General features: G+C 45.2%; 40 protein-coding genes and 1 tRNA gene (2 of these 41 running past the window's edge). 16 read left to right on the plus strand and 25 right to left on the minus strand.

What is annotated here, in order from left to right:
- The 3 genes from selD to A3EU_RS0101520 all read right to left on the minus strand — a co-directional run.
- Positions 1 to 749: the 5' portion of a selenide, water dikinase SelD gene (gene selD / locus A3EU_RS0101510; protein ID WP_020534350.1), read on the minus strand. 298 nt of this gene lie to the left of the window's left edge; only the first 749 of its 1,047 coding nucleotides appear in the window; it begins with the start codon at positions 747 to 749; the stop codon falls past the left edge of the window.
- Between the two features lie 541 nt (positions 750 to 1,290).
- Positions 1,291 to 2,340, minus strand: a complete 1,050-nt coding sequence (gene mnmH, locus A3EU_RS0101515) for a tRNA 2-selenouridine(34) synthase MnmH (RefSeq protein WP_020534351.1) — start codon at positions 2,338 to 2,340, stop codon at positions 1,291 to 1,293.
- A 37-nt stretch (positions 2,341 to 2,377) separates the two neighbouring features.
- Positions 2,378 to 3,775, minus strand: a complete 1,398-nt coding sequence (locus A3EU_RS0101520) for an exonuclease domain-containing protein (protein WP_020534352.1) — start codon at positions 3,773 to 3,775, stop codon at positions 2,378 to 2,380.
- A 7-nt stretch (positions 3,776 to 3,782) separates the two neighbouring features.
- Between A3EU_RS0101520 and A3EU_RS0101525 the strand changes: the two genes are divergently transcribed.
- Positions 3,783 to 5,045, plus strand: coding sequence for an exo-beta-N-acetylmuramidase NamZ family protein (locus A3EU_RS0101525; RefSeq protein WP_211213885.1), 1,263 nt, complete (start codon positions 3,783 to 3,785; stop codon positions 5,043 to 5,045).
- 157 nt (positions 5,046 to 5,202) lie between these two features.
- Here A3EU_RS0101525 and A3EU_RS29015 read toward each other — a convergent pair whose 3' ends face one another.
- The gene (locus tag A3EU_RS29015; protein ID WP_052331271.1) at positions 5,203 to 6,033 is read right to left on the minus strand and encodes an MBL fold metallo-hydrolase; all 831 of its coding nucleotides are present in this window, start codon (positions 6,031 to 6,033) and stop codon (positions 5,203 to 5,205) included.
- 166 nt (positions 6,034 to 6,199) lie between these two features.
- Between A3EU_RS29015 and A3EU_RS0101535 the strand changes: the two genes are divergently transcribed.
- The 3 genes from A3EU_RS0101535 to sppA all read left to right on the plus strand — a co-directional run bounded on the left by A3EU_RS0101535 (position 6,200) and on the right by sppA (position 10,670).
- A complete protein-coding gene (locus tag A3EU_RS0101535) occupies positions 6,200 to 7,516 on the plus strand; it encodes an ATP-binding protein (RefSeq protein WP_020534355.1) in 1,317 nt (438 codons plus the stop codon).
- Between the two features lie 4 nt (positions 7,517 to 7,520).
- Positions 7,521 to 8,786 carry a tetratricopeptide repeat protein gene (locus tag A3EU_RS0101540; protein ID WP_020534356.1) on the plus strand — a complete coding sequence of 422 codons (1,266 nt, stop codon included), beginning with the start codon at positions 7,521 to 7,523 and terminating at the stop codon, positions 8,784 to 8,786.
- Positions 8,787 to 8,900: 114 nt separating this feature from the next.
- A complete protein-coding gene (sppA, locus tag A3EU_RS0101545) occupies positions 8,901 to 10,670 on the plus strand; it encodes a signal peptide peptidase SppA (protein WP_020534357.1) in 1,770 nt (589 codons plus the stop codon).
- A gap of 157 nt (positions 10,671 to 10,827) precedes the next feature.
- Here sppA and A3EU_RS0101550 read toward each other — a convergent pair whose 3' ends face one another.
- Positions 10,828 to 11,610 carry an enoyl-CoA hydratase/isomerase family protein gene (locus A3EU_RS0101550; protein ID WP_020534358.1) on the minus strand — a complete coding sequence of 261 codons (783 nt, stop codon included), beginning with the start codon at positions 11,608 to 11,610 and terminating at the stop codon, positions 10,828 to 10,830.
- Positions 11,611 to 11,851: 241 nt separating this feature from the next.
- On the opposite strand from A3EU_RS0101550, the gene A3EU_RS0101560 reads away from it, so the two are divergent.
- Positions 11,852 to 12,346 carry a DUF427 domain-containing protein gene (locus tag A3EU_RS0101560; protein WP_020534360.1) on the plus strand — a complete coding sequence of 165 codons (495 nt, stop codon included), beginning with the start codon at positions 11,852 to 11,854 and terminating at the stop codon, positions 12,344 to 12,346.
- A 215-nt stretch (positions 12,347 to 12,561) separates the two neighbouring features.
- Here the strand turns inward: A3EU_RS0101560 and A3EU_RS0101565 are convergent, their stop codons facing one another.
- From A3EU_RS0101565 to A3EU_RS0101595, 7 genes are all read right to left on the minus strand, one after another.
- Entirely contained in the window at positions 12,562 to 13,164 is a 603-nt protein-coding gene (locus A3EU_RS0101565; protein WP_156825607.1) for a hypothetical protein, read from the minus strand.
- Positions 13,165 to 13,181: 17 nt separating this feature from the next.
- Positions 13,182 to 14,345 (minus strand): ATP-grasp domain-containing protein, encoded by a 1,164-nt coding sequence (locus tag A3EU_RS0101570; RefSeq protein WP_020534362.1) that lies wholly within the window; start codon positions 14,343 to 14,345, stop codon positions 13,182 to 13,184.
- A 419-nt stretch (positions 14,346 to 14,764) separates the two neighbouring features.
- A complete protein-coding gene (locus tag A3EU_RS0101575; RefSeq protein WP_020534363.1) occupies positions 14,765 to 16,975 on the minus strand; it encodes a xanthine dehydrogenase family protein molybdopterin-binding subunit in 2,211 nt (736 codons plus the stop codon).
- 18 nt (positions 16,976 to 16,993) lie between these two features.
- Positions 16,994 to 17,455: a (2Fe-2S)-binding protein gene (locus tag A3EU_RS0101580; protein ID WP_020534364.1), complete on the minus strand. Its 462-nt coding sequence runs from the start codon at positions 17,453 to 17,455 to the stop codon at positions 16,994 to 16,996.
- Positions 17,456 to 17,848: 393 nt separating this feature from the next.
- Entirely contained in the window at positions 17,849 to 18,721 is an 873-nt protein-coding gene (locus A3EU_RS0101585) for a DUF2971 domain-containing protein (RefSeq protein WP_020534365.1), read from the minus strand.
- A gap of 47 nt (positions 18,722 to 18,768) precedes the next feature.
- Complete coding sequence (locus tag A3EU_RS0101590; RefSeq protein WP_020534366.1) at positions 18,769 to 19,596, minus strand: phosphatase PAP2 family protein; 828 nt, start codon at positions 19,594 to 19,596, stop codon at positions 18,769 to 18,771.
- Positions 19,597 to 19,762: 166 nt separating this feature from the next.
- On the minus strand, positions 19,763 to 20,284 hold the full coding sequence (locus A3EU_RS0101595; protein ID WP_020534367.1) for a hypothetical protein: 522 nt from the start codon (positions 20,282 to 20,284) through the stop codon (positions 19,763 to 19,765).
- Between the two features lie 376 nt (positions 20,285 to 20,660).
- Between A3EU_RS0101595 and A3EU_RS0101600 the strand changes: the two genes are divergently transcribed.
- Entirely contained in the window at positions 20,661 to 21,674 is a 1,014-nt protein-coding gene (locus tag A3EU_RS0101600; RefSeq protein ID WP_020534368.1) for a hypothetical protein, read from the plus strand.
- 28 nt (positions 21,675 to 21,702) lie between these two features.
- Here the strand turns inward: A3EU_RS0101600 and A3EU_RS0101605 are convergent, their stop codons facing one another.
- Together A3EU_RS0101605 and A3EU_RS0101610 are read right to left on the minus strand one after the other, a co-directional pair.
- Positions 21,703 to 22,350, minus strand: a complete 648-nt coding sequence (locus A3EU_RS0101605; protein ID WP_020534369.1) for an outer membrane beta-barrel protein — start codon at positions 22,348 to 22,350, stop codon at positions 21,703 to 21,705.
- Between the two features lie 308 nt (positions 22,351 to 22,658).
- Positions 22,659 to 22,730: transfer RNA gene (locus A3EU_RS0101610), tRNA-Arg, on the minus strand.
- Positions 22,731 to 22,874: 144 nt separating this feature from the next.
- Between A3EU_RS0101610 and A3EU_RS0101615 the strand changes: the two genes are divergently transcribed.
- The 4 genes from A3EU_RS0101615 to A3EU_RS0101635 all read left to right on the plus strand — a co-directional run bounded on the left by A3EU_RS0101615 (position 22,875) and on the right by A3EU_RS0101635 (position 31,767).
- Positions 22,875 to 23,561, plus strand: a complete 687-nt coding sequence (locus A3EU_RS0101615; protein WP_156825609.1) for a TapB family protein — start codon at positions 22,875 to 22,877, stop codon at positions 23,559 to 23,561.
- Between the two features lie 843 nt (positions 23,562 to 24,404).
- Positions 24,405 to 25,157 carry a LytR/AlgR family response regulator transcription factor gene (locus A3EU_RS0101625; RefSeq protein WP_020534372.1) on the plus strand — a complete coding sequence of 251 codons (753 nt, stop codon included), beginning with the start codon at positions 24,405 to 24,407 and terminating at the stop codon, positions 25,155 to 25,157.
- 519 nt (positions 25,158 to 25,676) lie between these two features.
- Positions 25,677 to 28,697: a sensor histidine kinase gene (locus A3EU_RS0101630; protein WP_020534373.1), complete on the plus strand. Its 3,021-nt coding sequence runs from the start codon at positions 25,677 to 25,679 to the stop codon at positions 28,695 to 28,697.
- A 10-nt stretch (positions 28,698 to 28,707) separates the two neighbouring features.
- Entirely contained in the window at positions 28,708 to 31,767 is a 3,060-nt protein-coding gene (locus A3EU_RS0101635; protein WP_020534374.1) for a sensor histidine kinase, read from the plus strand.
- A gap of 16 nt (positions 31,768 to 31,783) precedes the next feature.
- Here A3EU_RS0101635 and A3EU_RS0101640 read toward each other — a convergent pair whose 3' ends face one another.
- A complete protein-coding gene (locus A3EU_RS0101640) occupies positions 31,784 to 33,265 on the minus strand; it encodes an oligosaccharide flippase family protein (protein ID WP_020534375.1) in 1,482 nt (493 codons plus the stop codon).
- 6 nt (positions 33,266 to 33,271) lie between these two features.
- Positions 33,272 to 34,231, minus strand: coding sequence for a glycosyltransferase family 2 protein (locus A3EU_RS0101645; RefSeq protein ID WP_020534376.1), 960 nt, complete (start codon positions 34,229 to 34,231; stop codon positions 33,272 to 33,274).
- Positions 34,232 to 34,296: 65 nt separating this feature from the next.
- On the opposite strand from A3EU_RS0101645, the gene A3EU_RS0101650 reads away from it, so the two are divergent.
- Positions 34,297 to 35,106 carry a sulfotransferase gene (locus A3EU_RS0101650; protein ID WP_020534377.1) on the plus strand — a complete coding sequence of 270 codons (810 nt, stop codon included), beginning with the start codon at positions 34,297 to 34,299 and terminating at the stop codon, positions 35,104 to 35,106.
- Here the strand turns inward: A3EU_RS0101650 and A3EU_RS0101655 are convergent.
- On the minus strand, positions 35,089 to 37,161 hold the full coding sequence (locus A3EU_RS0101655; RefSeq protein WP_020534378.1) for a DUF6923 family protein: 2,073 nt from the start codon (positions 37,159 to 37,161) through the stop codon (positions 35,089 to 35,091). The genes A3EU_RS0101650 and A3EU_RS0101655 overlap by 18 nt on opposite strands.
- 90 nt (positions 37,162 to 37,251) lie before the next feature.
- Between A3EU_RS0101655 and A3EU_RS29025 the strand changes: the two genes are divergently transcribed.
- The 3 genes from A3EU_RS29025 to pulA are packed head-to-tail and all read left to right on the plus strand — an operon-like array spanning position 37,252 to position 41,480.
- Entirely contained in the window at positions 37,252 to 37,851 is a 600-nt protein-coding gene (locus A3EU_RS29025; protein WP_020534379.1) for a hypothetical protein, read from the plus strand.
- 45 nt (positions 37,852 to 37,896) lie between these two features.
- Positions 37,897 to 39,450, plus strand: a complete 1,554-nt coding sequence (locus A3EU_RS0101665) for an asparagine synthase C-terminal domain-containing protein (RefSeq protein ID WP_020534380.1) — start codon at positions 37,897 to 37,899, stop codon at positions 39,448 to 39,450.
- 11 nt (positions 39,451 to 39,461) lie between these two features.
- The gene (gene pulA / locus A3EU_RS0101670) at positions 39,462 to 41,480 is read left to right on the plus strand and encodes a type I pullulanase (RefSeq protein ID WP_020534381.1); all 2,019 of its coding nucleotides are present in this window, start codon (positions 39,462 to 39,464) and stop codon (positions 41,478 to 41,480) included.
- 4 nt (positions 41,481 to 41,484) lie between these two features.
- On the opposite strand, the gene A3EU_RS0101675 is transcribed toward pulA, so the two are convergent.
- From A3EU_RS0101675 to A3EU_RS0101685, 3 genes are read right to left on the minus strand one after another with little or no spacing between them, the layout of a single operon-like run.
- Positions 41,485 to 42,546, minus strand: a complete 1,062-nt coding sequence (locus tag A3EU_RS0101675) for an HU domain-containing protein (RefSeq protein WP_020534382.1) — start codon at positions 42,544 to 42,546, stop codon at positions 41,485 to 41,487.
- 43 nt (positions 42,547 to 42,589) lie between these two features.
- Positions 42,590 to 43,273 carry a response regulator transcription factor gene (locus A3EU_RS0101680; RefSeq protein WP_020534383.1) on the minus strand — a complete coding sequence of 228 codons (684 nt, stop codon included), beginning with the start codon at positions 43,271 to 43,273 and terminating at the stop codon, positions 42,590 to 42,592.
- A gap of 17 nt (positions 43,274 to 43,290) precedes the next feature.
- Positions 43,291 to 44,325, minus strand: a complete 1,035-nt coding sequence (locus A3EU_RS0101685; protein WP_044085326.1) for a sensor histidine kinase — start codon at positions 44,323 to 44,325, stop codon at positions 43,291 to 43,293.
- A gap of 142 nt (positions 44,326 to 44,467) precedes the next feature.
- Here A3EU_RS0101685 and A3EU_RS0101690 point away from each other — a divergent pair, with 142 nt between their 5' ends.
- Positions 44,468 to 47,506, plus strand: coding sequence for a CotH kinase family protein (locus A3EU_RS0101690; RefSeq protein WP_020534385.1), 3,039 nt, complete (start codon positions 44,468 to 44,470; stop codon positions 47,504 to 47,506).
- Between the two features lie 16 nt (positions 47,507 to 47,522).
- Here the strand turns inward: A3EU_RS0101690 and A3EU_RS0101695 are convergent, their stop codons facing one another.
- The 4 genes from A3EU_RS0101695 to A3EU_RS29030 form a co-directional block, all read right to left on the minus strand.
- Complete coding sequence (locus A3EU_RS0101695) at positions 47,523 to 50,558, minus strand: hypothetical protein (RefSeq protein WP_020534386.1); 3,036 nt, start codon at positions 50,556 to 50,558, stop codon at positions 47,523 to 47,525.
- Between the two features lie 300 nt (positions 50,559 to 50,858).
- Positions 50,859 to 51,209: a 50S ribosomal protein L19 gene (gene rplS / locus A3EU_RS0101700; protein WP_020534387.1), complete on the minus strand. Its 351-nt coding sequence runs from the start codon at positions 51,207 to 51,209 to the stop codon at positions 50,859 to 50,861.
- Between the two features lie 197 nt (positions 51,210 to 51,406).
- Positions 51,407 to 53,668, minus strand: a complete 2,262-nt coding sequence (locus A3EU_RS0101705) for a PKD domain-containing protein (RefSeq protein WP_425412628.1) — start codon at positions 53,666 to 53,668, stop codon at positions 51,407 to 51,409.
- A 4-nt stretch (positions 53,669 to 53,672) separates the two neighbouring features.
- The gene (locus tag A3EU_RS29030) at positions 53,673 to 55,904 is read right to left on the minus strand and encodes a PKD domain-containing protein (RefSeq protein WP_052331272.1); all 2,232 of its coding nucleotides are present in this window, start codon (positions 55,902 to 55,904) and stop codon (positions 53,673 to 53,675) included.
- 442 nt (positions 55,905 to 56,346) lie between these two features.
- Between A3EU_RS29030 and A3EU_RS0101715 the strand changes: the two genes are divergently transcribed.
- Positions 56,347 to 56,952 carry an L-threonylcarbamoyladenylate synthase gene (locus tag A3EU_RS0101715; RefSeq protein ID WP_020534390.1) on the plus strand — a complete coding sequence of 202 codons (606 nt, stop codon included), beginning with the start codon at positions 56,347 to 56,349 and terminating at the stop codon, positions 56,950 to 56,952.
- Positions 56,953 to 57,146: 194 nt separating this feature from the next.
- On the opposite strand, the gene A3EU_RS0101720 is transcribed toward A3EU_RS0101715, so the two are convergent.
- A protein-coding gene (locus A3EU_RS0101720) for an ABC transporter permease (protein WP_026211173.1) crosses the window boundary here: on the minus strand, positions 57,147 to 57,671 show its end. Its footprint extends 774 nt past the window's final position; 525 of the gene's 1,299 nt are visible here — the last part of the coding sequence; its start codon lies beyond the right edge, outside the window; it ends in the stop codon at positions 57,147 to 57,149.

Here is a 57,671-nt window from a genome sequence, read left to right on the forward strand (position 1 = left end):
CGAGCACTGGTTTTACTCGCGTCCATCATTTCACGCAAGTGTCCAATCAATCCAAACCCCGTCACATCGGTCATGGCGTGTACATAAGGTAATTTTGCCAAAGCTACTCCTATCTTATTGAGTTTAATCATACTATCCCGAGCCAAGAATTGATCTGCTTCCCTCAGTTTCCCTTTTTTCTGTGCTGTACTCAGGATACCTACCCCCAAGGGCTTGGTCAGAAAAAGATAATCTCCCGGCTGAGCTCCGCCATTCTTTTTCAAATCCTCAACAGCAACCCGTCCGGTCACTGCAAGTCCAAAAATCGGCTCAGGACTATCAATACTGTGCCCTCCGGCTAATGGGATTCCAGCATCCTGGCAAGCTTGCCGGCCACCAGCGATAACCTGCTGAGCGACCTCTGCTGGAATAGTATTTATTGGCCATCCCAAAATAGCGATGGCTAATAAAGGAGTCCCGCCCATCGCATAAACGTCACTAATGGCATTAACCGAAGCGATTCGGCCAAAGTCAAAAGGATTATCAACAATGGGCATAAAGAAGTCTGTCGTACTTATGATTGCACTACCGTCTCCCAGCTCCATTACGGCAGCGTCGTCACGCTCTTTGTTACCGACCAACAAGGAAGAAAAATGAGGGCTCGCCTGGTCAGAAGCAAGGATGGTATCTAAAACCTGTGGCGAAATTTTGCATCCACAGCCAGCACCATGACTGTATTGTGTTAATGGAAATTGATTTGTGGTTGACATCTTTCAGTTGAAGGTTTGATATTTGGGGCCTTTATTCCAGCTATAAAGCAATTTGGGAATAGCTAGTTTGCCAAAATGTAAAAGTAATTGAGTTGTGTTGGAATAAAGGATTGTTGGCAAGAAAATTCGCCCCACAAATAGACACAAATAATATTTTAAATAAAAAAAAGAAACAAAACCTGAAAACTAATTACAAATCACTATCTTTGTAAAGAGCAAATCGACCGATTGCTTATCAATCAGCGGTAACTACCCTCTGCACGGTCGCAGAGACAATCAGCGGTTTTTTTACGCAATGTAGGCCTCTTTTCAGTTCACTGAGGAGAGGGTGTGACAGCGTGTCTCTTGCTAAAATTAGCAGGAGATGTGCGGTGTTCGGACTGGAACTCACCAGATATAGGGTGGGTCCCGCCATGCGGGTCATGGAGCAAACTCAAAACACCGTGATACCGCAGCCTCCTCCCCTAAACTCCATTCATGATTGCTACGGAACATTCTCCACCATAGCCACAACCACGCTACATCAAGATATTGCTCACCTTTATGATTTCAGCCCGCTTTGTGCTTCCTGCCAAGTCAACAATGCTTTAGCAATAGCCTTAGGGTCATTCTCCTCTGGTTTAAGGACCCAATCAGGCTCCTGCCCATTTTTCGCTAAACTGGAGAGGTAAGCTTTGTCATAATATTTGAGGGCAATACTGGCAGCCGTAGCAAAATCATCTTTTGCTAATGCCTTCAGCGCAGCATTAAGGTGTTGCCCCCCTAAGCGTTTACGGATTCGTTCAAAAGCGAGTACTAAGTCTTCCTTTTTGAAATTGGCATAATCTGCTACCAGGTTCTCCACCCGCCAAGCCAGCGGAATATCCAATTGTACCAAAGGTGCCGCCAGCATCTTTTGCCACAATTCATTTGGTAAATAAACCCTGCCAATCGATTTACTTTCATTTTCCAACCAAATCGGCTGGGTATTTGCTTTTAGACTGTGAAAATTATAAAAAAGATCGTTCTCAAATTGCTCAACAGTAGGTTGCTCTTCTTCTCCTAAGGCACCAAAAGAAGACCCCTTATGATGAGCCATTGCCTCTAAATCCAAAATAGTCCCTCCCTGTGCTTGCAGTTCGTGTAATATTTTAGTTTTGCCAGAGCCCGTCGGACCTCCCAGCATAAACAGAGGCACCTCAAATTCAGCAAGGTTTTGTCGCCCTGTATTACGTAGCGCTTTGTATCCTCCTTCTACAACTAGTACTTCTCGAAACACCTTACTGAACAGCCAAGCCATACTTTGTGACCGCTGCCCTCCGCGCCAACAGTGCACTGCCAAAGTATCTTCCTTCGTTTGCGCTCGTGCTTCTTCTATATACCAACGCATCTTTTTACCCGAGAATTCCAACCCCCGCAGAAAAGCCTCATCCGGACTTGTTTGCTTATACAACGTTCCTACTTCGGCCCTTTCTACATCCGTAAACAAAGGCAAACTCTTCGCCCCTGGCCAATGCCCAGCGGTAAACTCTCCTGGAGAACGAACATCAAATAATAGTGGCTTAGCAGCAAGGTCAAACCAGTCTTGTGGACGAATAATTTTAATGGACAATTGTAATAGTATTTTCGCTAACGCTTATCTATTAGCATTACAGTGCAATAATTTTGGCCTTCGGATGATCATTGATAAAACGTTGGATAATACGGGCAGTATCCGGATAGCCAGGGTAGGTTTTCACTGCTTCTATTAATGTTTCTTGATCAGCGGCTTCTGCTGAAGAAATATAACCAAATCCAGCGAAGTGCCCCTCTTGTACCAAAATTACTGATTTCTCTTCCGTATGTCGACCTTCATCCAATAATAAAAAATCACTGTCAAAAACAGTACGGAGTCGCTCTTTTGCTAATAAAGCCCGCTCATTATATTCTTCCACACCTTCTTTGCCAGCACAGGCTCCTCGGCATTGCTTAAGGTGATAATGAAAACAAGCCCCAGTACCTGGAAACAGGTGGCAAAACCGAGAACACAACTCCAAATCCTTAACCAAAAAATTCAACCGCCCTTTTGCACTCGACATACTAGGGTATTCTGAAATCACTTCATATTTTTCACGGTTCTCGGCATTGTTCCGAATCACATCAAGACAGATAAAACCCTCCTTGTTAGTATACGAATGTATAGCAAAGGGAAACTTCGTACGCCGTTGGGCTCTATTAATCGGAGGTTTAAGCCGCTTGATTTCGTATGATTCCAGCAAAAGGGCGATCAATTCACTCCCTGTTTCCTCATAGCTTATGTCGGCAACGTGTTTCTGTAGTCGTCTACCTTTATCCGTTTGATCAGCAAAATGCTCTGCAATCCGTTTCTTAATATTAATACTTTTTCCAACATACACAACATCACCGGCTTTATCATGGAGGTAGTAAACACCACAAGATTCTGGCAAGCCATGAATTTGATCCAGTTTAATACCATTCGGGAGTTTAGACTCCTTGATCCCCATGTTTACCATCACACGCACTTCCTCCTGGTTCTGTTCCCTGTCCAGTATACGCTCTAGTATATCTGCTGTGGCCAAGGCATCGGCCAGCGCTCGGTGACGAGCATCTGTAGGTATCCCAAAATGCTTGATCAGGTTTTCTAAACTATAGGAAGGCAAACCAGGGAAAGCCTTGCGAGACATCCGAACGGTACACAACTGCTTGCGCGTATAGGTATAACTCAATCGCTTAAATTCCTCGCGCAAAAAGCCATAATCAAAACGAACGTTATGTGCCACAAAGATGGAACCTTCCGTAAATTCTACAATATCACGAGCTATTTCATGGAAAAGTGGAGCATCTTTTACCATCTCTTGGTTAATGCCAGTCAGCCGTATTATCCCCGCCGGGATATACGTCTGAGGATTAAGTAAACTCTCGTAGGTGTCGATTATTTGCTTACCATCGTGGATAACTATCCCGATTTCTGTAATTTTATCGCGGGAGGCTCGGCCGCCCGTTGTTTCCACATCCACTATTGCAAATCGCTGATCTTTCTTAGCCATGATTATTATGTACAACGCAAAAATAAAAATTTTTGTTCTACTTTTTGCCTTTTGGCAACAAGCTTGTGTAAACACCGACCTTCAAAACGGTGAACATAACGCTACTGAAGAAGCTGTCGTTACCCAAAACAGTCCTAAAACAAAGGAAACGGATACGCCAGAACTAACTCTTCAAGTTGGGGCCGAGCAGTTGCAAGACTACCTGCCAATACTCCGTGGCAAACGATTAGGACTGGTCGTCAATCAAACTTCTACCATTGGAAAAACTCACTTGGTAGATACACTTCTTCATTACCAAATGGACATCAAGGCCGTTTTTGCTCCCGAACATGGCTTTCGGGGCGATGCCGACGCCGGTGAAAAAGTCGCCAATGGCCGAGACCCTAAAACTGGTATCCCGATTATCTCCCTTTATGGAAAGCACAAAGAACCTACCGCTGAGGATTTAAAAAACATTGATTTACTGATCTTTGACATACAGGATGTGGGTGCGCGGTTTTATACCTACATCTCTACCCTCCATTATGTGCTGCAAGCTGGTGCTAAACACAATGTACCGATACTCGTACTCGACCGCCCCAATCCCAATGGCCACTATGTAGATGGGCCTATCCTCGACCCAAACTTCCAGTCTTTTGTCGGTATGCACCCAGTACCTGTTGTACATGGCATGACAGTAGGAGAATACGCACAAATGATTATCGGTGAAAACTGGCTAGACAATGGGCTCCAGCCAAAGCTTACAGTTGTCAAATGCACCAACTATACACACCAAACCTCCTACGACCTTCCGGTTGCCCCCTCTCCTAACCTACCCAACATGAGGTCGATTTACCTCTATCCTAGTTTGTGCTTTTTTGAAGGCACCGTCTTTAGTGTTGGGCGGGGCACCAATACCCAATTCCAGGTATACGGGCATCCTAATTTCAATATAGGCAGCTATCAATTCACCCCTCGTAGCGGGCCAGGTTCCAAATACCCAAAACTCGAAAACGAAACTTGTAACGGCATTTCTCTTGAGCGTCTTAATCCATCTACAATTCGTGCAGAAGGCCAGCTCAACCTTTTCTACCTCCTACAAGCTTATACCCACTACCCTGATAAGGAAAACTTCTTCCTTCCCAATCATTTTGTAGACAAACTCGCCGGTAGCAGTCGCCTCCGCGAACAGATAACCGCCGGTTGGAACGCGGAACAAATCCGAGCCAGCTGGCAAGATGACCTTGAAACCTTCAATCAGGTAAGGGCGAAATACTTGTTGTATGAATAGGCTCAAGGCAAATTCATGAATTTGCCCTTGGTGTCTTTGGTCGTTTAATTCCCTCGATATACCGGTTAAATTCGTGAATTTAACCTATCAAATCCTCCCCCTTATATGCCCTTATAATCTCTTATATGGTTCAAAAACCTTGGTGTCCTTTGGTGGTTCACCCCCCTTCTAATTCCAGCTTAGCCAAAGCCAGGTTGGCCTGATGGTACTTCTTTTGAATGTGCTGAAAGTCGGGATACTTTTCCCATAATTCTGTTTCCGGAAAAGCGGCCTCCCCTCGGCCATAAGCCATCAATGCATCTAGATACCACTGCGATGCTTGCCAGCGTGCTTGCATCTCCTGCCGATCTTGTGTGACGGCACCGTGCCCAGCCACTAAAGTCCTTACCGATAAATCGTTTAACAAGCGACCTAATAGTGCTAACGTCTTTTGGTAAGCCAAAACACTGTAATAGATAAACGGAAACTCTACCCCACAAAGATAATCTCCCGTGATCAGCGTACCTGTGGCTTCATGAAAAGCAATCAATCCATCACGATTATGCCCTGGGGCTTGATAAAAATGGTAGATATCTCCTGCAATTTCATGTTGTTCTGTAGGCTCACTTATAATCAAATCCGCCTTTTGAGGGTAGCTTACAGGCCAAGGAGGAGATAAGTAATATTGATCATAAAATTGACGAATCTCTTCTAGCTGTTGATGCCATTCCGGATTACTCAACAATGCTTGTGAAACGATTACCTGAGCTTGGTCACGAAATCGTTCGTAAGCAATAATATGGTCATAATCAGAGTGTGTAAAATAAAGATAAAGACTCCGATCACCTTGTAACGTTGCGACTCGCTGCGCAATCTTCTCTACCTCTGAGGGCAGCCAATTCGGGTCTACAAGCAGCATGTGCCGGCCTCCTATAATCAAAGTACAGGTGGTTTGCATCAGCTCACTTTCAAAAACCACCAGCTTTTCGTGCTCAAAACTTACTTTCATGTCTTCAAGTTCAGGATTTATTTTGGAAATGAGCAAATATTTTGGAATTTTACGGCTTAGGATTGCGTTCTTGCTGAACGGTTAGGGGTAATAAAATCCCCCAACAAGCTCTAATGTCTACACATTACTCCAGTCCCAATAATGCGCTCCAAAAAACAACCTTTTCATGGACCAAAATGCTATCAATAATCTTCGCGAAGCGCTTGCGCATTCTCCAGATAATATCCCTTTGCGTTTGCACCTCGCTCAGTCGCTCGCCCAACTGTTTCAATACCAGGAGGCAGAACAGGAGTTTAAGGCCGTCTTACGATTAAGTCCACAACACAAGGATGCAAAATTCGGTTTAGCGAAAGCTTATTTCCATCAGGAAAAATACGGCGTTACCATCGTGGTAATCGAAGAATTGCTTCACCTCGCCCCCGATAACGAGAGCTACAAACTTCTCTTGTGTCGGGCTTACTTGCGCAACGACAACAAGGCCGAAGCGCAACAGGCTTTCCAAGAACTGGTTCGTGCCAACCCTACCCTACGCGACGAAGAACTAGATCAGGCCTTCCGCAACTTTCACTTTGATGCTTCCGCTGATGCAGATGATGGTATTGATGAGGATGCTTTGCGAAGCAACCGCCCCAGCATCAATTTCAAACATGTCGGTGGTATGGATCGTGTGAAAGAAGAGATCAGCCTCAAGATCATCAAACCACTAGAACACAAAGAACTGTACGCCGCTTACGGTAAAAAAATTGGAGGAGGCATCCTGATGTACGGCCCTCCCGGCTGTGGAAAAACCCACCTCGCACGAGCAACAGCAGGTGAAATAAATGCAGAATTTATCAGCGTAGGCATTAGCGATATTTTGGACATGTGGATTGGTAGCAGTGAAAAAAACCTGCACCAACTTTTCGAACAAGCTCGTGCCAAGGCACCCTGTGTACTTTTCTTTGATGAGGTAGATGCTCTGGGTGCCAGTCGTTCAGATATGCGTCAATCTGCTGGCCGGCAATTAATCAACCAGTTCCTGTCCGAACTGGATGGTGTAGATGCTAATAACGATGGCCTACTGGTTATCGGAGCTACCAATGCTCCCTGGCACATGGACCCCGCTTTTCGCCGTCCCGGTCGTTTTGATCGAATTCTTTTCGTAGAGCCACCTGACCAAAAAGGGCGGGAGGCTATCTTGCAGATAATGCTGGCTGGTAAGCCAATGGGTAAAGTCGACTTATCCTCCGTTGCTAAAAAAACAGAAGGCTTTTCCGGTGCGGATTTACAAGCCGTCATCGATCGATGCATTGAAGACAAGCTAAAGGCTTCCTTCAGTACAGGTATTCCTGATCCTATTGCCACCAAAGACTTGCTCAAAGCTGCTAAAGCACATAAAGCAACTACCCGCGAGTGGTTCAACACCGCTCGTAACTATGCGCTTTATGCTAACGAAAGTGGCCTTTACGACGACATCCTCTCCTACCTTAAAGTCAAGAAATAACCCTATGAGCAACGACCACAGTCTCCAAAAAGCAAAGCTCTACTATAACCAACAACGTTTTCCAGAAGCTGAACGAGAAGTCCGACAGCACCTAAGTGAAAACCCCGACGAGGTTTATGCACTCTTCCTACTGGCAGAGGTGCTCTCTGCACAAAATCAGCACGAAGAAGCACTGGAAATCAATTCCCGAGCACGAGGGTTTAGCCCCAACGATGATGAACTGATTGCTCAAAGAGCATTGATCCTCTTCCGACTCGACAGAGAACCTGAGGCCATAGAAGAGATAGAAAATGCCATTGTTCTGAATCCCACGGTAGGCGCTTATCGTGGCATTCTAGGCGAATTGAAACTGGCGACCAAGGATTACAAAGGCGCTCTTGAAGCAGCTAACGCAGGGCTTGGCCTCGACCCCGAAAACACCTTTTGCCTCAACGTTCGTGCCCGAGCATTGGTAAAACTGGAAAAAGCTGACGAGGCGCTTGATACTATTGCCACTTCGCTGGAACACCAGCCAGAAAACAGCTATACACACGCTAACCTGGGCTGGTCAAAATTAGAAACCGGTCGCGCGCAGGAAGCACAAGAGCATTTTGCCGAAGCACTCCGCCTACAGCCTAATTTCGAATATGCCCAGGCCGGTATGATGGAAGCCATCAAAGCTAAAAACTTCTTCTACCGGCAGTTTTTACGCTACGTTTTTTGGATGAATCGCCTTACGGCACAATACCAATGGGCTTTTATCATCGGTATCTACCTAGGTTACCGCGTAGTGAATAACATCGCACAAAATAACCCCGATCTAGCTCCCTTCCTCAACCCTATCCTTTACGCTTACATCGCTTTTGCCTTGTCCACTTGGTTTTTTGAACCTATCTCTAACCTCTTTTTGTTTCTACACCCTTTCGGTAAATATTTATTGAAACCAAAGGCAAAAATAAGTGCACGACTGGTTGGCATCCTACTAGCAGTAGCCTTAGTATTTATTGGATTCCACTTTTTTAGCAACGTGGAACACGAGGGCTACCTATTCTCAGGCATTGGTGCTATTGCAATGATGATTCCCCTATCTTCTATGTTTGCCGGACGAACGCCTAAAGACCAGCGTATTTTGGTGGGCTCAACCATCTTACTAGGGGCCTTATGGATTTTGGGAGTAATAACAGTATTCCTGGGAAATCATGAGATGGCCGACAACCTTATGATGTATTTATTCATCGGTATCTTCCTTTACCAGTGGCTTGCCATCGCAAAGGGTGGTAGTCGGTATTAGATTAGTCTACAGAAGTTTGTCCTTCATCGAATAAAGGCTTGTAACCAAGGTACAATGAATACCTTGTGTTCGTGATTTTTTTATCCCAAATTTCGCGTTCCCAAACAAAACAGCATGCGTCAATTTTTCAAGTTTCTTTTCGCTTCGTGCCTAGGCACTTTCATTGCCCTTTTCGTAATTTTCTTTATTGTCGTTGGCAGTATAGGAGCCCTGGCCAGCAAAGCTGACCAAGCGACTCCTGTGAGCGCTAATTCGGTTTTACACCTCAAGCTGAACCAGGCGATTCCTGAATTAATGGACAATATTGAAACCGCAAGTTTTGAGCTTGACCCTGAACGTACCCTGGGGCTGCACGACATTATCAAGGCCATTGAAAAGGCTAAAGACGACGATAAGATAAAAGGTATTTTCCTCGAACCAGAAATGCCAATGGCCAGCTTTACGACCATGCGCACTATTCGTGAGGCGCTAGTGGATTTTCGCACCAGCGGCAAATTCATTTACGCCTATGCTCCTTATTATGCGCAAGGCGGCTACTACCTCTCTTCGGTTGCTGACAAGGTAACGCTGGCTCCCCTAGGTGTGGTAGACTGGCGTGGATTCTCCGCTCAATACCCATTTTTCAAAGATGTACTGGACCGTATCGGTGTAGATTATGAAGTCTTTTTTGCTGGCCGTTACAAAAGTGCTTCCGAGCCTTATCGTCGCAACAGCATGTCGGAGCCTAGCAAAGATCAAACTCGCGCTTTCTTGGGAGAAATGTATCGCCTAATGCTCGAGGATGTAAGCGAGACCAGAGGACTTTCCACGGCTGCCCTTGACAGACTAGCGGCTACTTATGCAGGTATAGATCCTGATGATGCGCTAAGCACAGGGCTAGTAGACCAAATCATCTACCGCGAGGAATTACTCGATCAGTTGCGCGGCCAAATCGGGTTAGAGAGTAACGAGGATATCAATTTTGTCAAATTAGGTGGCTACTATAATCCATTATTGGAAGATGTTAATCATGGTGGTGAAAAAATCGCCCTGCTAATGGCTGAAGGCGTCATTGTCGACGGTAAGGGCCAAGTAGCACAAGTAGGCGACAAAACCTACGTCAAGCTAATAGAAGAACTCAAGAACGACGAAAGCGTCAAAGCAGTCGTACTCCGCGTCAACTCCCCTGGCGGTAGCGCCATGGCTTCTGATCATATCTGGCAAGCCCTGATGGACCTCAAGGCCAGCGGTAAGCCACTGGTCGTATCAATGGGGGCCGTTGCTGCTTCCGGCGGCTACTACATCGCTGCTCCTGCTGATCATATTCTTGCTGAACCCAGTACCATTACCGGTAGTATCGGTGTAGTAAGTGCTATTCCTCAGTTTCAGGAATTACTAAAACAGAAAATTGGCGTTCACTTTGACAGTGTAAAAACTGGCCCATTCGCCGCAGGCATCAACCCGGCATTCGATATGTCAGAAGGAGAAAAAGCCCTCTTGCGGGCACGTACCCAAAAGATGTATGAAACCTTCCTCAGCAGAGTAAGTACAGGCCGTGAAATGTTGGTATCAGAGGTAGATAGTGTTGCACAAGGCCGAGTATGGGTTGGCACCACCGCAAAAGAAATTGGCCTGGTAGATGAACTAGGCAACCTGGATGCCGCCATCACAAAAGCAGCAGAACTAGCCAGCTTAGAGGATTACCACACCACCACCTATCCCACGCCGCAACACCCTTGGGAGCGCTTGGCCAACGAGTTGCTCAATCCCCAAGATGCACTGCAAAAAATGGCACTCAAGGAACAGCTGGGCAGCTTCTACCCTTACTACAACTACCTAAAGGAAATGTCTGATGGCCAAGGGATGCAAATGCGCCTCCCATTTATGATGGATGGAGGCTTTTAGTGTTCGCTGCGCTCACGGGGCTAAGTTAATTGGTTCTAGATTCTCCAAAGAACTAGCTAAAACGTGATCCAGATTTAAAGAGGAGATACATCATCTAGGGGGGTGCAAAAACCGCGAGAGCAGCGAGCACCTCCGTGAGCGCAGCGAACACTCCCCCCTACTTCCCCGTAAAGTTAGCCGCCCGCTTCTCAACAAAAGCTTGCGCTCCTTCCTTGAAATCGTCGGTCTGGGTGACATCCCCGAAACCGGTAACTTCATTGGCAAACCCATCGACATCGTACTGAAAATAGGCGTTGACGGCTTCGATCACTTTAGCGATTGCGCGCGGGCCTTTGGTGGCAATTTTTTGTAGCAGTTCCTTCGCCTTAGCTACTTCTTCACCAGGTGCTACAACATAGTTCACCAACCCAAGCTGTAGCGCATCTTCTGCGCCTAGCATATCGCCGGTCATCATCAATTCTGTTGCTTTTGTTTTGCCAATGCATTGGATCAACCGCTGCGTGCCTCCATAACCGGGGATGATGCCTAAGTTTACTTCTGGCTGGCCAAAACGCGCCTTCTCTCCTGCTATTCGCAGGTGGCAAGCCATCGCTAATTCACAACCACCGCCCAGTGCAAAGCCTTGAATAGCAGCAACTACAGGCACCTGCGAACGCTCAATCAAGAAGAAGACATCCTGCCCACGTTGGGCCATATTTGCGCCACCTTCTCCTTCCAGGCTGGTAAACTCCTTGATATCAGCACCAGCTACAAAAGCACGGTCGCCAGCACCCGTAAGGATCACTCCCCGAACATCGCTACGCTTAGGCAAATCTTCCCCAAAAAATTGCGCCAAATCGCTTATCGTTTGTTGGTTCAAGGCATTAAGCGCCTTCTCGCGGTTGATCATTACAGTGAGAAAGGGACCCTCTTCGGTCACCAGCAGATTTTGGTAGGACATGTTAAGCTTTTTTATTTTCCGTAAAGGTAGAACAGTTGACGCGAAGGATGGGAACAACACAAAAACAAATTTCAAAATTCCGCACCATAATGATCATTTTTTTTGCAGCCTGCCAAGGCACCGCGCTATCCGTTATAATGTGCTCGCGAAGCTCCGCGCATTCCACTGCTATCGCTGGCTGAGGAGAACAAGCAAGTAGGTTCTACCGAAAACCATTTGCACCACTATCCGTTTCACCACTATGAAAAAAAGAATTAAACCCGGCCCCGGGCAAGAAAGTGTTTGGGATTATCCACGCCCGCCTCGCCTGGAAAGCGTAAGTAAGCACATCAAGGTATATTGGCATGGCCATTTACTTGCTAGTACCAACCAGGCTTACCGGGTTCTTGAAACCAGTCACCCTCCTGTTTATTACCTCCCGCAGGATGATATTCAAATGACTCTTCTCAAAAAAAACACCGGCCAACGTACTTTTTGCGAGTGGAAAGGTAGTGCTGAGTATTGGCACATCGTCAGTCCAGAGGGTACAAGTAAATCTGCTGGCTGGAGTTACCCTTCTCCTAACCAGCGCTTTGCACTCATCAAAGACTACGTTGCATTTTACCCAAGTAGAGTAACCTCTTGCTACGTCAATGATGAATTGGTAAAAGCCCAGGAAGGTGATTTTTACGGCGGCTGGATTACCAATGATATAGTAGGGCCTTTTAAAGGGGCACCCGGCTCATGGGGCTGGTAAGGTTCCATAGCACAAGTCTCGTCAAAAGAAAAAGCAAGATCAGATTAGCCAATTTTTCTTAACCGCATAGGAAGAAAACCAAACGTAAAAAGAATACCGCCAGTGCCCAATACCACTTTGGAATTGTTGTTGTTCGATTTTCCATTTTATATCGTTTAGCATTGAAGATTAAATCAGAATCAGCCCAAATGAAGCCTCTCTAAAGTAAGCGAATCTTATCGAATCTTCTTTACTGGGCGAAAGTTATCTAACATAAAGCCTATAGACAGCTGCAAGTCATGCTGGTCGCGTTGACGGATATCACCGGTGGGTAGAAAATCACCTGCGGTTATATCGTAGGCCAGAATATTTTCAGAAAAGGGCGTAATCTGGGTATAATTGAGGCTTACGGTAAAGCGCCCTAAACGATAACCCGAATAAAGTCTAAAATAAGGATTAAAGCCTGATTGATACTCATATAGATAAGGGCCATCCGTTGTATAACTAGCATCGAATAAGGTTCCAAACTCTGCCTTTGCAAAACATTTATGCCGCTGGCTACCGATCCACCGGTACTGAACCCCCAAGGTAGAAAAAGACCGCGTTGTGCTAACCGACAACACACTCATACCACCGATACTGACACCACAACCTAATCCCGGTTTCCCCTGATAGCCTATTGCACCGTTAATATGAGTGGAGGCACCACCATCATTCAAAAACTGAGGGTGTGCTCCTACAAAAAGATCAACATAAACTTGGGATACTGACCAGTTAGGTAATGCTCCGAAAGCAAGCAATAGAATGCAATAACGTAAAAAAGATAGGCTGTTCATCATTTCATTTTTGTAATCACTTAAGTAGTAATATACTTTCTTAAATCAGAAACCAGAACATCTTTCAATTCTTTATCATTATCAGCAGTACTTTCAGCAAAAACAAATCCAAATACCGGATACTTATTAATATCTAATTCCCTTATCAATACTGGATGCTCAAAATCATCTGCAAGCGCTGAATATTTAAAACTTGAAATATCCGCAGAGGCTATTCCTGAGTTATTATCTAAAACGACGATGCTAAATTTCTTATCTTCTTTGCCTGCAAATATTTCCTCCCAGTTTGGCTTTTTGTTTTCATAAAAGCATTTGTAGGCATTAAATCCTAAAGTTACCCCTAGCAAATCGCCGGTAGTACACCAGCCTCCAAACCTTAAAGGGTTTATTTCAATAGGCACAATCTTCCCGTTTCCATCTATTCTTATTTCTGCATGGGCCGGGAAATTTTTCAAACCTAACTGATTGCCTACTTTATTTAGAAAGTGTTCGATATCAACTTTATGCTTCTCAATGATTTCTTTTGAGGTGGAATAGACCCTGTCACTAGTATCCGTCCCTGATGAGAAGAGGTGATGCAAAACATTTAACAACACAACTTCCCCGTCGTTATCATGGTAATAATCGATTGCGTATTCTTCTCCGTGAATGAATTCCTCGATAATGAATGTGCTTGTATTCAATACATTCTCAGGGAATATACTCTCCAGTTTTTCGGGGTGCAATTCCTCCTTAGCCTTTATCCAGTCTTCTTCATTTTCTATGATATGTACGCCGATGCTAAAGAAACCAACAGCCGGCTTTATCACAAATGGAAAAGGGAGGTCTTGAGAAGACAGTTTGTGAATGTCTTCAATTGATACTTTCCTAAAATAAAAGTCTGGAAACAACGCTTTGATAAGCGCTCTGAATTTCACTTTATCTTTTAAGCTACTTATTTGATTGGACAACGCTCCCCCACCATGATTTTGCGCTATCCAGCTTAATGCATTTTCCGAATTGCTGTAAATAGGCGTTTGTGGGGCTTTCTTCATGATAGAAACGGCTTCCGCCTCCTCTATCCAAGCCAAATCGTCATCGTTAATTAATGCTCTGGCAGCTTTGGTTGCTATTACTTTGAAGTTATTCTGCCTAATTGTTTCAATGAGAAAATCTGAAACGTATGGTTTGTCTATCAAAAACATATTTGTACTTATTTGGCCCTAGATAGCCCGCAGCGATTTTTTTTTGTAACTACATCTACGACTTTGTCCTAGGTCAGGCCTCAAACAACTTAGGTGAACAAAAGCGCAGCGGAGCGAGCACAGCCAGGTAATACCCGTTACAAAACGACTTGGGCGTTTCTCCCTTGCTCTTTTCACTTAGGAGTTCGTTAGAAAGCCTCGCCGACACTAAGGTGTCGCCTACGTTTTCTGCCTCGTCCTAACCAAAAATAACTTCGGCATAAATCTTCAACCAGCTTCGTAACGGGTATAGCAGCGGTATGCGCCGCAGCAAAGCGAAGGCGCATAGGAGCGGATAGCCCGGCCCGGCTTAGAGCCGGGGGATGCCAAATCAATGACCTTCCCTGACAGGTTTATCCGCTCTTTACCTAAGCTTGCCTTTAGCCCAACACTTCTTGTGGGTTGAACTCAAACGGCTGATGATACAATCGCTCACCAGTGGCTTTAGCCAATGCATTGGCCAATGCTCCGATAACAGGTGGCAACGATGGCTCGCCCAAGCCCGTAGGATCAATACCATTTTCAACGAAGAAGACCTCTATTTCTCGGGGCGCTTCTGCGTGACGAATCAAGCGGTACTTGTCAAAATTGCTTTGCTGGGGCTTGCCATTCTCAAAGGTAATGGCGCTATACATAGCGTGGCCTATACCGTCGATAATACCTCCTTCGATCTGGTTGATCGCCCCCTCCGGGTTGACCACAATGCCACAATCTACGGCACACCACACTTTATCCACCTTGGGACGGTCGTTTTCCATGACCACGTCGACAACCTGCGCCACGTAAGAGTTGTGGCAGTAATAAGCCGCTACTCCACGGTGAACACCCGGCCGTTCGGTGCCCCAGCCAGCCTTTTCTTTCACCAACTTAAGCACACCGGCGTAGCGATCTGCTTCGTAATCGTTCTTCTCTCCTACTGGCTTTGCTATCGCACGATCAAAGAGTTCCAAACGGAATTCGATAGGATCTTTTCCTGCTGCTTCAGCTACCTCATCCAGGAAAGCTTGCTCTGCACCAGCGATAAAATTCGAGCGTGGTGCGCGCCAGGCGCCAGTAGAAATATTGGAGCTTTTTTCAAGGTTTTCAGCCAGGTAATTGTCTACCGCTCCGGCAGGGAATCGATTGGCAAATACAGGACTTCCATCGGTGCCTGAGCCACGAACGTGAAAGCCTATGAGCTCATTATCTTCATTGAGTGCTGCGCGATACGTCACGCGGTAATCCGGGCGATAAGTGCCTTGGGTCATGTCGTCTTCACGGGTGTAGAGGAGTTTTACCGGTGCGTTCATCTCTTTGGAGATCAAGGCGGCCTCTACCCCAAAATTGCCGTAGAGTCGGCGGCCAAAACCACCACCCATACGGGTCATCATGATGGACACCTTGTCTTCTGGTAAGCCCACCAGGGCAGCCACCGTAGGCCGCAAAAATTCGGGCGTCTGAATAGGCCCTTCCAATTCGGCGTGATCGGCGGTAACGTGCGCAAAGAAATTCATGGGCTCCATGGTATTGTGCGCCAGGAAAGGGGCCGTGTACGTAGCTTCTACCACTTGGGCAGCACCAGCGAAAGCGCCTGTTGGGTCACCGTCTTTACGGGCAGCTTCCTTGGGCGTGGTTTCCATCAATGCCACCAGTGCTTGTTGCAACTCGGGGCTACTTTCCGGAGGAGTATCTTGCTCCCATTCGACCTGCAAAGCTTTCTTGGCCTTCATTACCTGCCAAGTGGTTTCGCCAACGATCGCAATCAATTCCGGGAAAGCATTGGTATCTGACCATTGCTTTTCTACGCCTTCTTTGTCGGCGTTAATCGTAAAGACCTTGCTAATACCGGGCATGCTGCTAACGGTAGTAGCATCGTAAGTTTTGAGCTTCATCCCAAAAGCGGGCGGATGGATGATCATCGCCGTGAGCATACCTTCGCGCTGCACATCAATGCCAAACAAGGGCTCGCCTGTGGTTATTTTTCGTCCGTCGACATTCTTTTTCCCTTGGCCAATGATTTTGAAATCAGCGGGTTCTTTGAGGGCTATTTCTTCGGGGACTTCTATGCCAGCTGCAGCAGATGCGATCTCACCGTAACCGATGGTCTGGCCCGTGGCAGCATGAGTGATTATGCCATTTTCAGTGGTGAGTTCTTCGAGTGGCACTTGCCACTTTTCTGCGGTAGCAGCTACGAGTAGATGACGGGCAGCAGCCCCAGCTCTGCGTAAGCCTGGCCAACCAAAGCGAATCGACTGGCTTCCACCTGCCAGTTGGCGGGTAAATATCTCGGTATCAAGACCGGCTTGTTCTACGATAACGTCTTCCCAAGCGACATCCAGCTCTTCGGCGACGATCATCGGCATGGAGGTTTTGACGTTTTGCCCGATCTCTGGATTAGGGGACATAATGGTTACGAGGCCATTGTCGCCAATTTTGAGGAAACCATTGATATCAAACCAGTTTTCCGGCATTTGGCGGGCCACTTCTTCGGCAATCTCCGATTCGGCAGGGCTACAGCCAGCCAGCCAACTGAAACCGAGTACCAACCCTCCTCCAGCGGCAGCCGATACCTTCAAGAAAGATCGGCGGTTATGTTGTGTTTTAACTTTCATTGTTGTGGATTTTGGGGATTAGCTCATTTTTTCAGCAGCCGTCTTGATGGCCTTTTGGATACGGGTGTACGTGCCACAGCGGCAGATATTTCCGTTCATCCGGGCAGCGATTTCTTTATCACTGGGGCTAGGTGTATCGGCAAGCAGCGCCGCAGCATTCATGATCTGTCCGGCCTGGCAGTAACCACACTGGGGCACGTCGTGCTCGATCCAGGCTTGCTGAACAGGATGGTTGCCTTTTTCAGAAAGCCCTTCGATGGTAGTGATTTTTTGGCTGCCAACAGCTGAAATTGGTACAGAGCAAGACCGCATGGCCAAGCCATCCAGATGGATGGTACAAGCACCACATTGGCCGATTCCGCAACCATACTTGGTGCCTAATAATTTGATATGATCCCGGAGCACCCAAAGCACGGGGGTATCCTCAGCAACCTCCACCTCGTGGACCTGCCCATTGATACGTAGACTGTAGTTTGGCATATTGTTAGTTTATTTTGATAGCCTAAAATACAGAATCTTGGCCAATCTAGGCAAACTCACTTTGGGAATGCTCTCGAATAGGTAGATTTTGACTTGGAAGGAGTGCAGGTCATCTGCACTATATGCCTGGTATTGTTTTCCCAATAATCGTACGTCGCAGGATACACATCGTAACTCGTCAACTTGACTTCCCCAATGTGCTTTCGCTTCATCGATAACCTCCAACTTCTCCTTTTCACTCAACTTCCGAACTCCATTTCCTTGCTTCCTACATCTAAACCTCTAAAAAAGCTTTTAAACTTTCGTTAGCGTATATCAAGTGAGGTGGCCCTCTATAGTAAAGTAACTTATCTCAAAAACCATATAAATGGCACTCACTTACACAACTATTCTTTAAACAATCAACTCTTTAGCAAATTCTTTAGTTTTTCTATTGAAAACAAGCTTATAAACAGGTAAATCTGAGAATTCCTCATTTACCACTTCTATAATATATCCTTTATCTTCATCACTAATACTTGGCCCTAAAGCAACTTCTACAAAAGCTTCTGGGGGTAAGACAAAAGCTCTTTGTCCCTGTATGTATGAACTTGGCAATGGCTGTATTTTAGTTCTAATCATTTTTGTAAATCGAAATTCTTCTTCGAAGCCTAAATCCTTCGGAATTGAAGAAAATTGTTGCCATACTTTTTCTGTTCTTTCTTCATCACTAAATGATAGAGGAAATATCTTAGGAGGGTTCGATCGGTCATAGTACCTAACCCTCCCCATTGAACATAATATATTGTCATATATTATACTCGGTTTCAACCCCACACAATATCCTGTCCCCAAATCTCCAAACTTATCCCACATTTCTAAATTTAGTTCATTCAAACTAGTAGAAAAAATGCCAACATCTTTCTTCAACCTTGCCTCATGATTTTTTAGAGTCTCTGCTTGATTTTGTTTATCATGGAGAACCATTAACCCCCTTAATCGTTTAGCTTCACTTTTTATAACCCATTCTGGTGAATTAGGTCTTACTAATTCAGCATGATATCGCGCCGTCCTATCCAGATCACCCTCAGTTACTGCATCAAAATCAAGAGGCAATCTACACTCAGGATAATCTGCATCGAAGTCATCGATGCTGGCGAAATAAATTTCTCGCTTCGTTAATATGCGATTATCGCAATTATTAATTCCGTCATTCCATACATTATATTTATACACAACCGAGGGTGGGCTCATATACTGTAATTTATCATCGATGAATTCCCTCATAAAAACGGATAATTAAAAGATAAAGTTGTCTTTTCTATGTTCCGACTTCAAAAAACACCAACTAAACCTACCGAGGAAGGGCCAGCCTGTAATCGCCAAGAGATCCGTGGCTGGTGGTCGTAATCGCCACTAGCTTGGAGATAGTTGTACACGCTATCTACGGAGATGATACTGATGGCTAAGCTCAGGCCGATATCGGACAGCCAATGGGCATTGGTCCACAAGCGAGAAACAGGCGTGACAGCGCCCAGGCTATAGATGCCTACTTTGAGCCAAGGGTTATGGACGCTACGGGCCAGCGCGTGAGCTGTAGTAAACGCAAGGATCGCATGCCCGGAGGGGAAGGAATGATAATCGGGTGTGCCGTTGAAGAAATCAAAATCACTATTCCCGACGCCGGTGCTGGGGCGCGCGCGGCCAACAACGGTTTTACTGACCGACTGGATAAGGCCTGCCGTAGTAGCGGAGGCGATGAGCAAGACACCCGTTTTGCGAATTTTTTCATTCTTAGTGAGTATCCCCACGCCATAAACTGCAGCTGTAAGACCGTAATTATACTGTGGTTTCCCAAAATAAAAGGCTAAATCCTGAACGGTTTTGGGAATGTCATCGTGCTGATTGGTAAAAAAAGGATTCGCCTCTTCATCGAGGAGAAAAAGACCATAAGTACCCAAGGCAACACCACCCGCAATGAACCATTCTTTCTTTTTCCAGCGCGCAGGCCCAGCATAAGCATGTAGGACACTCTTTACGGCATTACGGCCATCTACTTTTAGGAGATCAATGCGCCGAGGGGGGGCTTCAAAAAGAGGCTGAACTTGGCTATTTCCGATCAAGGTACAGGCAAGCAATGCCAAGGTGAGGAGATACTTCACTGGGGATAATTTTGAGGTGATTTTTATAAACACTTTAATTAACACCGCGTGAATCGTCCTGGTTGGATAGACGAGCGTGTTTGCAAAATTTCTAACAAGCTAAATATTGCACAAAAAAAGAGGCTACCCCTGTTGAGACAGCCTCTTTCTTGTTTTTTTCCTGGTGTTAGATCGAACGCAGGATACCTTGGAATTCTCCTGTAACGGTAGTGCCGTTGGAAATACTGAGGCTCCAACTTAGCCGGGTTTCGTTACCCACTAATTCTACTTCAACTGTTCCGCCGATTACGGAAAAGTCCTCTCCAGTAAGCGTTGCCAAATCATAGTCGGTTCCAATGGATCCATCCACGAGGGTAAACGCATTGCGGTCACTAGAAAAGTTATACGTTCCAGCTACCAAACCCGTTGCCAGAGAGGAATTAAGATCCAGGTAAATGAATTCGCCCATGCCACTGAAGATGCCTTGAGCATCGCTATAGTTGACACCTTCGGAGGTAAGTGTTACATCAAAATCAAAGCTACCATTACCGTTAGCACCGTAATCTTGAATAAACCCTTTTGCCAAATCGTAGGTTGTTCCGTTGATGACAAACTCGTTTTTAGTGCCAGCGTCATCATCATCTTTGTTACAACCTGTATAAGCAAAGAGTGCAACTGTTCCTATTAAAAAGAAAATTAGCTGTTTCATACTAAATGAAAATTGTTAGCGCCTCCTATGAAGGGGATTACGCTATGGTTAATAAGATTTAGGTTTTGCTCTAATAGACATTATGCGAAATAATGTCTAATGACTATCACAAAGATACATTGTGTTATTAATATTCGCCAAAGAAATAAGTAGCACTTACGTTAATGGCGTTGTTTTGAACGTTCTTTCATCTGTGTTCTTACCTTTACAATCTTTAGGAATATTGTTGTACAAACCAAGTCCATAGTTCCTCTCTTTTCAGTTATCACAACTCAATTTGAGTTATATTTACCAATAGGGAAATGCACTTGCTTGTGCAAATGACTCCTGCGCGCACATAGCAAAATTCCCAATGTAACTCGCTAAAACAAATGATATGAATAAGACCATCAGCCTCAATAGGAACCTTATCAATTTTGGGACTCCATTAAGTCTTTTTGGCGTGCTTATCTTATTGATGAAATCTTCCTTTCTAACAGGAAGCAGCGATGCGATTAACCTTGCAATTACGGCTGATTTGTTGCTTACCGTTCCGCTTGTTTACTTTCTTCTTATTCGGAAAACGGAGATCCCCAAGACAACGGTTGTCCCGATGATGATTATTGGGCTTTTGATTGGGTCATACCTGCTGCCACAAGGCAGTCAAGCCTATTTGACCATCTTTAAAGCTTGGGTTTTACCTGTAATTGAAGTCTCCCTACTGCTTTTCGTGACATTCAAAGTTCGTAAAGCCATCAAAACTTATAAAGGAGTAAAAGGTGCTACGCCTGACTTTTTTAATGCTTTGAAAAACACGTGCCGCGAAATTCTTCCTACCAAACTTGCGACACCCTTTGCGACAGAGGTTGCCGTTATGTATTACGGATTTATCCATTGGAGCGCGCGGTCACTGCAAGAGCATGAGTTTACCTACCACAAGAGAAGCGGTACGCCAGCATTACTCGGAATATTTATTTTCATTATTGGCATTGAGACCGTTGCCATTCATCTTTTACTTGCTAGCTGGAGCAACATAGCAGCCTGGGTTTTGACCACCTTGAGTATTTACACTGGTGTTCAGCTATTAGGCTTTGCAAAATCACTCTCCCAAAGGCCCATTTCTATCCGTAAAAACAGTCTGGCGCTAAAGTATGGCATCCTAAGTGAAGTTGAAGTTTCCCTTTCGGACATCGATCATGTTGAACTTTCAAGAAAGCCTTTGGCTAAGGATTCCTTATCGGAAAAGCTTTCGCCGTTAGGAGAAATGGAAAGTCACAATGTGATCATTCACCTAACCCGTGCCTACGAATTGACGAGCCTCTACGGAAAGAAGAAAACCTTCAAAGTACTGGGTTTGCATATTGATCAACCAAAAGTATTTAAGGAGAGGGTGGAGAAAGGGCTGTTATAGGTGGAAAATTTAAAGCGTATTGGGCCATTCAGAGATTCAGTGCTAAGTTTAGCCCAAAGCCAAAATAATGATCGTTTCTTCGGTCCGTTTTTACAACTTGGTTTAGTCCATAATACCCCTTTACGCCTGTTGATAATGAATAATTACCCACCTCAAAATCTGTCCCAAGCGACAATAACAAGGGAAAAGTTAAAGCATTGAATGCTTCTGAATCAAGTGATATTATTTGTACCGTTTTTTCATCGCTAACAATTGGTCTTTTAGTAATCTGTTTCGTTCTATTAGAAACCATCACGCCCAATCCTATTTCCGGTAGGAAATAAAATCTAGAGAAGTTGATTTTTGCTCCAATCGGAAGATACAGGTAATTGTAATTATGAATATTTTCAATTTCTATCTGGCCTTGAAATATTTCATTTGAAAAGTCAAGAAACTCCTCTGCACCTGTATTCAGAAAACCCAAACCCACTGTTGGATCTATTATACCTTTTGCGCTATAAGTGATTCTAAATGTAGCATTATGACCAATTTTAGATTTTTCGTTTTCCTCTCCGTTTGTAAGTCGGGAGGTAGTTGGGGAATACGCTAAAGTGAAGTCGAATTTACTTTCTTGCGAAAGAACTATTTGTGAAAACATTAATAACAGCAACAGGTACTTCAAACTGGCATAGTTCATATTTTTCGCTTTGTTTTATTCAAAGTAGCTGTTTTCAGGAGATTTCATTGCCTGAGCTCCTGTATTAACTAATTATTATCACTGTGATTTTACTATTCGGATAGTGATATTACTATTTTTCACGATACAACTGATTGAGGTGACGTAGGGGTATTGTCATGCTAATGGGGAATCGGGATATTCGTTTACAATAAATATAAGCGGGCTTCTTCACCTTCTGAATAGACTTAGTCAACTATACGGATACGGTTAAGTGTACAAAAACAAAAAAAACGCAAACCAGCACTATACTGATTTACGCTTTGTTGTGGTCCCGGGAGGAATCGAACCTCCATCTCAGGCTCCGGAAACCTACATACTATCCGTTGTACTACGGGACCATTCCGGTGCTGCTTTTTTAAGACAAGTAATTCTTCGAATTAGTTCCTCCCTTTAGCAGCGGGCACAAATGTAGAGTTTCTATTTTACAATAGAAAGCCTTGATCGCAAAAAAAGACCTATTTTTGGGGCGAAATTTGTTGTCCTTGAGAAAACTACTCACCACCTTCCTTTTAATTATTGGGGTTTCCCTCTCCGGGGTGGCCCAAAATGACTGTAGTAGTCTTGCCGAATTCCCCGTGGGCCGGCAATGGACTTATCAGTGGTATGGCGCCAACGAAAAGCCGAGTTTCCGCACCTTCCACCGGGTTTTACCACAAAAAACGACTGACCACAATCAGCTGGAGGTCGTGATCCTCAATGCTTTTCAGGACACGGTCTACCGTGGGCAGTATGAAATCAGGTGTACCGAAAGTGGCCTTGCCCAAGATCTATTGGCCAAACTCACCCCTGATATGCTGAGTTCGCTGGCCGGATTTGAGCTGCGCACCGAAGAAAACGGCTGGCTCCTCCCCAAAGGCATCCGCTCTGGCGATAGCATTCCTCAGGCTTATTCTCACATTACAGGCTTCAGTCAGGGAGCTAAAGTCCTGGAAATTGACCTTGCTATCGGCCCCGTACACATTCTCGACCAAGAGGATCTGAGCACCCCAGCCGGTGGCTTCCCCTGCGTAGCCATGGCCTACGAGTTATGGGTAACCCAACTGGTACGCAAACGCTTCCGGCTCCGCGACTGGTTTGCGCCCTCTATTGGTGTCATCCGCCGCGAGGTCTTCGACCGGAATGGAAAATTCTTTGGCTATTGTGAGTTGGTGGAGTTTTTGCCGGGATAGGGGTTTGTTGAATGGTTGATTTGTTATATGGTTGGATGGTTAGCGGCTTGGAGTTCGTTCTAAAAGTAGCCCTCGAAGTCCGTTCAACGACGAGGACCAACAGGACAATTCAGTTCGGCGACATGAAGAAGTAAAAAATCAAATATCAGAATATGGCCCAACGATTTAAAATATTGAATGCTTCGATCAAAGCTTCCTTCGTATTATACCCAGCACTAAGTGGTTTGGGAATATTAGCGCAACGTCATTTTGTGTTCTGATAAGGCGAAAAACGTAGTCGAAACCTAAGTTTCGGCGAGGCTTTTCAACGCAGTCAGAACACAAAAGGACAAGTGGAAATGTCCCAAACCACTTAGTAACGGGTATAGATGATGAAGAGCCTGTTGTATTCGAATTCAATGATTTCTTTCAAGAGTTTGAAGGAATTGTTGGTTTTAAATTAGATGGCTATAGTAGTGGGCTTATCAAAGTTGATAGGAATAGGAGGTTACAAAAAAAGTTGTCTGATAAACTGTACGAAATTGAAGACTCTTTTCCAGAGGTGAAGGAATCTAGTTACGACAGTAACAAATTAATAAATAAGAAAACCACTATTCGGTTCTTTGAAGAAATCATCGCGTTTCTAGAATTAGCTTATACAAACAACGCTAGGATTTTTGTAGAAGGTGAATAATATCAAAGACATTTTGATTTGATGTCTTTAACCTGCAGCGAAGGTTAAAGTTTAGTAATTTATTTCAAATTCCCCTATCTTGCTTCGCTTGGCTAGTAGCAGTTTGCTGTTTGCCTACCGTAGAATGATTTTCTCTCTGCGCTTCGGTTAATCCCAAGACATAAACTAGTATGAAAAACAGTTTGAGGGCTCTTTTAGTCGACGATGAAACGACAGCCCGTATTACCCTTTCCCGTATATTGAAAATGTATTGTCCGGAAGTCGAAATTGTTGGCGAAGCGGGCAACATTATCGACGCAGGCAAGCTGATCCAACAGCTGGAGCCAGAGATCGTCTTCCTTGATATTCGTATTGGCCAACACACCGGCTTCGACCTACTAGAGATGATCAAGCGGCCAAACTTCCAGCTGGTCTTTGTCACTGCCTATGATCAATACGCCCTTCAGGCCTTCGAATACAGCGCGTTGGACTATCTGCTAAAACCCATCGACCCGGATCGCCTTATCTATGTGGTACAGAAATCTATTAAGGAGAGAAACAACCATCAACTATCTGGGCGCTTGCAGGCCATGCGCAATGACTGGGATAAAAATGAACCTGAAACAATTGTCGTCAACAATGACCAAGGCTACCATTTCATTCCATTATCTGGACTGATGAGGCTTAGTTCTGACCGAGGCACTACTGCTTTTCACAGTGAGGATCAGCCAGTGATAACGGTCGCCAAAAACATCGGCGAATTTGCCAAAATGCTACCCGATAGCAGCTTTTTTCGCTGCCATCAGTCACATGTTATTAATTTAAGGTGGGTTTCCAGCTATTTATTTCAGGACGGTGGTACAATCATCATGCGCGATAAAACGCCGATTCCTTTAGCACGTGCCAGAAGGGAGGATTTCATCAAAAGAATAAAAAATTTCTAGGTAAGGAAGTTCGCAAAAAGTAACATACACACCTTCCTAGTTTATTTCCTCATCCCTAAGCTTAAAAACCGACTAAGTAACAACATCTCAGTTGTTACTTAATCGGAACCTAATTTCAAGAGAGAGCTTAATTTTTTTGAGAAAGCGCGTTTTGTAAGCATTCGGCAAATATGTTAGATTACACTCCTGCTTACTTCTCAAATGTAAGTTGAAAAAAAATATACATTCTCTTTATCTAAAATTCGGAACTTACCATCCTGAATTCAGAGCCCATCATCTCGAATTCTGTAAACCACTGCTTTAGGTAGGGCATTCACTGCTCAGGGTTCCAAAAAAGATTGCTTATTTTCACCATGTTATTGCGCAAAAAACTATCTGAGTCTTCTCTGAGGTTTTCCAAATATCTGACACGCTTAAAATGAAACGCTTTGACAGATTTTTGAAAAACGAAGACTCCGATTCTTTTTGTGCTGTTATTGCTATTGCGCAAAACAACATGAGCATTACTTACGACAAACAATGCACAGCTCTCTTCCCATACCAGGCTTAAAACGCCTCCTTTGGTTCACCAACCTGGTGCTCTATTCCGGGTTGATAACTGCGCAGTCGGTTCAGCCTTTTTCTTTTAATTACACTACCGAAGACGGCCTGCCTAGCGCTGAATGTTACGAAGTTTTGCAGGACAGCAAAGGGTACATCTGGGTATCTACCGACAATGGCGTTAGTAGATTCAATGGCGACGAATTCAAAAATTATGGTACGGAAGAAGGTCTCCTGGATAAAACCGTACTCTTCATGCACGAAGACCATCGCGGCTGGATCTGGATGAGCACCCTTTCGGGTAATTTTTATATTCACCGAGGAGATACGATTGCTGCCTATGAATACAATTACCTATTTCAAGAATCCAGGACCGACTACAATTTAGTACACGATTTTATTGTAGACAAGGAAGGTAATTTACACGCCTCCCTTATGTATAAATCAGTTATAAAAATCACGCCACAAGGAGTTGTTTCAGAATGGACGCTCTCTATGAAATCTACCCTCCAGTTTGGGCTTTACGAAATTGAAGACGGGTTTCTCCAAAATACAACTAGAAATGATCAGTTATCATTTACCAAGTTTCATGTTTTGAGTTTCAAAAGTACCATTTCAAAAAATTATCAAGAAGAAACAACCTTAGACAGAGACAGCCTTACAGGTTCGGGCGGAAAAACGTCCTACTTCCTCAAACTCGGAGATCAATATTTTTTCAATCACCGAACCAATAATATTTTTCTAGATCAACACTTTAATCCGCAAAGAATCCAGCCCTTTCACCACGGAACAATCAACTGTGCCTTGGAAACAAAAACGGGAATGGTTTTCATCGGTTTTTTTGAAGGAAAAGGAATTAGAGTTTATGAAAATCGAAAAGATTTTCAATATGATTCTCTCAGCTTTACCTTACTTGACAATTACACCGTTAGTCACCTCTTTGAAGACAAAAAAGGAGGCATCTGGATTGCCACTACCGAAAAGGGAATATTCTATATCCCCTCAATGGATCATAGAATTTTTGATCTAAACATTGCTCCTGATCAATACAGAGGCATCACTGCTATTTCACCTCATAAGGAAGGCTTATATATTGGTACAAAAGAAGGACGATGGTTTAATATTCATCAAGAAAAACTAAAGTATGAACTCCCCCTTTCAGAAAATGCTTTTGATTTACTGATGGTCAAATACCATCAACATTCAAAAACATTAATCACTAGTGCTCCTGTAAAAATCTTTAGAAACGATGCCTGGCATTCGGTCTATCATCATATCAACGATACCGTTACTTCTTCCAGTGTAGCCTTGCATGGTTTGATTGATGACCTACCTGAAACAAACATCACCGGTTATTCTCATGCCTACATATACCATATTACGCTAGGGGAAAACAATAGCGAAAACACCCTCCAGCAATTACTCTTCCCTTTTGATCTCAAAAACATTAATTGTGCCGCCGGGCGTGATTTAGATCATCTTTGGGTGGGTTCAAGAGCGGGGCTTTATCAATATTCACAAACGGCAAATACCCTCCTTCTTTTAGAAGACCCTCTTTTGCACAATGAGCAAATTAATGCCTTGCAATTACTTCCCGATGAATCGCTCCTAATTGGCACCAAACGCAAAGGACTGCTTCATTACAAAGACGGCATGGTACAACGCCCATCCTTTAATGACCAATTGGCGACCCACCCTGTCAATAAAATATGCACTGACTACCAGGGGCATATCTGGGTGGTCACCAAACAGGGTATTTATAAAATCAGTTATCAGGATTCTCTGCGGCAGGAATATTTGCTATCTACCCAAAATGGGCTCTCGTCTCCGGATGTTATTGACATTGCGATTCAAAAAGATAAATTATGGACTTTAGGCCCTCAGGAAATCAACATCTTTCCGCTTTCGCTGGAATCTCAAAACCATAGTTTACAGGTCATTGTCGAGGATATTTTTGTCAATGAAGCAAAAGTACCTGTAGCTTCTTTGAAAAGAGTACCCTATGATAGTAATATCAGTATTCGGTTTTCCTCCCTTAACTTTTCGGCTTACAAGCCCAATCGATACCGTTATCGCTTATTTACAAATGACCAGTGGGTGGAAATCACACAACCTCGCATTGACTTACTGGACCTCGCACCTAATGATTATTCCCTCGAAATACAGGTTTTTCAAAGCGATCAGCAATGGAGTACATCGGCTTCCTTGTCCATTGCTGTTATTCCTCCTTTTTGGCAACGAAGCTGGTTTATCGTCTTAGGACTGGCGCTGGGCCTGGTGCTTATTTACTGGTTATTCAAGCGCCGTCTCAACTTATTAGCCAGAGAACAGGAACGGTTGAAACTTAAGGAGCAAGTCACAGAACTCAAACAACGTGCCTACCGCGCACAGATGAACCCACACTTTATTTTCAACTGCATGAGTACCATCCAGGGAATGATTATTGGTGATAATCACGACCAGGATCAGGCGGTAAAAATGCTGGCCAACTTTTCTCGATTGATTCGAATGTCTTTAGAGTTTTCGGAAGCGGAAACGCTGAGTTTAGAAGAAGAAACAACCCTTTTAGAAAACTATTTATCACTCGAACAAATTCGCTTTAATCACAATTTTTCCTATGCCATTGAGATTGATCCTGATTTAGATCCTGACTGGATTAGGCTTCCGCCAATGCTCGTACAGCCTTTCGTAGAGAATGCCGTCTTGCACGGAATGGAGAAAAAGACCGGTGATGGTAAAATCGTCATCCAGTATAAACTAGCGGGAGAAGGCTTACTAGTGAAAATTATAGACAATGGGCCAGGAATCAGTGTAACCAAGGCTCAAAAGCATAAAAACAAAAGCAAATATCAGCACAAGTCACTGGGCATGACAATTACCCAGCGGAGATTGGAGATTCTCAATCATGAAGACTACAACTTCCTTGTCGAAGAACCTAGGGATGATCACGGTAATATTGTCGGTACCACCGTTACCATCAATATTCCAGTCTTTAGTTAATCCAACGGCTATGCCATTACTAGACTTTAACATCTTCCAGCGCTTGCTATTATCCCTTTTGAGCATCGGGTGGAGTTTCATCGCAGCTGGACAAAATCCACAGCCTTCTTTTTTTCACTACACCTCCGCAGATGGCTTGCCTAGTTCCGAATGCTACGAAATTATCCAGGATCAAAAAGGATACATCTGGATATCTACAGACAATGGTGTAAGCCGCTTCGATGGCTATGAATTTAAGAATTACGGCACGGAAGAAGGTCTCCTGGATAAAACCGTATTGGTGATGAAAGAAGATCACCGGGGCTGGATTTGGCTCAGCACTTTTTCAGGTAACTTTTACATTATCCAGGGGGACAGCATTGTGCCTTATGCTCATAACGATGTCCTTCAGCAAATCAGAAGTAAATATTACCTAATCGAAAACTTCGACATCGACGAGCAAGGAGAAATGCTGGTGGTTATGAAGGGGTATAATATTGGCAAAATTGATAAAAAGGGGAAACTGAGTGTTTTCTTTAACGCTACGATCGAAGAGCAAGGCTACCATTCAATTTACTACGCTGAAGGTAGTAACACCCCTTATTATCTATCCAGAGAATTGAACGATTCCGAAGAAGGCAAAGCCTATTTCACTCAAAAATATTGGGATAACAATCTGCTCTTTTTTGTGGTTTACCAAGCATCTAACCCGGCTCCCTTGTCTTACCATTTTCCCGTAGACCACTCTGATCGTCCACAACAGGGGTCCGGTAGTCGCACCAATGTCCAAGCTCTCACAGCTGGACCACTCATCCAAAACTTCGACTCCCTTTTCCATATACCAGTACAAGGAGCACCTGAATTTTTGACGGGTCGATCTCCCGATTTCATCAATTGCGTTTTCAATGATACCGACGGCAGTATTCTGGTTGGTTATAACCTACTGGCTGGTCTCAAACATTATACTTCCGTGGATCGGCTTCTGGCCCATCAGCCCAGTGCTGTTCTACTGGAAGGGTACACGGTCACCCATGTGCTCAAAGATCGCTGGGGCGGGTTGTGGGCCGCCACCCTCGAGGATGGTATATTTTATGCTCCCGTTCCAGAAAACTTTACCAATACTGTTGAGACCAATCAAGAGGGTGGTATTCTTAGTGAAATAGCGATCAGCAAAAATGAAGGCATTATTGTGGCTCAATCTTCCGGAAAAGTCTATGCAGTGAAGGAGGATTTGAGTTTGCAAGAACATTCTTTCATCGAAAACATGAATAGCCTGAACGATTTGGTTGCCTTTGACTCCCTGCCCATCTTGAGTACTTCTCCACTTAAATACTGGAACAATGGTGCTTGGACGGAGTACCAACGCTATTATGAGGTCAATCGAATGATGCGGGGTATTGGTTTAAAAAAAATAGAACCCTCCCAACAAAACAATCAATTCTGGGGGATACATGCGATGCGAGGGCTCTTTAAATTTTCCTACCAAAACCAAAAAATCAATATTGAAGAGAATTTTTCCCTGCCAGGTAGTAACAAGATGACTGCACTCGCAGAAGATTTGCAAGGCAATGTATGGCTAGGAGGCTTAGACGGTTTATTTAAACTGGCAGGAGATAAGACAGCCCCAATTGCCCAGAAGGGCCACCCCATTTACAAGGAAAGAGTCGAAGATATTCAACTATTACCCGGCGGAGGGATCGCAGTAGCTACCCGAGGAAGTGGCATCTACCTCCAACGAGCAGATTCGCTCGTCATTTGGTCGGTTGCTGATGGGCTTAGCTCTAACACTATCAGCCACCTACACATAGCAGACGGTATTTTGTGGGCAACAGGTAACAAAGGGCTCAATCGTATCCCCTTACAGGAAGGAATTACTGCTAATTATATCTTCACCCGTAAAGATGGGCTACCGAATGAGCATATTAATGACCTCGCTATTCTCGGGGATTACATTTATTTGATTTCTCAAAACAACATTACGCGAATCAGCCAGCAGCCACCCACAGTAATTGCCCCCTCCCCTCTTTACATTGACAAAATGTTCGTCAATGGGAAAGCATACCATCCAAGCCAATTGCAACAACTCGACTGGCAGGAAAATAATATTCAGCTGGATTATCATCTTTTGGATTATTCCCAAGACGGAAAAATACAATATCGCTTCCGCTTAAACCCTCAAAATGAATGGTTCACAACCGCTAATAACTCCATGGACTTGCTCAACCTCAATCCCGGTAACTATCAACTAGATATCGAAGCCAAAGGCAAAGGAGGTGACTGGATCGCGGCGGCACCGATTGCCATCAATATTTCTCCTCCCTTCTGGCAAACCATCTGGTTCCTAACCCTTATCATCACTATTGGTTTGTTGATTGGTTACGCTATTTTTCTTCGCAGAATGCAGGAGCTATCAAAGGAAAAAGAACGCATCGCCCTTGAAGAGCAAGTCAGCCAGCTTAAACAACAAGCCTATCGCGCCCAGATGAACCCCCACTTTATCTTCAACTGCCTGAGCACGATCCAGGGGATGATTATTGGTGACGAAAGAGAGCAAGATAAAGCCATCAGAATGGTGACGAGTTTTTCCCAACTTATCCGTTCCGCACTGGAATTTGCCGAAGAAGAGACCGTTTTATTAAAAGAAGAACTCAAACTTTTGCACAACTACCTAGCACTGGAACAGCTCCGATTTAACCACAGTTTTACTTACGAAATTAAGGTTCAACCTACCATTGAGCCCGACTGGGTGCGCGTGCCACCAATGCTTATTCAGCCTTTTGCAGAAAACGCTGTCCTGCACGGCATGGAAAAGAAAAATGGAGATGGGAAGGTCATTCTTTCTTACGAATTAATAGACCATACTTTGCGGGTAACCATTGAAGACAACGGCCCAGGTATTAACGCAACAAAAGCCGAAAAAGCTAAATTTGCCAGTAAGTACCAACACAAATCCCTAGGCATGACCATCACTCAGCGTAGGTTATCTATTCTCAATAATAACCAATTTGAAGTAGAGGTAGAAGAACCTCGTGATGTCAATGGCCAAATCACAGGCACTAAATTGACCGTCTACATCCCGCTTTCTCAATAAAATCAAAATGAGGTTTCTATTTTCTCCACGGAAGTTTATCGAGCATATCACGCGCCTCTGGGACCAGCTTAAAACCTAAAATGCCCAAGCCGAATAAAACGACGATCAACAATGACCGAACCACTAGGTCTACCAAGAAATGATAAGAGATACTTGCCAGCTGGGCTTGCGCCCCAAAGACAACAATTCCCAGCAGCAGTATTCCCAATATTTCCCAGCTAAAAGGGTGCATTTTGTAATAGCGCCAAATCAGGCCTTGGTAAATCACGTTGGTCAACATTATTGTACTTGCTGTAGCGATAGCCGCGCCAGTGATGCCCATCTTCGTAATCAGCAAATAATTGGCCAAAGCATTCAAGACCACCGCAAATATTTTCACAACCAAGTCCCAGCGAAAGTGGTCACTCAAGTTGAGAATCGTCACATTGTACCCATTCACACAATGGATCAACTGGCCAATACCCAACCATATCGCCACAGTAGTGCCCCCGGCAAATTCGGGACCGATAAGTAAAACAGCATTGTCTAAATTGGCAACTATGCCAATAAAAATCAAGAGTGCTATGGCAAAAGCCCCTCTCGTTGAGCGTTTGTAAATATCCTGAATTTGAACCTGGTCATTGTCTTTCCAGGCTTGTGCAATCAGTGGCGTCACAATTTGCCGAACGGCCTCGTAGGGCATGATAATGATGGTCGTAATAAAATAAAATATGCTGTAGACGCCATTGGCTTCAAAACTCAAAATAGCCGGAATCATGATGCTATCAATACGGTTAATCAACTGGTTACCAACCCCACTGAGCACATTGAATAAATTATAACTCCCCATTTCTCGCAGACGCTCGGTGGGATAAGCCGGCCAATTAATTTTGAGGTGCCACTCCCCCATTCGCTTTAGATAAACATAGGCTCCAAGAACAAGAACTCCTTGTTTTAATACAATCAAAAGTAGAAATTGATCCACCGTCAAGCCTCCAAAATAAAACCAAACGATCAATGCTGTGGTAATCACCCTAGCCACTAAATCCTTGAAAAACAAGGTAATACTTGGTCGTAAAAGCGCCGTGAGGTAAGCAACCAATATATCAAAGGAAACAGAAAGGGTCAACAACAAAGGCAGCAGCCAATAACTACTCAGAAGGTATTTCTCATTGTTATCCGAGCGAAACCATTCAATAAAATGGTCTTTTCCTCCCCACAGAATCAATAACATGACCAACAAACCGATATGAGCTACCAAGAGGCTAAAGCCCAGAAAACCAGAATGTGATTTTTCTTTATCCCGATAAAATGGGAAATATCGAATAAGTCCAGATCTCATCCCCAAACTAGCCAAGGTCGCCAGCACGGCTGCCGTTGGAAAAAGCCACTGAACAAAACCATAAACCTCGGGGCCCAAAATACGAGGGTAAAGCAGAATGCCATTTAAAAAGCCCAACAAGACCCCTGCATACATCCAGATGCCTGCCTTCAACCCTTGTCTTTGAATTACACCCATAACTGCTTATTGACCACCAGTGATATCCTTTTTTATCGTATCCTGAACGAACTGATAAAGGTAATTGCGTTCCCTGCGGCGGCGAATTTCGGCTAATTGCCCCAATAATTGTATATCTCTTCGCCAAAATGTTGGCAAACGATGCCCCTTACCTGCGCGAACCGTTATCCATTGGGTGTGTAAAGCAACAATAAATGCTTTCAATAGTGCTCCGCCCCACGACCGGCGTGGGTCTTTCAACCAGCAGATGAGCATACCTGTTCGTACTTGTGCAGCTATCCAGTCGGCACGCTCTCCTTTCGCCGAAAAGTTGGAGTGCTGGTGGCCAATTCGTGCCCGAGGGACCACTAGCAATGGCGTATTGTATTCATAAAGAAGGCGCTGAAAAAGCTCCGTATCCTCACCATATTGTTTAAAAACAGGGTCAAACCACGGTTTATCGGCCATTGCTGTGGCACGGAAAATAACACAGGCCCCATTGATTTGAGTATAATCTACAGGATAGCTAAGTTGTAGATCACCTCGCTCCAAATCGGCAGCTAGCCCGGTAATTGGCGCTACGTAATGGTGATAAGTTTTTTCGCTGATTGTCTTTAGCGAAAGGTCATACGACAATGGTGCTGCTACTGTCGCTGACGAACAGTCCTCCATCGCTTCCACCAAATGGCTGATAGTATCCGGTGCCAAAACAGCATCCTGGTTGAGGATTATCAGATAGTCGTGACCATCAGATAGTGCTTTGGCCAAGCCTGCATTGCACGCACGACCAAAACCTATTCCCGCAGGTAGCGGCAGACGCGCTATTACTGGCGCGTTTACCCCAGCATAAGGTTCAGGACTATTATCCGCCAGATAAACCGTCTTTACCGGGTATTCAGAAGCTTGAATGCTCGCCAAACACCCTTCTATAAAATCATCGCCCAGGTAATATGGAATTACAAGACCAACGGTTGGTGGTATTTTCAAAATTTTGATCTTACTTTTGCGACGAAGTTATAACCTTCCTTAGTCTTGAACAATATTTATGCTACATGATTGATTCTTCCTCTGTGCTCGTCTTGTTGGGTATGCACCGTTCGGGTACTTCCCTAACGGCCAATTGGCTTCATCATTGTGGCCTTCATCTTGGCGACAGGCTGCTGACCCACGACGAGAGTAACCCCACTGGGCATTATGAAGACATCGATTTTTTACAACTTCACAAAGACATTCTGGCAGACAATAAAACGGACTATACCTACGCCGGCGAAACGCCTTTGCAGCTTTCTGCCTATCATCGCGCCCGGGCCAAAGCCATGGTGACCTATAAGCAGCAACTGCACCAACAATGGGGCTGGAAAGAACCAAGAACCTGCTTATTCACAGACCTTTACCAGGAATTGCTTCCAGAAGCCAAATACATTATTCTGGTCCGCCCTCCACACAAAGTAATCAATTCACTCATGCAGCGCGACTGGACTCGCATCCGCTTGAGTTTTCGCGATCACCCAATAAAACGCTGGTACAAAGGCTATTTGCTGAGAAAAAACAGAAAAGCCAGGGCACTCCGTTATGCCAAAGCATGGAAATATTACAATGAGCAGCTTTTAACCTTGGTAACTTCTCTTCCTGAAAAGGATTATTTTTTGGGAACCACCGATGATGTAAAAAAGCATTCCTCCAGTATCTTTCAAAAACTTACCACTTTCGGATTCAAATTAGAAAACTACCCTATTTCCTCTGTCTTGATCAAAAGGCCTTCGCTGCCCAAGGAAAACTGGGTACTTCCTGATGCCCTAAACCAAGAGATGGAAGAGCTGTACACTTCCTTACTGGAATTTCGGTCAATTCACAAGGTGTAAATCTCCTTCTAAAAACACTTGCTTGCCAGAACTACAGGTATAAATGAGGTAATACACATAAACGCCTGCCTGTGCCGGCCGCCCTCTGAACGTTCCATCCCAGGTAGATAAGGGGCCATTGAATGCAGCGTCATCAAGTCGATAAAGGTGTTCCCCCCAGCGGGAGAAAATATCAAAACGGTCGATGCGCGCTCCCGACTCGCCAGGAAACAATACGACCTCGTCATTAACACCATCTTTATTCATCGGACTAAAGGCATTAGGAATGTACAACTGTTGAGGAGGAAACACCTCCAGCAGCATCAAACTGTCACAACCTTCACTACTCGCTCCCGGTAATAACACCTCGTATTTTCCGGGCTGCTGATAGCTTACACCATTCACCAAAACCGCCTCGTCAGCACAAAGCGCAATTTCAGTGGACCCTACGGCGGGTGGCAGTGCATAGAGTTCCAAATAAATGATAGTATCACAACCGGAAGTCGCGGAAGGTGCTAAAAACTGATAACTCCCTGCGCCCAGCATAGTGTCTTGCCAAGTATAGGAATCCCCGGGGCAAAGAGCAGCCTCCAAACTCAGTTCTACGTTCTCGCGAATAGCTACGACAAGGCGAAAAAGCGTGTCGCACAAATCAGGTTCGGGAGTTTCCACTAGGTACTCAAATTCACCCGCTCCCGTAATCGTTTGCCCACCAAAGAAGAGGCTATCACCCTCACAAAGAAAGGCTTCGTTTTCAACAAGAACTTCCCCTGCCGTTGGGTTATTAAGGGTTGCCCTCGTAGGGTCATTTAGCTCCACTGTTGTGGGATCATCGGATAAAATCTGGTCACCTAAAAGCGAAGGAAGGCTTTCTATGATGGCTTGGCTCGAGAAATCCCCTTGCACCTCCGTACTTACCGTAATTTCGAAGCGGAGAGTATCTCCATCAGCAATACTAAAGTTATCGTAAATAAGTATCTCTTCCCCGACACCTGTTCCCGCAGCAGCAGCTACCCCCATCGGATTAGCCGGAACAATTTGCTCAATAACGGTTCCCGCAGGAAACTGGTCTCGTAGACGTAAACCGCTCAAATTTTCATAAGCTTTGTTAATAATCGTTACAGAATACGTTACGTTTGTTGATTCACAACCATAATTCACCCCTTCCAATTCCTTGACAATACTGAGGGTGTAAGGGCAAGAACAGCCATCGTTACCTACCGCTGAAGGGCCAGTGCCTACCAGCGTGGCAGCTCCTGTTTGAGCATCAATCAGCACCATTCGGTTCTGGTTAGGTGAGGCACCAGGGTTTACATTGGTAGCGCCATAACCATAGAGCTCTCCCTGGTTATTGAAGAACATCGCTCCAATATGCTGAACAATATTTGGGTCGGCTGCTCCTACGGTAAAAACATTACCGTAAGTGGGGCTATCGGCATCCATATCAATCCTTAGCAAATTATTCTTGGTAGCTACGGGTTCTGGAGGCGCGCTCACTACATCGTAAAACCGTTGGAAGGTAAAAGCAACATTAGGGTTACAAGGATCAAAAACGATATCATCTAATGCGATAGTTACTGGGCCAGAATTCCCTGTAGATGGGTCCCAGCGCAGTGGCAACTCCTCTAAAAAGTTAAAACTTGGTGTAACTTGATAGATAAACAAGGAATTTCGAGGGCGTTGATTGACAACGAAACGCCCATCTGACGCAACATCACCCGCCCCGGTAATCCAGCCGCCTTCAGGTATCACTACCGACTCAGTACCCACCGTTGTCACTTGCCCATTGGCTGCAATTCTAATAATGTCGCCCGTATTTCGCCTTACCCCATAAATGTAGTGATCTAAACGGTTAAAGCCGATAGCATTGATCCAGGCGTTCGCATTAAAGACGGTATTAAAATTGACCTGATCTTCATTGGCTTCCACTTCATAAAAGCGCGTAAACGAAGGATTATTCGCTTGATAGAGGGAAATAAAAAACTGATTGGTACATTGGTGAGGTTGGCCTATAAGCGATGGCAAAAAGAATAGCATACTCACCAGTAATGCACAAGATAAAAAGAGAATTTTCATTCCGAGAGTGCGTTATTTATTAACTAAAAAGAGAGAGAATCTAGTAACTTTAAGCGTTTAAAAAAGCGCTTAGCACAACAAAGATAACCAATGAATCATCACTACCGAATCCTTCTTTCTCTTTTTATCACCCTTCCTTTTTCAGGCATTAGCCAAGAAGCGACAGCCCCACCGATCTACTGGCAAAACCCCTCCTTTGAAGGCGAACCCCAAGACGCTACCGTCCCCATCGGCTGGCTGGGCTGCGAAGCCATGACCACGCCCGACATCCTCCCCGGCGTATGGGGCATCTACCAAGAAGCCAATGATGGCGACACCTACGTGGGCCTCATCACCCGCGCCAACGGCACCTGGGAGAGCATCACCCAACGTCTGCCACGTACCATCGAAAAAACAGAATGCTACGTCTTCGGCCTCGACCTGGCGCGAGGGGCCACCTACAGCGGCTACAGCAGCCCCCTAAAAATACGCATCTGGGGCAGCACCGACCGTTGTAGCAAAGACCAGCTCCTCTACGAATCACCCCTCATTGAGCATACTTACTGGAAGCAACACCGCGTAGAATTTACCGCCGAACAGCCCATTCGCTACATCATTTTTGAAGCTTTTCATAAGGAAGGGTCGTTCCGCTATCCTGGGAATATTTTACTGGATAATTTGACGCCGATTCAAGTTTGTCCGCGGGCGTAGGAGACTACTCCCCTACCCCACACTTTCTTCGTAATTTAGCCCCTCATGATCGACATACAAATCAAGCAACAAAAACGGGTTTGGCATTCTTTATCTGATGGATGGTGGACTGGGCATGTCTATTACCAACAGCATTGGCTTTCGCCCAAAGAGGTAGAACAATTACTGCTGGAAGTGGCCTCTACCGAAGCGCTTTCTGCTTTGCTACAGCAATGGAATGGCTCTTTTGCGCTGATTTGGACACAAGGGGAACGTACCTTTGCCGCCACGGATATTGCCCGATCCATACCTCTGTTTTGGTCGGTAAGGAACAAGGAAATCAAACTAAACAATCATTTATTACCCGCTGACGGGACGCTTTTAAAAATCCACGAGGACAAGGCTTTCGCCCAAACGGAGTTTATCCCTGGGCATACGACACTCCTCCACGGCTGGCAACAGCTACAGGCAGGCGAACTCCTCGAAATCCACAACAACCGCTGCTACCTTCATAATTATTTCCCGCACCGGCGACCGGCTCCTTTTAGGGATTCGCCCTCGGTGCTTAAGCAACAGTTTGGCGAATTATTGGAAGATCAGATCGACCGACTCATCGCTTTTGCGGCAGGCCGAGAGATCGTCATTCCGCTCAGTGGGGGCTATGATTCCCGAATCCTGCTGACCATCCTCCAACAAAAGCAATACCCTGCCCTCAAAGCGTTCACCTACGGGCAGGAAGGAAGCTGGGAGGTAGAGATCGCTCGCTCGGTGGCTACTAAATTAGGAGTAGATTGGCAATTTGTACCTTATACCAAGGAGCTTTTGCAACAGTTTGGCGACCAAAACTGGAAAGACTTCGCAAACTTTTCCGGTAACCTCAGTAGCATTCCTCAAGAGCAAGATTATTTCGCCCTCCGTTTTCTAAAAGCAGCTGGTTGGTTAAAAAAAGACAGTATCATTTGCCCTGGTTATTGTGGGGATTTCCAAGCAGGGAGCTACTTGCCAGACAGTAGTTTTTCGCTCCGCCCCAAGCGCTTGAAAGCACTCCAGAATTTTCTTTACCAACGCTTTATCCGCTACCCCTCCCCTACGCTACGCCAACTATGGCAATCATATCTGCCACAGGCGGAATTAAGTGACGAACACAATTACGTAAGTGAACTCGAACATTGGGTACTGCGGGAATACGTCAGCAAGTTTATTATCAATGGTGTTCGGGCCTACGAATGGTTCGATTGTACCTGGTATCTTCCGCTGTGGGACTTGGAGTTCATTCGTTTTTGGCAGCAAATCCCCAACGGATTACGCATAGACATGCAAATGTACCGCGAGGTATTGGAAGACAACTGGTTCCGGCCTCAGCAACTGATTTTTCCAAAAGATCAAAAAACAAAACCGCTATTTAGGCCTTTGGCAAGCTATCTTCCCTTAAATTTGAAGCGGCAACTCAAAAAAATATTGCCCACTAAGCCACAAACAAATATCAACGGGCTCCACCAACTGGTTCCGATGATACAAGCAGCCTTAGGGTGGCCACAACCTGATCTTACCAAGTCGGTCAATGAAATGATTGGATATTGGTATCATCATGAAATTACTAAAGCATCAAACAACCATTAACCTTTGCCTATATGAAATTAGCAGCCTCCTTTCTCCAATCTATGGTGCTGACCTTACTCCTTGTAAGTCTGGCCGCCTGCCAAAATGACCCTGCCGTGTCCGTTTACGACAACTACAACGATTATCCAGTTTATGAAGGCCAGGATTTGGGTCTTCAATACAGCCCATCTGCCTCTACTTTCAAGGTTTGGGCACCTGCTGCGGAGGCCCTACAGGTTAAGCTGTACGCTGAAGGCATTGATGGAGAACCATTGGACAGCCTCGCCCTTGAGCTTGGAGATCAAGGCGTGTGGTCACTCACTGTGGAAGAAGACCTACTGGGCAAATACTATGCCTTTCAGGCCAAATATGATGGACAATGGAATGCTGAAGTAACCGATCCTTACGTAAAAGCAGTAGGCGTGAATGGCTTGCGTGGACATATCATCAATTTTTATCAAACCAACCCTAAAAACTGGGACGATGACCAGCGGCCAGCCCTCAATAATTTCAACGAAATCATCATCTACGAGCTACACGTACGAGACATGACCATCCACCCTTCTTCCGGCTCTGGTTACCCTGGCGAATATTTCGGACTCATCGAAGGAGGCACTAAATCACCAGATGGAGAGGCCACAGGGTTGGACCACTTTAAAGAACTGGGTGTCACGCATGTACACCTCATCCCCGTTTTCGACCACCGCTCTATTGATGAAACCCGCCTGAAAGAAGCACAGTACAATTGGGGCTACGACCCGCTCAACTTCAACGTCCCGGAGGGCAGCTATTCTTCTGACCCTTATGATGGCGCACGTCGTATCAGTGAGTTCAAGCAGATGGTCAAAACCTTCCATGACAATGGCATTCGGGTCATTCTGGATGTAGTTTACAATCACACCGGGCAAAGCGAAGAATCTATCTTCAATCAACTGGTGCCCGGTTATTACTATCGCCAAAACCCAGAGGGCGGCTTCTCTGACGCCAGTGCTTGTGGTAATGAAACCGCCTCCGAGCGCGCCATGTTCCGCAAATATATGGTCGAATCCATGCGCTACTGGGTCGAAGAATATCACATGGATGGTTTCCGGGTAGACCTGATGGGCATCCACGATATCGAAACCATGAACACCGTCGCTGCCGAGTTGCACAGCATCGATCCTACCATCTTCGTTTACGGCGAAGGTTGGAAGGCTGGCGATAGCCCTCTTTCAGAAGAACAACTGGCCGTAAAAGCCAACACACCCCAACTAAAAGGCATCGCCGCTTTTAGTGATGATGTTCGCGATGCCATCAAGGGGCATGTCTTCACGCACGATGCTACCGGCTTCATCAGCGGCAACGAAACCCTGAAAGAGAGTCTGAAATTCGGCATCGTAGCCGCTACCCAACACCCCCAAGTTGATTATGGCGACATCAACTATTCCGAGGCAGCGTGGGCACCTCAGCCAGATCAATGTATGACTTACATGAGCTGCCACGATAATCATACCCTCTGGGATCGGCTCACCCTCTCGCGGCCAGAAGCAACTGAGGCAGAGAAAATTCAGATGCACAAGCTCGCCGGCACAATTGTACTTACCAGCCAGGGCGTAAGTTTCCTCCACGCCGGCGTTGATTTTCTAAGAACCAAAGACGGCGTTGAAAACTCCTTCAACTCTCCTGATGCAATCAACCAGATCGACTGGAGCCGCAAGCATGAATACCGTGAAATTTTCGATTATTTCCGCGAACTCATCGCTATCCGCAAAGCGCACCCTGCCTTTCGGATGACCAGCACTGCGGATATCCAGAAGAACCTGAAATTTATAGATACCGACGACGAAAACCTGGTCGCCTATACCCTCAATGGGGCTGCCGTGGGTGATTCTTGGAAACGTATTGTCGTTGCCTACAATGGCAAAGATCAAGCCCAGGGTATCGAAATCCCTAGCGGCAATTGGAAGATCGTTGTCGACGGTGGTGTCGTCAATACCGAAGGCATTGGTCAGCATAGCGGAGGGATGATTCCCGTTTCGCGAAATGCCGCCTTGATTTTGGTGGAGGAGTAAAGAACTACCTCAGCGACTTACCATCCCGCGATAGTAAAAAGGCATTTTCAGCGTAATCTTTGCGGACCTCTTGAAGGACTTGCTGTAGTTCTGCTTCTGTAGTGAACCGAACACTAACACCGATCCGGGAGTTCCCGCCTTCCTTACGGGAAACGGGCGCATAGCCGTCTTCGGAAAGTCGTTGCATCAGTTTTTGCACATTGTCCGGGTTGCCGAAAAGGCCTACTGCTATGACCGCAGTGTGCTCCTCCGCAGCCATCGTTGGTGCTTCGGTATCGAGGTCATTGGTTTCCTCTTCAGAAGGAGCTGAAGGGAGTTTCTCGGTCGTCGTGTTATCATTTTCAGCGACGTCCTCCTGTGCTGGAGGTGTACTTTTTGAAGGGCTGGCATTTAACCTTTCCTGAGGTACTTCTGCAACGGGATCAGATACCGTGGGGCCAGGCCGCAAAAACATAAGATAGATCGCTAAAGCGATGATGGCCAAACTTAGACCCAGTAACCAGGTCAGATTACCCTGAAACCATTTGGCAATCCCACCGGCGACTTGATCGGCTCTTACTCCGGCAGCTGGCGCAGGCTTGACTACAGGTGTAGAAGGAGCACTTGCCTGGGGCTTACTTGCAGGGATTTTTTCAACCCGACTGCGCTGAACCAACTGGCCCCTTACGGGCTGGAGCCCAAAGGATTCGATATTGAAATTTTCGCTTTCGGCGACGAATTGTAGCTGCTGTTCAAAATTGCGAAAGAAACGTCCCACTCCTGGAATTTCAACAATCTCTTTTTGGGCCAATGATTTCTTGATGCCCTCTACGCGTGTGCGGAGCCACTCTTGGGTAGTACTAAGCGTCCAGCCATTTTGCTGCTGTAAGTAATCGATCAAAATACCATCATCCAAGACCAGGTTTTCGTTAAAACGAACGGCTTTAGTAGGCGCACTTACCTGCCCTTGCACTTGATCAACGAGAGCCGGAGCATGCGTTAATTCAAAACTGCCTAGCCCCGGTATATTGAGGCGGTCATGTTGATATAATAAATCTGCAATGTATTTACCTAATTCTTCCTGCATATCCAGCTGTTGAAGCCCTCAAGATAGGGAACTTCGCTGGATTTTAGCCAATAAACTTATAACCAACGCCCCTCACCGAAAGAAAAAATTCAGGCGTCCGTGGGTCTTCTTCGAAGTATTTACGAAAGGACAAAATAAAATTATCAATGGTCCGGGTACTTGGGTAAACATCGTAGCCCCAAACTGATTGCAGAATCTGCTGGCGACTGACGACCTCTCCCTTCCTGTCTATCAATAGCTTGAGCAGCATGGCTTCTTTCTTGGTCAGGGTAAAGGTGCCGGGATTCCCCTGTGCTTCAAAGGTGGCAAAATTGATGGTATTCTTACCAAAAGTATAGTTATCGGCACTGGCCTCAGGAGCTTTGCTTGTACGCTGAATAAGGCGTTCTACCCTCAGCAGCAATTCTTCTAAATTGAAAGGCTTCACCAGATAGTCATCCGCGCCTTTGCGCAGGCCAGTAATCCGATCCTGAGCAGTATCCTTTGCTGTAAGGAAAATAATGGGCACATCCCTATTGGTCAGGCGAACCTGTTCACAGATTTGAAAACCATCTACTTCTGGGAGCATCACATCCAGAATAAGCAGATCGAAATGTTGTTCCTGCGTATATTTGAGTGCTTTTTTCCCATCAGCTGCCGTAACAACTTCGTAATCCTCCAGCTCTAGATTGAGCTTTACCGTCTCGCGGATATTTTCTTCGTCTTCAACTAGCAGTATTCTCAACATAAGATTATAGTTCAGATTTAAACAACAGGCGAAGAGAATCGCTCTTCTTTAGCCGTCGCAATAGGAAGCGTAATGGCGAAAACAGTTCCTTGGGGTTGGTTGTCCCTCACCTTGATGGTTCCGTGATGCGCTTTTATCAATTCCTTTACGATGAATAACCCCAATCCTGTACCTTTTGTTTTACGGGTATCTTCACTGCCTACCCGAAAGAATTTTTCAAACACCTGTTTTTTATCTTGCCCACGGATACCTATGCCTTGATCAGCCACTTCCAAGCACAACTGATCCTCCTGTTGGCGCAAGCTAACGGCGACTTTTGCTGGCTGAGAAGAATACTTTAATGCGTTCTCTATCAAATTAATAACTACGGAGGTTAGGGCTTGACGATCACCATTTACATGGGATAAAGGAGTGTCTACTGAAAAATCAATTTCCGCTGCTGGATTTTGCTGGCTTTGTTGCAAAACAATACGTTCTATCAATTCTTCTAGCGCCAAAGGTTCTTGATGAAACTGATAAGCACTTTCAAGTCGGGCAGAAAGGAGCAGGTCTTCAACCAATTTATTGAGCCGGTCTGCTTCCTTAATTCCACGCATACTCAACATTTGCCGCTTATCCGGTGGCAACTGATCGCCACGCTTGGCTATCGTTTCCAGCGCCAAGCGAATTCCCGCTAATGGCGATTTCAACTCATGTGTAATGGACAAAAGGAAGTTTCTTTGCTGCTTCGAAGAAGCCACCTCTCGTCGGTAGCCCCGATAAATAACGTAAATTCCCGCAAGAAGGCTCAACGATAGAAAAATCGTTTCCCCCATGATCATTCGTTCCTGCTTTCGGTAAGAAGTAACCAACTCCTGATAACGCTCAGAGACGTAAAAATCCATCGGCGATTTGATCACGCCTTCCGCAGCCATTCCTATTTGCTGAAGCTCAATTTTTGCATGAAAAGCATCCCGGTTTTTAGTAAACAACAGGAAAGACCACCAGACAAAGGCCAGCAACATATACCCCATAATGAAGTACGTAAGAAAGCGAAGGTGACGGTTTTGCATAATTCAGATGGTAATACGACTTAAGGAAGTTCACAAAGATAGTGTATCGACAAACGCTTTTATTCAGTAAGATGTAATGTTTTACCTTTAGCATTGGTCAAAAATTAACTTGTGCAATTGCACATTTTCAAATCCAGTACTAATGAATCACCCTATTTTAGGTAGTACTCTTTCCGTTTTGCTGCTCTTCACCGTCCTTCCTTGTAGCAGCCAATCCATTCGGATCAATGAAATGGTAAGCTCTAATAACACCTATCTCGATGAAGATGGTGATACGCCTGACTGGTTTGAGTTATACAACACATCTACAGAGGTAGTTGATTTAAACGCATGGACCATTACCGATGACCTCGATCAGCCCGATCGTTGGTCTTTTCCTAGCTTTGCGCTACCCGCTGATGGTTATTTAAGAATATGGGCATCCGGAAAAGATCGTTCTACTTTTAGTTTGGCCAGAACCATCATTTCTCCTGAAGACCAGTTTCAGTACATTGTTCCTACGGCTAACGTCGACCCAAACTGGCGAAACCTAGGCTTTGACGATAGCAACTGGGAAAGTGGCAGCGCTGGATTTGGCTATGGTGACGGCGATGACACGACGATCATACCCAACGGATCGGCGGCTGTCTTTCTTCGCAAATCCTTTTCATTTGAAGATGTCAATACCGTAGAAGCCCTTTTCTTAGATATTGACTATGATGATGGCTTTGTTGCTTTTTTGAATGGAATTGAGATCGCCCGCGCTAATATAAATGGCGGCTTTCCGGCGTTTAACGCCTTGACCATCACCGACCGTGAAGCAGAAATATACCAAGGTGGTCTGCCTGTAAAGTTTGAGATAAGCGACTTGGAAAATCTTCTCCAACCCGGAGAAAACATCCTGAGTATCCAGGTTCATAACGCGACCGCCTTTTCCTCTGATCTATCTCTAATCCCTTGGCTTACCGCCATTTTCAACACTTCTACTACCGAAGGAAACCCGCCACCTGCCTGGATGAACATCCCCATGTCTAGTTTTCATACCAACTTCAAAATCTCAGCAGCTGGAGAAACCCTTTATCTCTTCAATCAGCAAGGTGTATTGGTCGATAGTCTAAACGGAGGCGTCTTCCCCAGTGATGTGTCTAAAGGCCGGCTTGTTGATCAAGTTACCGAAATTCGGCTTTTTGAAACGACTACCCCAGGAGCAGCCAATCCTGGCAGCGGGTTCTTGGGTGCCTTAAGTTCTACCATTATTTTTTCCACAACAGGTGGAATGCCCCCCGCTCCGTTTCCCCTCATATTGAGTGGAGCTACCCCTCAGGAAGAGATTCGGTATACACTTGATGCGACTTCTCCTACCTCCGCAAGCTCACTCTATACTTCTCCACTCAGCATCACGAATAATACGGTAGTACGGGCCGCAATTTTCAGAGAAGAATACATCCCCTCTCCTATTCAAACAGCAACCTACCTTATCGGTGTAGAACATGATTTACCAATTATTTCTTTAGTAACAGACCCCGATAATTTTTTCGATAGCGAAACGGGAATTTATGTCTACGGCGATGATTACAGTCCCAATTTGCCCTATTACGGCGCTAATTTTTGGGAAGACTGGGAACGTCCTATTCATTTTAGCTTCTATGAAACGGATGGCCAATTGGGAACGTCCTTTAATGCCGGCACCAAGGTTTTTGGAGGCTGGAGCCGTTCAAATGACCAACGCTCACTATCCATTTTTGCTAGAAATCAATACGGTACCGGAGCAATCGAATACCCACTCTTTCCTAATTTACCTTACGATGAGTTCCAGGCCATCGTACTACGCAATTCTGGAAACGAATGGTTAGGCACCAATTTCCGGGACGCTGTCCTTACAGGTCTTCTTCGCGACGCTGACCTCGAAACCCAGGCTTACCGCCCTTGTGCTACCTATCTAAACGGGGAATATTGGGGCATGTACAACCTTCGTGAAAAGGTTAACGAGCACTTTATCGCCTCTAAGCATCAAGTGGACCCCGACGAAATAGATTTGCTCGAATTTGATGGAGGTATTGTTGAAGGCAGTAATACCGATTACCTCAACCTCATAGCATTTACCAATAACAATGACTTAAGTAACGACAATCTTTTTGCTCAGGTCGAAGAGGAGGTTGATATTGAAAATTATATCCTCTACCAACTATCTCAAATCTATTTCGACAATACCGATTGGCCCGGCAACAACATAAAATACTGGCGTTCACCCAACAGCAAATGGCGATGGATACTTTACGATACAGATTTCGGTTTTGGTACCTGGAATTATTTCGCTTACCTCAACAACACCTTGGAATTCGCACTGGATAGCGATGGCCCCAGCTGGCCAAACCCACCTTGGTCAACGGCACTTTTCCGGAACTTAATGAAGAATACCGGCTTTAAACACCGCTTCATCAATCGTTTTGCCGATGAGATGAATACCCGTTTTCTTCCTTCCCGAGTTATTGAACACATAGACACGCTACAGGCGGCTATCAGTAATGAAATACCACTACACTTCCAGCGCTGGGAAGGAGATATCGGCGCTTGGCAGGATAATGTGAACACCATGAAAAACTTTGCTCAGGATAGGNCTACTTATATGAAGCAACATATCCTTGGAGAATTTAATCTCCCCACCTATCATGAAGTAACCTTAATTAATCAAACGCCTCAAAATGGCTGGGTGCAATTAAACAGTCTGAAAATCCAGGAAGAAAACTGGTCTGGTGATTATTTTCAAAATGTCCCTATCACCCTCACAGCGATAGCAGAACCGGGTTATGCTTTTGTACGCTGGGCAGGCGATGTTATGTCTACCAATCCTCAATTGGTACTTAATATCACAAGTTCTACTCAAGTAGAAGCGGTCTTTGTGGAAGACGTTTCTGCCGTTTCAGCAGTTAGGGATATCAAAGCCTTCACTTACTACCCTAATCCTTCAAAAGAAGCCTTAAATATCAATTTTGAACTCGCAAGAACGCAACCTTTACAAGTAGCTCTTTATGACCAAGAGGGCCGGCTTGTAAAATTGCTCTTTAATGGCCAAATGAACGCTGGGCAACAACGGCTCAGTTATTCTTTACCATTATTGCCCAGCGGCAGTTACTTCCTAGAGGTATGTAACGAAGAAAAGGAATGTTTAAGCCAGCAGTGGATAAAAATCCAGCAGGGCTAAAGAACAGGAGTGTTTTTTAATCATTCCCGTTTCCGTTCTGCTCTTGCAGTGCTTTTAGTTTTTGTTCCGCCACTCGGATTTCCTCCTGCAAGCTGCGTAAACGCTCCTCGCCGGTCGTTACTTGCTGGCGAATTCTTTCCTTTGCCGCTTCCGCATTGGCCCGTTCGGCAGCAATCGCCGTGGCGTTATCTTCCTTGATTTTTGTCACTTGCTCGGTAGCTTGCCGACGAGCTTCATAAATCGCCTCGGAGCTTTCTGTGCGAGCTACGGCTAGTTCTTCCTGTAACCTTTTGCGCTCGGCCTCCGCTTCGGCTGCATACTCTGCCTTTTTGGTAGCAGTCTCTTCCCTGGTTTCCTCCAGTTCTTGGCGGACACGATCCCGGAGTGTTTGCATCTCCAGTTCTGCCCGTTCGCGAGCTGACGCTATCCGCTTAGCAGAAGCTTCTTCTTCCTCTTCCGCTTTATTTCTCGATTCCTGTATGCGCTCGCTCGCTGTGCGCTGAGCAGCGGCCACAGCTTCCGCTTGTTCTTCACGCACCTTCTGTAAAGCGCTACTCGACTCTTTGCGTGCATCAAGGACACTCAGTGCCAGTCGCTCTTTTTCCTGTGCCGCATTCTCTCTGGCTAACTTTACTTCATTAACCATATTTTCCTGAAGGGTAGCCTTTTCTTGAGCTATTCTTTCCCGCTCTGTAGCCAAGCTATTGGCTAGGTTTTGACGCTCCGTAGCAGCATTTTCGCTCGTTTCTTTGACCTTTTGAGCCTCTTCCTGTCTTACTGCAGCTATTGCTTCAGCAGCTTGGCGACGTGCTTCGGCCACTTCTGTAGCGGATTCTTCTTGTATCCTGGAGGCTTGCTGGCGGGCAGCAGCAATTTCCTGTGCTACTTTCTCCCGTTCAGCCGTAAGTTCGCGGGCTGCTCTTTCACGAGCTTCCTGAATCTCAGAAGCAGAAGCCGTGAGCATCTCTGCCTCGCGATCTTTAGCATCCTTGATGGCAGCAGCAGCTTCGGCCTCAATCAGCTTCCTTCTTTCTGCCGATTGCTGTTGTGCGGTATTTACTTCCTGTGCATAGCGATCCTTGGCTTCAGCAGCTTGTTCCTGCGTGGCTACGACTTGTTGTTCTGCAGCAGCGCGAGCAGCAGCAATTTCTTCTTCCGCTTTTTTGCGGGCAGCTTCTACTTCAGCAGCAGCAGCTTTTTGAATTTCTTCCTTACGCAAGCGGGCTTCGGTCAACTCTACTTGGGTTTCTTCCTGAATACGGTTGATTTCTTCTTTTGCACGAGCACGGGCAGCCTCTACTTCGCTGGCTATTTTCTGTTGCTCTGCAGCCGAACGCTCTCTGGCATCAGCTACCTGTGCAGCTTCTTCGGCATTGATCGAAGCGATGCTTTGGCTAGCTCTTTCCCTGGCAGCCTGTACTTCGGCAGCGGCTTTAGCTTCTTCGGTGGCTACGGCCTCTCTGCTGGCAGCTATTGCTTCTGCGGAAGATGCCTGGGTGCTACTTACCTCATTGGCAGCCTTTTCACGCTCTGTAAGTACTTGCTGGCGAATATTCTCTACTTCGCCAGAAGCACGTTCACGAGCCTCTGCAACAGAAACCACCGCAGCTTCTTTCTCCTTGGCAGCATTCTCTCTTAATTCTGCCAATTCTGCGGTATTTTGCTGTTCCACCAACGCTTTTTGCTCGGCAGCTTTACGACGTGATTCTGCCAGTTCGAAAGCCAGTTTTTCCTTTTCGAGCACGCTGTTCTCTCTGATCTGAGCGATTTGTCCGGCCGTTTCTTCCTGAATTCGTAAAATTTGCTCGGCGGCAGTTTCTTTCGTTTCCACAACTTCTTCTGTCGTTCTGGTACGTTCAACCTTGGCCTGCTCGCGCGCTAGCTGAATTTGCTGGGCAGTTTCATCTCGTATACGCTGCAACTCCGAAGAGGAGGTTTCGCGGGCACCTGCGATTTCATCGGCGTAAGCCGTTTTCGCCTCTGCCAACCGCTCGCGGACAGCTTCTAGTTCCTGAGCAGCATTGTCACGGGCTGTTTTAACGGCTTCTGCAGATTCAACCTGAGCATTTTGAATGGCATCTTGTGCACGAGAGCGAGCAGCAACTACCCCTTCATTGATTTCCGACATTTCGTTATCCGCTCGTTGGCGAGCCGTTTGCACCGCTTCCGCGGAAGAAGCCTGAGCCTCGGCAATAGCGACTTGTGCCTGCTTCCGAGCAGCCAGTACTTCATCAGCAATCTGCTGTTTCTGCTGAGCAGCTTGTTCTCTGGCTGCGGCTACCTCTTCCTGAAGGTTGCGCTTTATTTGATCCGCCTTACTCCGTTCTGCGGCAATTTCGTCCCTTAATTGACTCTTGGTATCAGCCAGTTGCTTGCGCAAATCCACCAATTCGTCATCAGAAGTAGGTGCTGAAGGTGTAGCACGGCCGGTATTAGCTAATCCACTATTTGCTGCTGCTGTAGAAGAGGTACGAGCCCCCGGATTTGCCGACGGGATCAACAAGCCAGCCTCTCCTTTATCAACGACTTTGTTAGGGTCAAGTACTTCATAAAAACAGCGGGCCAGGCTATTGAATTCTTTTAATCGATTTGGCGTCAACGAGAACTTCCGCATCTCATTGCTGATATTATTCTTCAAATAGATCGTGGTAATATTATTTTCCGAGAACCACTGTAGCGCCGTCATATCAAGCTGAAGAACATTTGTTTGCACTGGTATTCCCCCTCGGCGTTCCATTTCTCCCATGCCTATGAATCGATAGCTTCGACGGACCTGATTCGCATCCATAAAGATGACTTCATCATCCTGATTGAATTCGACGCCACCACTGGACTCCATCGTAGCGGTAATTCCTTTATCATCTGAACTCAACATGATCGCATAGGAATAATTCCCTCTAACAACTACTGTCGTCTGATCTGAACGTAAAACATGAGTACCTCCAATAACTGCATCGTGAGAGATATACTGCTCGCAATTTTGCGCAGCTAATGGTGAATAAAAGCTGCCAAAAAGTAACAGGGCAAAGAAAATAGTTGTGGATTGCTTCATATGAGGGTAGTTTAAAAACCAAAGGCGTGGATTAACCATAGACATCTATACCAATTACTGACCCCAATGAACCATCTTTCGAAAGTTATCGGAATCAATTGTGAAATTTAAGCAATTTCAGGGATGATTTGGTACTGGGGAAGAGAAAAATAGGAAGTTAAAGGCTATTGGATACCAATATATTGATCCAACGAATTCAAAACGCACTGAAAAAATTATTATTGTTTTCCTAAAACAAGGAAAGCCGGATCAGTAAACTGATCCGGCTTTCTCTACAGCAATGCTGTAAAATAACTGCTATTAAAGACGACGACGCTCTTTGATACGCGCTTTCTTACCTACCCGATCACGCAGGTAGTACAAGCGAGAACGGCGCACTTTACCGTGCTTGGTAACCTTAATCTCAGCAATATTTGGAGAAGAAATAGGGAAAATGCGCTCAACACCTACTCCATTGGAAATCTTACGCACAGTAAAAGTACGGGTAGAACCCTCACCTTTAATCTGAATAACATCTCCACGGAAGTCCTGAATACGCTCCTTGTCTCCTTCGCGAATTTTATAACTTACAATTACGTTGTCACCGGCGCGAAAATCGGGTAGATCGCTGCTGGGAGTCAACTGTTCGTGTACAAATTTAATGGCATCCATTCTTTGTCCTATTTTTTTAAGCCTTAGCGTGTACGGATCGAACTCAGAGGTTTATTGCTTAATTTTAATGCAGTCCTTCTTGCCAACAATTATGTCTTTTAGAGGCACTGCAAAAAACAATAAACATGCTTCATTTCTCAAACGATGGGCAAAGGTAAGACTTTTAGTTGTAAAACAAATGTTTTAAGATGAATTTTTCATCGAATCAAGGTAGCATAGCCTTTCATTTCAATTGGTTCGCCTCTTGGGCCCTTAAACTTCACTACAACCAGGTATACGCCAGGAGGAGCCTCTTGGCCTACATTGTTTTTTTGGCCATTCCATGCAGCAAATGGATCGTTGGTCTCAAACATAGGCTCCCCCCAACGGTTCCAGATCATAAATTGAAAGTCGGTTGCTCCTTCCAGAAAGCCTTTCCCCCGAAAAGTATCATTGGTTCCATCTCCGTTGGGCGTAAAAGCATTGGGTAAGTAATAGCGGATTTCCGGAATTACATCAATAACAGTCTGGACGGTATCCATACAACCGCTTGGGTGCGTAACTACTTGGGTCACCAAATAAAGGCCTGTATCAGGGAAAACAAATAACGGACTTGGCAGAACACTTCCTGGATTAGCACTGAAATCCCAGTTCCAGGCTATAGCTCCTTCCGACTCATCGGTAAACTGCACCTCCGGAAACAAATTACTTGGCTGATCCGGAGCATAAGAGAACCCTGCAACAGGGGAAGGTAAAATAGTAATCAGGCTATTGAATGTCGTATCGATCTGGCATCCTAAAGGAGATGTTATATCCACACTAACCGTATACACTCCCGGGTCTTCATAAGTATGAAATGGGCTAATGGCACTGCCAAACTCCCCATCGCCAAAGTCCCACACAATAGAATAGGTCGTGTCAATTGGAAATGATAAGTTATCAAAGAAGATTTCCGCAGGTTGGCATTCAATTTCTGCGCTAGGTGCAATGACAATCAAGGCCGGCACCGGGTAATAATTAAGAATTTGAGTTGAACTGGCAACACATTCATTTGTATCCTGAACAGTAAGGGTAATAGGGATATCACCAGGCTGCTGGTAAACGTGGTCAGGGTTTTGCAAACCACTATTTTGTCCATCTCCAAAATCCCAATTCCAATCCGTCAAACAACAAGACCCGGTTTCTGAAAGGTCGGTGAAACTAACAGGCCCAGCCACACAAGTATCATAGGCAAAACTAAAATCTGCCTCAATAGCAGGGTAAATATTTACAAAAATCTTGGCAGTATCTCCACAATCGGTATTTTCATTTAGAATGAGCTGTCCTTCATAAGTTCCTACGCCTGGGAAAGTAATACTCGGATTCCATTCACCAAAAGTCTCTATCTCACCACTACCTACCTCAAACGTCCACTCAAAATTATCAATATAGGCTTCCTGAAAACTTTGATTAACGAGGTCTATCGTGTAATCACCACAGGAGTTCACCACAAACTCCTGGTCGCTAATTTGTATATCTTCTTCAATATCGGCTACCACTGTAGGGTCACAGTTGGCAACATTGAACTGAAAATCACGGAAGACTTTACTTAGCAAAAGGCCGTTTCGATACTCTGAGACGCAAACCCCGACAACAAATTGCCCCTCAAATTGAGGCGTACCTGTAATCATCCCTGTCATGGGATCAATACTAATCGTAGGAGATCCGCCCATTGGGCTGGTAGCTGTATAGTTAGGAGNCTGAAAAGTGACCGTATTATATGGAGGAGGGCAAGCCGGTATAGGGTTGGCACCACTACAGGTATTGTAATACAATGGATCAAGATCAGGGCCACCCCCTAAAAGTGGCGCACAAAATTCGTAGACGAGCATATCTCCATCAGGGTCGGTGGCTGAATGGTCATAAGCCAAAGGCGCATTGTTGCAAATAATGATCGGCGGATAAGTATCAAAAGAAGGGCTGCTGTTGCAAACCAATTGTGCCGTAGGCGTCAGCTCTATCGTATAAGTTGCTCCAGCATCATCCGGGTTGATGATGTTATTAATAGTCACATTACGACAACATCGCTGATAGGAAATAAAATAACTACTGTTAGATGCAGGTAAATCCAGGGTAAATCGATAGATACCTTCCTGTCCACAGACATTAGGAGGAATAAGGCAAGGGTAGTCTGGTTCTTCTACAAACGACTCGGAAGAAAGGGGCACACTCACCGACCCGTAGGGTTGGGCTTGCGACTGCCCTTCACAATTATTGGCGCTGCTGCAACGGTAAATCCCAATTTCAGCCAAAGCATCTAACTGGGCACACATTGTACAGTTACAGTCCCGGTATACCCGTAGCGTAAATTGATAACGATTATTACCTAAACACTCGTAGGACATCACGCCTCCTATAATGTGACGAGCCTGTAATAGCGGTAAGCCTACCAGCGCCATCATTACCAATAATAGAAAACTACGCATCCTACGGCTCCTCATATCTCTACCTAATTAATGTGATCATGCCTTTGTAATCCATTTTTTCTCCCCGTGGGCCAATTAAAACCGCCTCGTATAAATACATACCTGGTGGCTGATCACGACCAGTATTGTTTTTTTTGCCGTTCCAGCCCCTTAGGGGGTCTGTACCCGTAAAGAGTGGTTCTCCCCATCGATTCCAAACTTTCATACTGTAGCTTTTAAAACCTCTAGTAAACCCTTTAGGTTTAAAATCATCATTCAGCCCGTCGCCATTAGGGGTGAAAGCGTTCGGAAAATAAAAGGTTACTTCTGGTTTAACGTCTACAAACTGTGTCAATGAGTCGGTACAACCACTGGGGTGGGTCACAACCTGAGTAATGTAGGCCTGGCCAGTATCTCGGAACAGGTGAGCAGGCTCGGGCAGCAGACTGGTCGCTTCTCCATTAAAATCATAAAACCAACGGTAAGCCCCTAACGATTCATCTACGACCTGAAGCTCGGATGCAAAATTAGTCAGCATATCTGGTGTAACACTAAAACCAGGCGTAGGAGCTGCTTCCATGAGTATTAAATCCGTAAAAGTCGTATCGGTTGTACAGCCCAATGGGCTGGTAATCGCCAATGAAACCGTATAAAGCCCTGGCGTTTCGTACAAATAAGTAGGACTTAAATCCTCCCCAAGGCCACCGTCTCCAAATTCCCAGTCGAAGATATAGGTATCATTAATGGGAAAACTGAGGTTGTCAAAAAATATTTCTGCTGGCACACATCCTCGAAATTCACTAGGAGAAATCACAATCAAATCAGGCACAGGAAAATAGTTCAGTACTTGGGAGCTAACATCCACACAACCATTCTCATCTCTTATTTCTAGCTCTACATTATATGCTCCCGGATCAACATAAAGGTGATTATTTTGAAAAATATCCTCTGCTTGCCCATTTCCATAGCGCCATTGGTTAGAAACGATAGCCTGGCTTCCCTGGCTCATACTCAGGTTGGTGAAATTAACAGCATCAGCTACGCAGGTATCATACTCAAAGGAAAACTCACTGTCTAAACCTGGAAAAATATTTACTAATACCTGAGCAGTATCTGTACAGCCCGTAGATCCCGGATTCACTACCATTATCCCCTCATAAGTTCCCACACCAGGAAAATCATAGGTAAAATCACGGTCGGCCCCTTCAATCGAATTAACGCCTAGCGGAAACAACCATTGATAACTATCAATAAAGGCAGGTAGCCCCGACTCATTGGTCAATGTTACCTCTGTTTCCCCACAAGACGAAACCACATAGATATCTCCTCCTACAATCGAATCTCTGTCAATTTCAGCGAAGACTGTAATTTCACAGCTGGTCACATTAAATTGAAAATCTCGCCGAACAGTACTCAACAATACACCATTNCGAAATTCCGACACACAGACACCAACCACGAACTGGCCTTCAAATTGCGGCAAGCCCGTCATGAGCCCCGTAGCACCATTCAACTCAAAATCAGCTCCATCTCCCAAGGGGCTGGTCGATGTGTAAGTTGGCGCAAGAAAAATGACGTTATTAAAAGGAGGTGGTAAATCAGGATCAGGCGCTACGCCATTGGGGTCCCCCCCTCCACCACTGTTACCTCCACCTAGATAAGGGCTACAAAATCCGTAAACCAATTGGTCACCATCAGCATCAGTTGCCGAAAAATCATACGAAAACGGTTGCCCGGCACATAAAATAGCAGGAGGATAATCCTGAAAAGAAGGCGAACTATTACACAACGATTGTGCTTCAGGTGTAAGCTCTATTGTGTAGGTACTCCCTGACGATTCTGGTGACAGGATATTATTGATGGTATTATTTCGGCAGCAGCGCTGATAAACAATATGATAGGACTCTCCCACCCTGGGCAAATCCAATTCAAAGGTATAGGTTCCCTGTTCTACACAAATATTCGAGGGTACGATGATACAAGGATTCCCAATATTTTCTTCAATATCTACCTGCTCAACCACTGGTGCCTCCAGATAATATACACCAAACTGGTTACTGCCCTGATAAACAGTAATGTGCATATTGACAAAAAAAGTAGGGCTATCAAATTCCGACCCACCACTTTGGCAATCTCTGAATACGTTAATCGTGAATTCGTAAGTATTGGAGTTAGGGTCATCTGTGCTGACGCCTAAACAGTTGTAGGTAATTTCGCCACCAATAAGGTGGGCAGCTTGAACTCCGTGCACAATACAAAGCAGAGAGATCATCAGAAAGAAACGGTGTGTAAGGTAGTTTTCTCGCAAAACGCTATTTTTTAAAGTTAACAAAACAATACAGCCGGAAAAAAAATGTTCATATAGGCGTAGATTATCAACTCGTAGTATTAAACAGCTCCCAAAAGCTAATCGGTATGTATTAACATACCTAAATTGTTTTACAACTCGCTTATCCCAAAAACAGTCGCTGCATTAATCGTGCTAAAATAGGTAATATACCTACAATCCGGCGGCTTAATTTCAGGTTCGTAACATATTGGACATTTCCAGCCATTACAAAGGCTTGAATGCATGGTCAATAAAATGACGATGCTAACAAACTAAGTATAGGCTTAGATACGTTTTTCGAGATGCTTTCTCAGGATGAACCGCACCTGTGTGCCCCCCAGTTAAAGGGCAGTAAATACACAGTGTAGCAACAAACTATTTGAATATGCTCATGACGACTACTCAACAAGCTGCCAGTTTTATGATTCAACGCTACGATCTGGAAGGAGCGGCGGCCGTGCTTGAAAATGAAGGACTACTTTTATTACCCACCGATGCTTTGTGGTGCGTCGCCTGCCTGGCGGATGACCCCGTAGCTATTGAACGGTTAAAACGACTCAAAAGAGGACAGGGTGAAACAACTTTTGAAATTCTTTTCTCTTCGTTGGAAATGCTCAAGGAACACGCTCCCAGACTTCATCCGCGTCTTGAGACGCTACTCTCTTTTCACTTTCGACCACTGACGATCCTTACAGAAGCAGGGCCTTACATTCGATCCAACAGTCTACAGGCCGATGGCCGGATGGCGGCCAGAGTGGTACGCGATCAGTATTGCCAAGGTCTTATCAAAATGATGGGCCGGCCACTAGCCACCACTGTCGCTCATTTCGACAACAGTCCCTACCCCGATCATTTCGGCAGAGTCCGTTCCGATATTATAGGGTCAGTAGATTATGTTGCAAAATATCGACCACGCGAAGCCAGTACAGGGAGGCCAACTATTATGGTACAATTGGATCATAATAATGAGTTGGAATTTCTGAGGGACTGAGTTATAGTGTAAAGGTTGGGTAGGACTAAAGGTGTAAAAGTTGGGAGGGTGTAAGCGTTAAAGAGCCGATAAGGTGACCTTGTCACAAGAATTGAGACTGTTTAGAAATGTGTGTGTGTGTGTGTCTCACGCTAATATCAGAACCCCAACTCTTACACTTTTACACCCTTACACTTTAAACACACTCAAAAAACTTACTTAAACCGAATCGCCTTCACCGGATCAATCCGGGAAACGAGATAAGAAGGAAGGATAAGGAAAAGTAATGTAATGACCAGGGTCCCTACATTTAGGAGCAAGACACTCCCCCACTGGATTTTGATCGGCGCAACCGAGAGGTAATAATTGGTTTCATCCAAGGTGATGAGTCCAAATGTATCTTGAAGGTAGCAAAGACCTAGCCCTATGAGGTTACCCCAGAAGAGTCCTACCAAAATGATATATCCAGCGTAGTAAAGGAATATTCTCCGGATAGACCAGTTGCTCGATCCTAATGACTTGAGCGTACCGATCATATTGGTGCGTTCAAGGATCAAAATAAGCAAGGCTGTAATCATATTAATGATCGAAACCACCAACATTAAGCCAATTATCACCCATTCGTTTACATCTTGCAGGTCGAGCCAATCGAAGATGGCGCGCATTTTTTCCTTGATACTTTCTGCGTAGAGGCTATCAGGTAATTCCTCGTAATAAATGTACTCCGTCAGTGGACCGAG

Source organism: Lewinella cohaerens DSM 23179 (assembly GCF_000379805.1).
Lineage (GTDB): Bacteria > Bacteroidota > Bacteroidia > Chitinophagales > Saprospiraceae > Lewinella > Lewinella cohaerens.

What these genes read in the sequence shown, in the direction of transcription:
- A3EU_RS0101525 (WP_211213885.1), top strand. Translation starts at nt 3,783, where the DNA reads ATGTACAACGCAAAAATAAAAATTTTTGTTCTACTTTTTGCCTTTTGG.
- A3EU_RS0101550 (WP_020534358.1), bottom strand. Translation starts at nt 11,610, where the DNA reads ATGTCCTACCAAAATCTGCTGGTGACCGAAGAGGGTCCCTTTCTCACT.
- A3EU_RS0101675 (WP_020534382.1), bottom strand. Translation starts at nt 42,546, where the DNA reads ATGCAGGAAGAATTAGGTAAATACATTGCAGATTTATTATATCAACAT.
- rplS (WP_020534387.1), bottom strand. Translation starts at nt 51,209, where the DNA reads ATGGATGCCATTAAATTTGTACACGAACAGTTGACTCCCAGCAGCGAT.
- sppA (WP_020534357.1), top strand. Translation starts at nt 8,901, where the DNA reads ATGCGTCAATTTTTCAAGTTTCTTTTCGCTTCGTGCCTAGGCACTTTC.
- A3EU_RS0101520 (WP_020534352.1), bottom strand. Translation starts at nt 3,775, where the DNA reads ATGGCTAAGAAAGATCAGCGATTTGCAATAGTGGATGTGGAAACAACG.
- A3EU_RS0101655 (WP_020534378.1), bottom strand. Translation starts at nt 37,161, where the DNA reads ATGAAAATTCTCTTTTTATCTTGTGCATTACTGGTGAGTATGCTATTC.
- A3EU_RS0101560 (WP_020534360.1), top strand. Translation starts at nt 11,852, where the DNA reads ATGAAAAAAAGAATTAAACCCGGCCCCGGGCAAGAAAGTGTTTGGGAT.
- A3EU_RS0101580 (WP_020534364.1), bottom strand. Translation starts at nt 17,455, where the DNA reads ATGCCAAACTACAGTCTACGTATCAATGGGCAGGTCCACGAGGTGGAG.
- A3EU_RS0101680 (WP_020534383.1), bottom strand. Translation starts at nt 43,273, where the DNA reads ATGTTGAGAATACTGCTAGTTGAAGACGAAGAAAATATCCGCGAGACG.
- A3EU_RS0101715 (WP_020534390.1), top strand. Translation starts at nt 56,347, where the DNA reads ATGCTCATGACGACTACTCAACAAGCTGCCAGTTTTATGATTCAACGC.
- A3EU_RS0101695 (WP_020534386.1), bottom strand. Translation starts at nt 50,558, where the DNA reads ATGAAGCAATCCACAACTATTTTCTTTGCCCTGTTACTTTTTGGCAGC.
- A3EU_RS0101540 (WP_020534356.1), top strand. Translation starts at nt 7,521, where the DNA reads ATGAGCAACGACCACAGTCTCCAAAAAGCAAAGCTCTACTATAACCAA.
- A3EU_RS0101605 (WP_020534369.1), bottom strand. Translation starts at nt 22,350, where the DNA reads ATGAACTATGCCAGTTTGAAGTACCTGTTGCTGTTATTAATGTTTTCA.
- A3EU_RS0101535 (WP_020534355.1), top strand. Translation starts at nt 6,200, where the DNA reads ATGGACCAAAATGCTATCAATAATCTTCGCGAAGCGCTTGCGCATTCT.
- A3EU_RS0101625 (WP_020534372.1), top strand. Translation starts at nt 24,405, where the DNA reads ATGAAAAACAGTTTGAGGGCTCTTTTAGTCGACGATGAAACGACAGCC.
- A3EU_RS29015 (WP_052331271.1), bottom strand. Translation starts at nt 6,033, where the DNA reads ATGAAAGTAAGTTTTGAGCACGAAAAGCTGGTGGTTTTTGAAAGTGAG.
- A3EU_RS0101635 (WP_020534374.1), top strand. Translation starts at nt 28,708, where the DNA reads ATGCCATTACTAGACTTTAACATCTTCCAGCGCTTGCTATTATCCCTT.
- A3EU_RS0101595 (WP_020534367.1), bottom strand. Translation starts at nt 20,284, where the DNA reads ATGAAACAGCTAATTTTCTTTTTAATAGGAACAGTTGCACTCTTTGCT.
- A3EU_RS0101630 (WP_020534373.1), top strand. Translation starts at nt 25,677, where the DNA reads ATGCACAGCTCTCTTCCCATACCAGGCTTAAAACGCCTCCTTTGGTTC.
- A3EU_RS29025 (WP_020534379.1), top strand. Translation starts at nt 37,252, where the DNA reads ATGAATCATCACTACCGAATCCTTCTTTCTCTTTTTATCACCCTTCCT.
- pulA (WP_020534381.1), top strand. Translation starts at nt 39,462, where the DNA reads ATGAAATTAGCAGCCTCCTTTCTCCAATCTATGGTGCTGACCTTACTC.
- A3EU_RS0101640 (WP_020534375.1), bottom strand. Translation starts at nt 33,265, where the DNA reads ATGGGTGTAATTCAAAGACAAGGGTTGAAGGCAGGCATCTGGATGTAT.
- A3EU_RS0101565 (WP_156825607.1), bottom strand. Translation starts at nt 13,164, where the DNA reads ATGATGAACAGCCTATCTTTTTTACGTTATTGCATTCTATTGCTTGCT.
- A3EU_RS0101600 (WP_020534368.1), top strand. Translation starts at nt 20,661, where the DNA reads ATGAATAAGACCATCAGCCTCAATAGGAACCTTATCAATTTTGGGACT.
- A3EU_RS0101650 (WP_020534377.1), top strand. Translation starts at nt 34,297, where the DNA reads ATGATTGATTCTTCCTCTGTGCTCGTCTTGTTGGGTATGCACCGTTCG.
- A3EU_RS0101685 (WP_044085326.1), bottom strand. Translation starts at nt 44,325, where the DNA reads ATGCAAAACCGTCACCTTCGCTTTCTTACGTACTTCATTATGGGGTAT.
- A3EU_RS0101665 (WP_020534380.1), top strand. Translation starts at nt 37,897, where the DNA reads ATGATCGACATACAAATCAAGCAACAAAAACGGGTTTGGCATTCTTTA.
- A3EU_RS0101585 (WP_020534365.1), bottom strand. Translation starts at nt 18,721, where the DNA reads ATGAGGGAATTCATCGATGATAAATTACAGTATATGAGCCCACCCTCG.
- A3EU_RS0101575 (WP_020534363.1), bottom strand. Translation starts at nt 16,975, where the DNA reads ATGAAAGTTAAAACACAACATAACCGCCGATCTTTCTTGAAGGTATCG.
- A3EU_RS0101570 (WP_020534362.1), bottom strand. Translation starts at nt 14,345, where the DNA reads ATGTTTTTGATAGACAAACCATACGTTTCAGATTTTCTCATTGAAACA.